This is a genomic window from Pseudoalteromonas sp. CF6-2 (assembly GCF_021729425.1).
GTDB lineage: Bacteria > Pseudomonadota > Gammaproteobacteria > Enterobacterales > Alteromonadaceae > Pseudoalteromonas > Pseudoalteromonas arabiensis.
Genome location: NZ_CP091443.1, coordinates 173,015 through 230,685 on the forward strand (window position 1 = coordinate 173,015; position 57,671 = coordinate 230,685).

Here is a 57,671-nt window from a genome sequence, read left to right on the forward strand (position 1 = left end):
CATTGCTATAATTATATTTCTAGCCAGCGTTGTTGTGCCTCTGGCAAAAGCGCTAGTGCTCAGTTTTCTATGCTTTATGGTCACCCGCCCTGCTAATAGACAAACGAAGAATTACACACGTGTTTATCAACTAACTGAGTTTATAGGTAAATGGTCAATGATTGATGTCTTTGTGGTGGCAATTTTAGTAGCCTTAGTGCAGCTGGGGAATTTAATGTCTGTCACACCTGGTATAGGGACCGTTTTTTTCACAACTATGGTTATTTGCCAAATGCTTGCAGCCCACGCATTTGATCCTCGATTATTATGGGATAGCCCTGCTAATTTAAAAACAGCTAAACAAGAGAATTTGGTATGAGCGAAGCAGCAAAAATAAAAACCGCGCCTAATATTTCCGCTATTTGGATTATACCACTCGTGGCACTGTTAATAGGCGCTTGGATGCTATATCAGTATCAAGCAAATCAAGGCACAACTATTTATATAAAAATGCCTCACGCTGAAGGAATTGTCGCCGGTAAAACCGAAATTAAAGTTCGTAGTGTAAAAATAGGTCAAGTTGATCATGTAAGGCTATCGGACAAGCAAAATAGTGTCATTGCCCGTGCCCAGATAGATAAACATTATGAAGATTTACTCACCGATGATGCCAAAATATGGGTAGTAAAACCACGAATTGATGACACAGGTATCAGTGGCATGAGCACGCTATTATCGGGCGTATATTTAGAGTTTTCACCTGGTGAAAGCAAAAAATTGGCAGATGATTTTGAGCTTCAAGACGAACCAGCCTTGATTGCTAACAACGTCAAAGGGGGGCGTTTTACCTTATTGAGCTATAACGCCGAAGTACTAGACGTCAGCACAGGAATATACTTTAAAGACTACAAAATAGGCCAAATAGAAACCGCAACTTTCGATTGGAAAAACCAAGCAATGAAGTATGGTATTTTTATTAATGAGCCCTACCAAAACTTAATTACATTGAATTCCATTTTTTGGGTAAATTCAGGTATTGAAATTGACCTCTCTGCGGATGGTATTAATGTCAATACAGGTTCACTAAGTAAGCTGCTAAAAGGTGGCATATCTGTTGGTATACCTGAGCAACAAACACCCGGTGAAGTTGCCACTAATGGTCACAGCTTTTCATTGAGTAACAGTTACAAAGCTGCGCTTGAAGAACGTTTTTATGACTTTGACTACTATTTGATTGAATTTGAGCAGTCGATTAGAGGCTTAAGAGCCGGTGCCCCCGTTGAATACAGAGGAATGCGAATAGGCACTGTGGTTGAAGCACCTGCCAGTGTAATTATTGATGGAAAACCAGCACACTTTAGAACAGATAATACCGCAGTACCTACGCTCATAAAAGTTGAATATGGTCGCTTATACCACGACAGCACAGCCGCACGTGAGTTTTGGCATTCAAGTTTAGATGGCTGGGTGAAAAGTGGTCTTAGAGCCTCTTTAAAACCAGGAAACCTGTTAACAGGTGCGGTTTATGTCGACTTAGATATATACAATAACGCTGAACCAGCAAGTCTATCAAAAGTAGCTGAGTATACGGTATTTCCAAGTATATCCAGTGGTATTACTGTTATTGCTGATCAGGTTTCGGATGTTTTAAATAAAGTAAATAATTTAAAAATTGAAGATAGCTTAGCGCAAATGCAAACCACCTTTTCAGAGTATCAAGCGCTTGCCCATGACATGAGAGATTTACTTAATAAGCAAGATACGCAAGACCTGCCAGGCGACATAAATCGCAACTTTGCTGAAATGACCCAAAGTATGCAGCAGTTTGATAAGACCATGAAACAGTTTGAAAAGACTATGGCAAGTTACCAACAGGGTTCAGCGTTTCACCAACAATTGCAGACCACTCTTTCTGAGTTTAAACGCTTAAGTGAAGAACTACAGCCCCTAACGCGTGGCCTAAATCAGCAACCAAATATGTTGATTTTCGATAAGGACCTTCCTGCTGATCCGACACCAAGGAAACAATAATGAACTATAAACTAATTACTTTTATAAGCTCGCTATTCGTATTATCTGCATGTAGTCAAACTTCATTCTCTACCATACAGTATTACCAATTCTCGCAACCTATAACTGCGATGAAACGTCTGAGTGACGATACCCAAGCTCAACTTAGAGTTAACACGGTACAGCTACGTGGTTCATTAAATAATCGTGGTATTGCAATGGTACTCGATAATAACCGCATAAATGCTGCGAATTATCATCTATGGAGTGAGTCACCAGACTTAATGCTAACAGCAAGTGCCCACCAAGCACTCTATACGAAGTTAAAAGATTGGATGGTCATTAAAGGATTGCCCGTCATTACGGATATTGATCAGCAAACTTATTATGAATTAGAGTACGAGTTACATCATTTTAATGGTGATCAAAATGGTAATGCGAATATCGCAGGGTTATGGCGCTTATATTACACAACGCCAGAATCAGGTAGACAGCTTAAAGCAATAAACTATTTTAACAAGTTAACCCCTCTTGAAGAAGATGATTATCAAGGTCTAGTTATAACTTTAGAATCAACATGGCTTGAAGTTAATCAAGAAGTCGGCGCTGAGTTATCAAAACTTAGTCTTTAAAAGAACCTTTAGAGGTTGGTGATCTTCATTAATAATGAGATCGCCAACTTCTTCAAATGCCAATTTTTTCAGCACTTTTTGCGAAGCTGTATTTTGTATTGATGTTATCGCAGCTAACAAGTCAAAATCATTCACATACTCTTTTGATAACATTAAATCTGCCGCTTTTGTAGTGATGCCCTGTCCTTCATACTCAGCTAAGAGAGCAAAACCTAAATCAGGAATAGCCAGTGCATCTCGTTGAAATAGCCCAATCATTCCAACGGGCGTTTCGTCAGCTAGGCAGACAATATAACAGCCCAAGCCATTTTGCTGATGACTATTGATAAATGTTTGTTGTATGTAATGCTGAGCTTGTGCATGGGTTTTGATATCTTTATCACCAATATACTTCAGAAACGATGCCTGATTTAACAGTTTCAAAATAAAAGCATCGTCACTGGGGTAACCTGCACGTAAGAAAATATCGGTCACAACAAACTCCTAATATACTCTACTAACAACATCTGAAGTAAAATTAAGACAATCAAGCACACGTTCCTTTTGAACGTGAGAAAGCTCATCAAGGTTAAAATACCGATAGTCAGTATGCTCGTCGCTTAGGGTTATTTCTGCATGTTCAGGCAAAAAAACTCTAAATATAAATGCATGGGAATTAAACGCTGTGTGGTAATAAACACCACTTAAGTAGGCAATCTGTACATCACAATTTAGTTCTTCATGGCATTCGCGTATGAGTGCGTGATGAATGGTTTCGCCCTTATCTAAAGCGCCTCCAGGTAACCCCCAACTTTTTTCTCCATAATTAGCTTTCAGTAATAACACCTGACCATCTGAGTTAGTGATTACCGCATGACTACTTAATCTGTATGTATCTGAAAAAGCCATATAAACCTCGTTAAACTAATCGCTAGCCTAACATAAATACCGCAATTAAATTAATTAGAATAAGAGAAAAATTCTTATTGACTAAATTAAAATTCAGGATTATTTTTCGTACGATGTTTTGGGCAAAACAAAAGCAGTATATCCTCTATACTGTCTGGCGCCAGCCAACGCAGGCACTTTCCCTATGGGTCCATAAAAGTGTGTTCGCGTAAAGCAGTTACTTGAGTTGAAAGACTTTTGATTTCTGTAAGCAATCTCGCATTGCTTAACTGTGTGAAAAATGTAATGCAAGAACCTTCTGCGTTAAGTTTACTACCTCCTATATTGGTGGTGGTTTTGGCCGTATTTTTACGCCGCCCTATATTATCTTTACTCATTGGTGCTTTGTTTGGGTTAGCCATGCTAGGCCCTACCACTGTATTGTCTAATTTTGCAGATATCTCATTAAAAGTAATGCAAGACGAAACCATTGCTTGGCTTATCTTAGTATGCGGTGGTTTCGGTGCTCTCATTGCTTTATTAGTGAGGACTGGTGGCGCAAGTGCATTTGCTGAATTTGCATTAAAATTTGCAAAGGGACAACGTTCATCACTCGTTATGACATTTGTGTTAGGCGTTATTATTTTTATAGACGATTACCTTAATGCGTTAACGGTGGGTGAAACCATGAAACGTATCACAGATAAATTTAAAATCAGCCGTGAAATGCTGGCCTATGTGGTCGACTCAACAGCCGCGCCTATCTGTGTACTAGTACCACTATCAACATGGGCGGTATTTTTTGGCGGTTTGTTGGTTGATAATAATGTTGCCTCTGAAGGGCAAGGTATTGCTGTTTATATTCAGGCTATTCCATATATGCTTTACGCTTGGTTTGCAGTAATAGTGGTGTTACTTGTGAGCTTAAACATTATTCCTGCCTTTGGCCCGATGAAAAAAGCACAACTTCGTGCCATGAATAGTCAAATCGAGGTAGCCAATAGTCAGTATAGTGATGTGCAAACTGCTGATGAATATGCAGTAAAAGCGGCTGAAGAAAACTTCGAGACAGCGGCAAGTAATGGCAAACTCTATAACTTTTTAGTTCCCATTATTTTGTTGGTAGCATTCACAGTCTATTTTGAGATTGATGTATTTAAAGGCTTGCTCGCAACCTTTGCCAGTGTACTACCCTTTTATATGCTGCAAAAGCTAATGACGTTGTCAGAGCTGGTAGAACGTATGCTGGATGGATTTAAAAGTATGATCCCCGCAATTGGTACTGTAGTCGCTGCATTTATTTTCAAAGATGTGTGTGATCAATTAATGCTGCCACAGTATGTTATTAATACATTAAGCCCTTATATGACGGCACAATATCTACCTGCCGTGGTATTTTTAGCCATGGCTGTGCTTGCCTTTGCAACGGGTTCCAGCTGGGGGATTTTCGCGGTTACTATCCCTATAGTTATGCCTCTTGCCTACGCAATTGATGCGAATATTCCTTTGGTGATTGGCGCATTACTCTCGGCTTCTTCATTTGGCAGCCAAGCGTGCTTTTATTCTGATTCAACGGTACTGGCAGCACAAGGGTCTGGTTGCGATTTAGTGAGCCATGCTATTACTCAACTGCCTTATACCATATTGGCAGCAACAGCTGCATTGGTTGGTTTTTTGCTTATTGCATAAAAACAAAAGCCCAAGCATTTGCTTGGGCTTTGATTTATTAAAATATACATCCTATTTTTGGAATTGGATTCCTTTGTAATAGGTCTCTAAGTTATCAACTTTAATCTGATTTTCCAGATCAGCGAATGGCTTGTCCGCAAATTTACTACCTCGCAGCTGAATATTCAATCGCGGTGCTTGGTCATTTAACATCGTTTTCTTATAATAATCTTTAAGATCGGCTAAGGTTACTTTTTCAACCTCAGCAATCAGTTTTTCTTTAGAATCGAAGTTAAAGTTTTCACGATACCAATCCGAGATTAACGGAGCCATTTCATCGCCAAGGTTTTTAGGCTGCTCTTTTAAAGACACAAGCGTGGCGTTCTTAAGCTGCATAAAGGTGTCTTCAGTCATATTATCAAGCTCAACTGCGTATTGCTTTTTAAATTCATCAAAACGCGCTTGCATTTCTTTTGGACCTTTAACTGGCGTTTGGATATAAAGCCCCAGCGCTGAATAATCTTCAATTGGGCGGGCTAGAGCACCGACCGCATAGGCAAGTTGTTCTTCAGTACGTAGTTTATCAAAAGCGACTGTTCTGAAGTGGTTTTGTAACACTTGAGCTTGTGCTTGCTGCTTATAACCTGGAGTCGGGTGAACAACCATATCGATAACTGCAACGTCAGCGACAATAATATCTTTTTGTAACACAATGCGCTCACCTAGCTTCGGCAACCACGCTTTGCTGCGAGCAAAGTCAGATTTTTTATGAGTCTGAGGTAAGATAGCAATCAATTTATTAGCAATCGAGTTCACATCGTCTTGATTATAGTTACCGAAGGAAAATACACGGAGATCATTAGCGGCAAGTGTCGATTGTTTAATCGCAGCAAAATCAGCGAGTGTTAATGCATTAGCTGCTGCAATTAAGGTTTCCGTATCAAATTTACCGCTTCGTGTTAATTTCGAGTATTCTCCAAACGCTTGATAGAAAGGGAACTGTTGCTGTTGGTTCAATAAATCACGCTTATAGCGGTCTATTGCTTGTTCAAAGCCTTCTTTAGATACGTCTAACTGTAAGTTTTCAAGTGCTTGTGCCAATAAAACATCTTGTTTATCAGTAAAGCCACTTAAAGATAGAACAAGACCATTACTAGGCTGTAGCCCTAAACTCATACCTGCAACAGCCGCTTCTGTGCTTAATTTACTCTGCTGCAAGTTATAGATATCTGCCCAAACTGAGTAAAGTACCTGTGCCTTTGCATCAACCAATGCGTCAGGAGTATTGATATAAACCTCAACAAGACCTTTTGGTTGCTCTGCAAATTGTTGACTTGCTTGACGCCATACCTTAACTCCCTGCTCATCAAACACCAGTTCAGGGTGGTCTTGTTGTTTAAATTCAGCTGTTTTAATTGCAAAGCTTTCAGGTAGTAATCGGTTTACAGTTGGTAGAGCTAATTCAAACTCACTAGGCTTGTTCCAACTTGCAATTTCTTCTTCACTAATATCTTCTATGCGGTATTTGCCATCATAAAAATGAAGCTGTGAATCAGTGTCTTCTTGCTTTGATATATACCAAATACGAAGAGTATCTTCATTTAATTGCGATAACACATTTTGCACAGCATCAGCATCAAATTTTGCAAAATAATAAGGTGCATTGATTGCATTATTCACAGGGAATTTCTGCATACTATCGGTCAAGTTGCTGACATAACTAAACTCGTCGCCTTTTTCTAAAAATTGAAACTCATTATTCAAAGAAGTTCGAATTTCATTGAAGTATTTACTATCAACCCCCTGCTCTTTGATTAGTGCAATGTACTGCATGATAGTCGCAACTATTTCTTCACGGTTTTGCATGCCAGAATCGGTCAACTCAATATTAACCTTAAGGCTGCCATAGTTGCCATATTGAGTCGGCGCATCGCTTGCAGATAAATGCGAAACCCAGCCTTTATCTCTGAGGATTTGTGCAGGGCTGCCTTGCATTTCATTACTAAGTAAATAAGACACAAAGCGATTTGGTTTAACAGCGAACTCAGCGCTGTTGTCTTTAATAGTAAACTCCAACTCTAATTGTTTAACATCTTCATTTGGGGAGTAATAAACACGTTTACCGCCAGCCTTACTAAAGTCGAGCTTATCAGTCACAGTTGGCTTTTCTATCTGCTTATTTTCAATGTCTGCAAAATACTGCTTCGCTTTTGCTTCCATTTCAGCTAGCGGCCGATTTGAAATCATCGCTACTTTCATGATGTTAGACGAGTAATACTTGTTATAAAAAGCCACGGTTTCTTTATGAAGATTACTGCCCTCTTTATCGCCTAATGTTTCTAGATTACCTATTAAGAATCGGTTTGCAGGATGATCCCCCATCATTTGGCGAGCAAGCTTAAACTGACCGAAAAAGTCCATTTCACGACGCATTGACCATTCTGCATTTACGGCATTTTTTTCTTTGTCAGTATATTCAGGATACAGCTTGGGCGATTTGAAAAAATCAGCAAAGCGATCAAGTGCTTCATCGTATGCATCGTTGTTCACTTTAAACATGTAATTAGTGATATCTAACCAAGTGTAGGCGTTATGAGCTCCACCGTTTTTAGTCATAAAATCACTATACCCCTTAGTATCAGGATATCTTTCTGTACCAAGAAAAAGCATATGCTCCAAATAGTGAGCCATTCCCTGCTGACTCATAGGGTCGTGCAACAAACCAACCCCAACACTCAATGCAGCAGCTGATTTTTCGGCACTTGGATCCGAGATTAAAATCACATCAATTTCATTGGCTAACTTGAGGGTTTTATATTCGCGGGTGTCATTGGGACTAACAATAAGCGATTCTGGAATTAGGTTTGTGTTGGTAGTTTGATTTGGTGTTGAACTACATCCAGCTAAAACGGCAAATGCAATAGCACTCAGGCCCATTATTTTTTTCATTATTTCGTATCCATTAGAAATTGACTCTATTTTTATTTATCATGTGCTTATACAGGTCGCAATTCAATGCTTATTAGGGTATAGACTCTAAAAACTTTGTAACACATTGTGAAAAATAAGTACTTAAGGCTCGAATTTCAACAAAATAACTATAACAAAGGATGAACTATGGAAAAGTGGCTAATTGCAGCAATGTTCACTCAGGTATTACTCACATTCTCTATCATGGTGATTATGGGACGGCGCCGTTTCACTGCGGCAAAAAATAAAGTCATAAAAATGCAAGACTTTTTAACAATGGAATTAGATAAGGCAGGTTCAGAGGTTAGAGTCGCAGATCGAAACTTTATAAACCAGTTTGAAATGCCGATTCTGTTTTTCATTGCCTGTTTAACTGCTTTACAAGTTCACGCAGCTGGGTTTGTATTTGTAATTCTTGCATGGCTTTATGTCGGGCTAAGATTACTGCACAGTGTAATTCACCTAACAACAAACACACTAAAACTACGTTATTATAGCTTTGTTGTCAGTAGCTTTGTCATGCTTATCATGTGGTTAATAATTCTAATAAGAATTTTTTAAGGCGCAAATTGCGCCTTACATTACCTTCTAAAGTATAAGTCTTCCAGGGTATGAAGCTTCTACTGTATAAATTTTCTACGGTATAAAACGCTGGCTGCCAAAATCGACATCAGCCAGGCCATTGAGCCACTGCTTGAACCAGAATCGCCGCCCTTGTTATCATCACTGTCTATTAATGTATTTTCAACTGGTGACAAACCTGCTGATGAATCAGGGTTTTCATCAATGACAACAACACTGTTAATAGTCACTAAATTTTCACCATTAAAGCCTGCGGTTGTTTCTGGGCATTGATCTTTGCTTAAACCGACAACGGGAATTTCTCCGCAGTGCACAAGATCAGTGATTTTAGTCAGTACATCAAAGCTTTCTTGTGTAATCTCGCCAAATACTGTGAAACCACCATTTTGCACATCTAAATTAGCACTATTATCTTTTAGGTTGAAGAACCATTGGCTGGTGGCACTGTTTGCGTTACCACTTTGTTTAGCCATAGCAATGGTTCCTTTTACGTTAGATAGGACTGGCTCATTTGAAATCGCAGCTTTCTTATCAATTGCTGTAAAATCTGTTTCGAATGAAAAGCCACCGCCTTGTACTACAAAATTATCTACTGAACGGTGAATAATACTTCCATCATACGAGCCATCTGACACATATTCTAAAAAGTTCGCAACCGTTACAGGTGCGTGTTGATCATAGAGGTTTACAGTAACTGTACCTTGATTCGTTTGCATTTCTACAATGGTTGCATTAGCTTGAAAACCAATTACGAGTAACGCAGACGCGAACAAATTTTTTTTCATTGTCTCTTCCTGATAGTTTTTATTTTGAGATGAAGAGGTTAAATAAAAACTAGCGGTTATTAAATAGAGGAAAGAATTGTTACACAAAACACATCAAGTTAATTACAAGTTAATTACACTTGTTTACATTGCATATTCATTAAAGTTATAAAAATTAAATAAATTAAAGCCAAATCGTCTTATCAAATTAGCTGAGTTTGTTAGTATTTACACGACAACAATGAACACATAGGAATAAACCATGGCGAATAAAGAAAGCGCTATTTGCGATTTTGGCCTACACCAAGGTGAGCCTTACAGTCAATTACCGGCCAGTTTTTTAAACTGGATGGTAGGTAATAATCATCAAAAATCACACTATGCAGAGCAAGAGCTTCAACGACGTCAATTAGCTGCCACAGGTGAGTTAAATTTTGAAAATGGCAATAAAAATTATTAAAAGTCATTTAATTTAAACCTAAGTCGTTTAAACTAAGCGCATAATTAACCTACTGCTTTAATATGGCAAACAATTATGCGTTTTATTATTTTATCGTCGCTGCTGTTTTCATTAACCGCTTGCAGCACTTTTCAAGAAAAAGATACCAATCCTCAGTATTTTACTCTTTTACATACTAATGATAATCATGGTCGTTTTTGGCACAACGAACACGGTGAGTATGGTATGGCAGCCCGTAAAACACTGATAGATCAATTAAGAGCAGATGCAAAAGCTCAAGGACATGCTGTTTTATTACTTTCGGGTGGTGATATCAATACAGGCATTCCGGAGTCTGATCTGCAACATGCAGAACCTGATTTCAAAGGTATGTCACTCATCGGCTACGATGCAATGGCAATTGGTAATCATGAGTTCGATAATCCACTCGCCGTCCTTGATCAGCAACAAAAGTGGTCAAACTTCCCATTTTTATCGGCCAATATTATCGATAAAAAAACTGGCGAAGCACGTTATCAAGGCTATAAAGTGTTTGACAAGAATGGGCTTAAAATTGCTGTAATAGGTTTAACGACAACTGACACGGCTAAAATAGGCAACCCGCAATATATTGGCGGCCTTGATTTTAAAGATCCAACCCAAGTTGCTGCAAACCTAGCACCTAAGTTAAAAGCTCAATATCAACCTGATATTACTATCGCCGTCACTCACATGGGCCATTATGTAGATGCTAATTTCGGTATCAACGCGCCTGGTGATGTAACGATGGCACGTAACCTTCCTGAAGGGACGCTTGATATTATTGTTGGTGGGCATTCGCAAGAACCCGTTTGTATGTCAAGTGCAAATGTTCTCGATAAGGACTTTGCGCCTGGTAAAGAGTGTAAACCAGATCAACAAAATGGTACTTGGATTATGCAGGCTCATGAGTGGGGTAAGTATGTCGGTAAAGCCGAATTTAAATTAGAAAATGAGCAATTAACTTTACTAAGTTATGAATTAATCCCTGTGAACTTGTATACCACAAATAAACAGGGCAAAAAGCAGCTTGCCGGTGACTATATTGAACCTGATAAGACAGTTCAAGATGTACTTGCGGTTTATCAGAAAAAAGGCGCAGCTCAGATTGCGGGCAAGATTGGCTCAGTCGATGCTAAACTTGAAGGCGACCGCAGCAAAGCACGCTACGAGCAGGTTAACCTTGCTCGTGTAATTATCGCCGCGCAAATGCAATCTGTTGGGGCTGATTTTGGCTTGATCAGTGGCGGTGGTATTCGGGATAGCATTCAAGCAGGTGATGTTAGTTATAAAGATATTTTGAAAGTTCACCCTTTCAAAAACCGCATTACTTACATTGATATAACAGGAAGAGAACTGTTCGATTATCTGTCAGTTGTGACCTCATTCCCACCGGACTCAGGCGCTTATTTACAGTACCATAAACTTAGTTTTAGTAGGCAAGATGGGCAGCTCAACGATGTGAAAATTAATGGTAAGGCACTCGATATGGACAAAACTTATCGTATGAGTATCAATAGCTACAACGCATCAGGGGGCGACGGGTACCCGACATTGACGAATAAGTCTGGATTCGTAAGTACAGATGACACGGATGCCCAAGCATTGAAGCGCTTCTTCGAAGAAAATAGTCCATTAACAGCGGCTGATTACGCACCTGAATAAGTACAACATGGGAAGTAGTATGCTACTTCCCTATTACTTCGATATCATCACAGGAAATTGCTTTTAAACCATAGTGATGTAATCGGGAGCGAGAACCTTCACCATGAGCTTTGGGAGGGTAATATATTTCCTTAAGCTCAGGGTCATCTTGCCAAACGTCATCCAGTGCAGCCCTAATTTCACTTAACGTTTTCTCAAGACTATTGGTAAAGTTCGGACGTTTTCTAATTGTATGACCAAGCTCAACTAAACGATAAAAATATTTATTAGCAAGATTTAATAACTCATCTGGTACATCTTTATTTTGATTAAGCACAACATCAGGATATTGGATACAAAACTCAACCAAGGCTAAATAAAAACATAATGGCTTATTTGCTAGCGCAACTGACTTTGCTTCAAGTGCAGTTGATGAAAATGTTTTCGTGTTTAAATCGACAACGAGCTTAGGTGTCTCAGCAAGTATTAGTTCATCATCTGCTGTCGCTTCTACTGCACTATAAAATGACCGTCTGCTCTGACTAACTAAATAGGTAAATAGCGACGCGATTAGAAGCACAAAAATTAAAACGACAATATCAGACTTTACTAATAGATTTTTGTTTAAAATAAAAGTAACCGACAAACTTCTTTTCGGGGTTTGTAATTGAGTTGATATACGTTCCCCTTGCACTTTTGAATTTGTAATACCTTCGATAGAATAAACCACAATGCCAGATTGGTTAATACGTGCATTCAACTGAGTAATGTAATTGGAAACCATTTCTTTACTGCCTGAGTGCTTTAAAAAATCATCAGGTAAGTTTAAGTAGTTCAAATCGAGTGCGATTCTGCTTTGTACCTTTGCAACAGACAATTGATTATTCATCTGCGTTTTGTAAAATTTTGCAGTATAGAAACTTGCAACTAACAATACTGTTGTTAACAAAAACACGATTACATAAAAAAGTTTATCTTTACTTAGAAGCATCGACGACCTCGACTGAGTGCTTATTTGAATCGCTTTTACAATCCCAAAATGATTCTACATGATTAAAGTAATGGGAGCTTTGATTGCGCGCTAAGTCCGTGAGGCGAGCTTGAACAGCACACAAAAGGTCGGTGTTCTCATCTTGCATTTTTAAATACCAACGGCTACCACTAACATTATCTCTTATTGGCGTGATGTAATTAACCGAAAAACTAGCTTGGTCACTGTCTTGCCAATAGGATGAAATTAAGTCAACTTGACCACTGGCGAGTAATTCTCTTAGCTCAGTATGAGAGCTGGCATAAGTGATATTTAAATTTTCTAAATTTATGTCTAATGTTTTAAAAAGTTGTTTCGGTAATATGTGACCCGAACGGCTTGTGGGGTAATCCAATAAGCCAATACGCTTATCTAAAAAGTACGACTTTTCAATTCGGGGCTTTTCTTTACTCGAAATGAGGTATGCAGTGTAATCAGGGAATCCTACAACGGCTTGATAATTATAAGTAGATTGCGCCATGAAGGCGTCAATTAAATTCTCTTTTGCAAGAATTAAATCAGCGATCCCTTTGCCTAAAAACTCGATGGAATCTGATGTTTTATAACCCCAGTAAGACGTAACCCTACCGTATTGTTTACGAATGGTTAAATCATCACACAAGGATATTGCCACATCCTCAGCGAGTGTTTTTGCGGATACATAAACGACAAGTTCGTTTAAATTGCTGTCTGACTTTGTATTGCAGGTATACGAAGTTTCAATAAACGATTTTAAGTCAGGTGCCACTGGTTTTCCCTGCATAAAACCAATGCAGAAAAACAAAATAATAGACAGAAACAAAAATGTAACAATCGATGATTTTTTTATTAATATAGTTCTTAAACTCAATTTTACTAACCACTTGCTCGCGCTAGTCTCTATTTGAACAATTATTCTTACTCATTACAACAAGTAATTTTACTTAAACATTCTAACCAGCTGATTTTATTACTTTATGAACAAGAAATTATGAATCTTATTGAGTCCTTTCTATTTATCTCAAAATTCAGGAGAATTGGCGCCAGAAAATTTGATTAAGCAAACATTCACTTTGGACGCTCAACCAATGTTACTAAAAACAATGAAGATGTTGCTGTTAACTACACCAGTAATTTCAGTTTTATCCGCAGCCCCTGCACATGCTTGGGGTCAAAATGGCCATCGAATTGTTGGTGAATTAGCAGCAATGCATATTACCGACACCACTCGAGACGCCTTAGTTCCATTACTTGATGGTGAATCACTCCCTCAAATAGCCACATGGGCTGATGAAATGCGCTCTGCACCAGAAAAATTCTGGCAAAAAAAGTCATCACGCTGGCACTATATAAACTTTGCTGAAGATGATGCAAAACCTGCCTATGACGCTCATGCTCACCATAATAAAGAAACAGTCGCAGATATCCTTGAAGGTATCGAATATTCAATTTCAGTATTAAAAAACGAAAAAGCATCATTAGCTGAAAAACAATTTGCATTACGCTTTTTAGTACACCTTGTTGGTGATAGCCACCAACCTTTCCATGCTGGTCGCAGCGAAGACCGTGGTGGCAATCGCATTTCTGTCACATTCTTCGGGCAAGATACAAACCTACACAGCCTTTGGGATACTAAATTAATAGAAAACGAAAACTTATCTTACACAGAGTTTGCCAAGTTCGTTGACACATCTAACCAAGCATTAATCTCAGATTACCTTGCGAGCTCTCCGAGTGATTGGTTGATTGAGTCAAACAACATTGCTAATTCACTCTATAAAGAAAATGAAACAAATGTAAGTTACAGTTATATCTATAAAAATTTACCAATTGTAAAAACTCGCCTACAACAAAGCGGGATTAGATTAGCCGGTTTATTAAACTCATTATTTGATAAATCAGCAAAACCGTTAGTAAAGGCACTTAAGATGCCTGCTAGCAGTGAACTATAAACCAACAAACCTCTAACACGGGAAATAACATAATGAATAAGTTACGCCTTTCGAAATTAACCGGAGCAGTTATATTAGCTCTTGGTGTTTCAACAAGTGCTATGGCTGCAGATACCTCATCTTCAATGAGAGGTAAAATTACAACGCCTTCTGGTGAAGCAGCTGCAAATGTTAAAATAAAGGTTATTCACCAACCAACTGGCACAGTCAGTGAGTTAACTACAAATGAAAGCGGTACTTTCATCGCTAATGGTCTACGTGTTGGTGGCCCATACACTGTACTTATCGACTCAGATACACACAGTGACAGCATGGTAGAGAATATCTACTTAGAGCTTGGTGATACTTACCGTTTACAAGAACAATTAAACTCATTAGCAATGGAAAAAATTGAAGTTTCTGGCTATAAAATTGTTCAGCAATCAGGCGGTTCAAGCAGTGTTTTCGGTGAAGACACAATCAATAATATGCCAAGCTTTAACAAAGACATTAAAGATGTGGCACGCTTAAACCCACTTGCAAATATCAATGGTAGTGGTGAGCTTACGTTTGCCGGTAATAACCCACGTACAAACAGCCTAACCGTTGATGGTATCGGCCAAAACGATGACTTCGGTTTAAACTATGGCGGCTACCCTACTGCTCAACCACCTGTTGCACTTGATGCAATTGAGCAAATTTCAGTTGATGTATCACCTTTCTCAGCATCAAAAGGTAACTTTGGTGGTGGTACAATTAATGCCGTAACAAAATCTGGTACAAATGAATTTAAATTCTCAGGTTTCTACGAAACATCAACGCCAGATATGGCAGGTGATGTAGATAGTATTTCTGAAGTTTATGCTGATGGTCGCCCTGTTTTAGACGAAGATGGCCATAAAACATTTGAAATAAACAAAGTAGAACCAATTCAAACAGAAGAACGTTTTGGTTTTAACGTGGGCGGTCCATTAATCAAAGACACACTTTTCTATTTTGTTAACTACAACAGCTGGAAGAGCGAACTTGATTTAGATTATGGTTTTGAGGGTTCTGGTGCAACGAACGAATACGATGTAACAGAAGAGCAATTAAATAACTTCTTATCTGTATTAGACAATGTATATGGTTTCCAAGACTCTTTAGGTGGCGATCCTGAAGATACGAATGAATCACTACTTGTCAAACTAAGCTGGAACATCAGCGATGCACACCGTCTAGATTTCACATATCAGTGGCAAGACGATCAAGAAGAGCGTAACTTCGGCACTGGCGGTGACACGGTGTTACTTGCTTCAAGCCGTTATACTTATGCAACTAAATTCAACAATTTCTCTACAAAACTTTACTCAGATTGGAGCGATGTTTTCTCATCAGAGATTGGTATCGCGTATAAAGATGTCAGTTCAAACAGCTTAACAAACTCGAATATTGGTAGCGTAAAAGTTGAAGAATACTACCGTGGTCCAGCGTATGAGTTTGGTACAGACCAATACCGCCACGCGAATGAGTCTTCAACTGAAAACCTAACATTAACATTTGATGGTACTTACCTTCTGGATGAGCATGAGCTTAACTTTGGTATTCAGTATGAATCACTCAATCTGTATAACCTATTTGCTGCAAATTCATTAGGTTCATGGGAGTTTGATAGCCTAGCTGGTTTTGCAAACCGCGAAGTAGGTAACTTTAATGGTACTTATGACTTCTCTTACGCAAACGCCTATACAAACAACGCTGCAGACACAGCATACGATGCAACGCGTAGCCAATTAGCAATCTACCTAGAAGATACTTTTTATATTGGTGACGATTTAGAAGTAAATGCAGGTATTCGTTATGAGCGTTTAGCATCTGACGACAAACCAACTCTAAATGAAAACTTCCTAGAGACTTATGGTTTTTCAAACCAAGAGAATCTTGATGGCGTCGATATCATCCTACCACGTGTTGGGTTTAAATATTACGCAACAGAAAACCTAACAATCAGCGGTGGTGTAGGTCGTTTCCAAGGTGGTATTCCTAACGTTTGGTATAACAACTCGTACCAAAAAGACGGTATTACACTTGTTGATGCACCACAATCAGTAATTAATGATTACTACGCAAATAACCCTGCAGATATCACATCTGTGCCAGGCGCAATTCAAGATTCACTGGTAAAAGGTGCGGGTAGCACAAACTACATTGACCCTGATTTTAAATTACCTTCAAGCATCCGTAGCCAAATTGGTTTCGAGTATGACTTTGACTCTGAATTACTTGGTAATGGTTTCAAGTGGCAAGCTGAAATCGCTTACCACAAGAAAGAAAACGAAGCAATTTGGCACAACACGGCTATCGTACCTGTGGGCGTTGCGGCTGATGGCGAACGTTTAATCCATGAAAGCATCTACTCAGGTGATCTTGCTGATAACTTCGATATCATGCTAACAAATTCATCTGATGATGGCCGTTCAGTTATCTTCTCAACAGCACTTGCAAAAGAATGGGATAACGGTTTATACATCTCAGCAAGCTATGCACACCAAGATATCACTGAAGCATCTTCAGGTTCATCTTCACAAGCGCAAAGTAACTACCAGCACAGTGTTACTAAAAACCGTAACCAAGACTTAGCACAGCGTGGTGCCTATGAAGTAGAACATAGCTTCAAAGTGAATATCAGCTACCACACTGAATTCTTTAAAGGCTATGACACTAAGTTTGACCTTTACTTTGAGCGTCGTTCAGGTCGCCCTTACAGCCACACAATGGCTTCGTACCAAGATGGTGCGCTAGGTGATTCGCGTGACTTCTACTCAAGCTCTGCATACTTAGCTTATATTCCAACTGGTGCAGATGATCCAAATGTAAACTGGGATGAATCGCAACTTACTTGGGGTGAGCTTGAAGCACTACTTGATAGAGCGGGCATTTCTGAGCGCGGTGAAATATTAGACCGTAATACGGGTACTATGCCTTGGGTTACAACCATGGATATCAGCGTTAAGCAAGAAATCCCAGGTTTCGCTAAAGGTCATAGCGGTGAAGTGTATTTCATGATTGATAACTTTGCTAACTTGCTTAATAGCGACTGGGGTATTGAAAAGCGCCTTAGCTATCAAGACCAATCAGTTTATGACTTTGGTGGTTTAGATGACCAAGGCCGTTATATAATTGATGAAGCATACAATGGTGCCGATGTAAGAAATTACACACTAATCGACCAAAGTGCTTCTGCATGGCAAGCTAAAATTGGTATTAGTTACAAGTTCTAATCTATACTGTTTAAAGCCCGTTTAATTACGGGCTTTTTTATATCTGTAATAAAAATGACACACATTGATTTTAAAAAAGGAAAGGTACTTACACACAGTAAGTATCATAATTTAATAACGGGAAACCTCATGAAATCAACATTTAATAAAAGTACACTGGCAATCGCTGTTGCGACTTGTTTAACGTTCAGCCATGCTGCAATGGCCAATGAAACCTCTTCTTCTATCAAAGGACAAGTTACAGGCCCGAATGGCAATCCTGCTGCTGGTACACAAATAACAATAATCCATATCCCTTCAGGCTCAGTTAAAAAAACGACGGTAACAAATGAAGGTAATTTTTCTAGCCAAGGCCTTCGCGTCGGTGGCCCTTACAAAATTATCGTCGATTCTGATCAATATGAAGATCAACAACTTGATGGTATTTATTTGACTTTAGGTCAAGATTATCCTGTAACTGTTAGCTTACAAACACAGCAAATGGAACAAATTGTGGTATCTGGCGCACCGATAAGCGCACAAACTGGCAGCACAGGTCCTGCAAGTCACTTCTCGCTTGAAGATCTAGAGTCTCGTCCTGCCATCAACCGTGATTTAAAAGACATTATTCGCGCCGACCCTCGCATCTTTATTGATGAAACAAATGCAAACTCAATTAATTGTGGCGGCGGTAATCCTCGTTTCAACAGCTTGACTGTTGATGGTGTGCGCATGAATGATAACTTTGGTTTAAATTCGAGTGGCTACCCTACCGAACGCATGCCATTTTCATTCGATTCTATAGACCAAGTAGCCGTTGAACTTGCGCCATTCGACGTGCAATACGGTGGTTTTACATCATGTAATATTAATGCGGTAACAAAATCAGGTACCAATGAAATTCATGGTGGTTTGTTTTACGACTATACCAACGACTCAATGTCTGGTGACTCTATCGAAGGTAAAAAGCTTGATACAGGAAACTACACTGAGAAACGCTATGGTTTTAACGTAGGGCTACCTTTAATTGAAGATAAGCTATTCTTTTTTACTTCTTATGAGAAACTAGAAGGCGCGCAAATCTTTGATTATATTCCATTTGCTGACAACCGTATTGATCAAGCAACTATCGATCGTATTACACAAATCTCAAAAGATAACTATAACTACGACCCAGGTAGCATGATTCCGAGCCTACCTGTCGAAGACGAAAAGATTTTAGTAAAGCTTGATTGGAATATTAACGATGCTCACCGTGCAAGCCTTGTATATAACTATAATGATGGCTTCTCTCTTGCCCAATCTGATGCAGATTCTGACGAAATAGCCCTTTCAAACCACTTCTATGAGCGTGGCGCTAAATTAGAATCTTATGTTGCCTCTCTTTACTCTGATTGGACAGATAACTTTTCAACTGAAGTAAGAGTGGGTTATTCAAAACTCGATAACCGCCAGCAATCTTTAGATGCTGCATCTGGTTTTGGTGAATTCCGTATCGACACCGGTGATATTGATGTTTATATCGGCCCTGACGATTCTCGCCAATCAAATATCCTAAATTATGACAACCTATCACTTAAATTAGGTGGCACATACTATTTAGAAGATCATGAATTATCATTTGGTTATGAACGTGAAGAACTGGATGTATACAACTTATTTGTTCAGCACACAGAAGGCGAATATCGCTTTAGTTCAATTGACGATTTTGAAAATGGTATTGCGCGTGTTTACTATGGCAACGCATCATCACAAAATCCAGACGATGCAGCGGGTGAATTTGCTTACGCCTTAAACACCGTTTACTTTCAAGATAAGTTTGAGCTAATTGACTACGATATCACGATTACAGCGGGTCTACGTTATGATTGGTATACAAGCAGCGATAAACCAACCCATAACCAAAACTTTGAAGACAGATATGGCTTTTCAAATAGCCAAAACCTCGATGGTATTGACCTTCTTCAACCGCGTTTAGGCATCAACTGGATTTATAACGATCAATTAGAGTTACGTGGTGGTTTTGGCCTATATTCTGGTGGTAATCCAAATGTTTGGGTATCAAACAGCTACTCTAATGACGGTGTAAGAAATATTCAGATTAACGAAAAAGGTTTACAAATTCTTGGCGATGATGCCATTGCATTTAACGGCGGCGGTATGCCTGGTTATGACATTCCACAATCTCTCTATGACGAGGTTGGGCAAGGTAGTGCAGATGCGAGTGCTAATGTAACTGATCCTGATTTTGAAATTCCTTCAGAATGGAAATTCTCTTTAGGTGGTACTTACATCACCAGCAATGATTATGTGTTCAATGTTGATTATCTCTATACAGATAAACAAGACTCGGCAATTATTCGCAACATTGCTAACGTACAAACAGACACAGCGCCAGATGGACGCCCTGTTTACAACGATGTTTTACATCCGCGTGTATCTGACTTTATGCTAACAAATGTTGAAGGCAGCGATGCTTATTCACATGTACTTTCTTTATCAATGAATAAAGCATTTGATAACGGTATAGATTTAGCACTTTCTTATGCTTATACCGTGGCAAAAGATGTGAGCCCAATGACCAGCTCTGTAGCATTCTCGAATTACCACTTTATTGCGGTATCTGATTCAGAGAACCCAGGCGTTACAACCTCTAATTATGAAATACCACATCGCTTTACACTATCTTTAGGTTATAGCCATGAAATTTTTGACGGCTACGAAACTAAATTCAACCTATTTGGTCAAGCACAGCAAACTAACCCATACTCTTATACCTTTGATAGGGATTCTGGTGGTTTAGGCTTTAACGATGCGAGCCGCCAACTTTTATATGTACCAGAAGTTGATGATGCATCAGTTGTTTATGGTCCTGACTTCGATCAAGCTGCCTTTAACAATTGGATTGAAAGTGAAGGCTTAAAGCGAGGTGAGATCCAAAAACGTAATAATATTGATGGCGACTGGTGGGTTACGTTCGATCTAAAAGTTGAGCAAGAGTTTATGGGCTTCACGCCTGACCAAAAAGGCTCAGCTTATTTCGTAATTAAAAACATCGGTAATCTATTAAACGATGATTGGGGTGTTTTAAAATCAGGTAGTTCGTTACAAAGTGCAGTAACAGCTGACATCGTTGATGGTCAGTATGTTTATAGCTCTTTCAACAACCCTGCTGGTACGAGTGTACAAACTGAACCTTCTTTATGGGAGATGCGTATCGGGGTTCGTTATAGCTTCTAATAATTAAAAGCAAACTATAAGCCCGCCTATTAGGCGGGCTTTTTATTAGTTAGCGTGGATATACGGCCAACGGATGGGTTGTGTTAATTGATACATGTACGTGGTCATTCGGCCGCACAACCACTTCATGGCTTACACGGCTTGTAACTATCGTTTTGCAGGCAAGTTCTACAGCACATAAACGGCTACCACCTTCGTAGCGCACCCATGTCACGACACCATTTGACGATTGTGCATTTTGAATTAAATGAACATCATCAGGTCGCAATAGTACATCAACCTCAGCGGAATTGTGGTCAACTTTAATTGCAGGGGCATTACCTAAGTCTGTTGTCGCTATATCACCTTCACATTGACCTGCTATGAAACTCGCTTCACCTAAAAAGCGAGCCACAAAGCGGTTTGTTGGTAAGCTAAAACAGCGCTCAGGGGTATCAAGTTGCTGAATCACCCCCTCCTTAAGTACACCCACACGGTCACCAATGGATAGGGCTTCTTCTTGGTCATGAGTGACCCAAATCGCAGGGACACCTGCATCTTTTAATGCGTTACGAATATCCCACCGTAAAGTATCTTTAAGCGCTGCATCAAGATTAGATAAGGGCTCATCAAGTAATACAAAATCTGGTTCGTGAGCAAGTGTTCGCGCAAGCGCGACACGTTGTTTTTGACCACCTGATAATGTTGCAGGCTTCTTATTACGAAACGCCTCAAGACCCAGAAGCTTTATCCAATGATCTGCTTTGGATGTATCGGTCAACCTAAAGCAAATGTTCTGTTGCACCGTTAAATGTGGAAATAACGCAAAGTCTTGAAAAACCATACCTACTTTACGTTTCTCAGGCGGCACTTTTAGCTTTGGAGTAGCACGCCATGTGCCTAAATTAATTTCGCCTTCGCTGATGGGAATAAGCCCTGCCAGAGCTTGCAAAATGGTACTTTTACCACAGCCAGTTGGACCAACTAGCATCAGGATCTCACTCTCTCCAAGTGATAAATTAAGATCACTCACCACACGATTGCTACCATAATCGATAGACAGCTTACTAACTGATAGCATTTATACTGATCCTTAATGTTCTAATTGACTGCGCTTTTCACCAGAGAGCATTATAGCTAAGCCACAGGCTGATATCACTACCAACAATAAGCCTGGTATTGCAGCACGGCCAAAGTAACCGGCTTCATAAACACGCCATAAATATGTTGAGAGGGTTTCAAACCCTGTCGGGCCTAATAAAAGTGTCGCTTCAAGCTCACGCATTGATTCTAAAAATACCAAAGCCGCACCGGCAATAATACCGCGCAGTGTTAGAGGCAAGGTAATACGCATAAATGCTTCACGTGGACTTGCACCTAGTACGCGCGCTGATTTGATTAAGCTTGAATCTAAGTGTTCAGTACTAGTACGCACAGAACCAACAGCAAGGGGTAAAAACCGAAGTACATAAGCGATGACTAATAATGCCAATGTTTGATATAAAAGCGGTAATTGTAAACCACCATAAACTAGCGCAGTTCCCATTACGATGCCTGGAATACCAAAACCAAAATAGGTAACTCGTTCCATAAAACGCCCTACTTTACCGCTTAATGCAGCATGAGCAACTGGCACAGCGACAACCACAGCGACAAAAGCAGCAATACCCGAGGCATAAGCTGAGTTCCAAGCAATGCTGAAATCAAAATCAGCAATCCCATCACGGGCAAGCCAAAGAGTAAAAATTGCTAACGGTAAACAAATTGCCAATAACAAAACAGGCAAAAATGTTACTAGCATTGCCAGTTTTTGAGCATTTGTCGGAAATAACATCAGAGCTCGACCATGACGCTCTGACGTGGTTTTAATTTGTGATTCGATGAAAAGTAAAAAGCCAACTATCACCATTAACTGCAGCGATAACATCGCAGCACGACTTAAACCAAATGCGTTGTATTCAACATAAATAACACGGGTGAAGGTATCTAAGCGCATCATCGCCGGCGTACCAAAATCGGATAATGTATAAAGCGCAACCAGTAATGATCCAGCGGCAATCCCGTTAACTACACGAGGTAATATTACTTTAAACACACTCATGGTCATCGACATACCTAAAGTACGCGCAGCATTTACCATACTGGCATCGAGGCTGAGTAAAGAAGAACGTGTTGTTAGCATAACAAACGGAAAAGTATACAAGGTCATTACAATAGCAGCACCGGGTAACCCGTACATAGCAGGGGTTTCAAACCCTAATAGTTGGTTTATCTCCCCACCTGGTCCAAATGCCGCATAAAGTGTAAATGCTCCAATATAGCTTGGAATAGCAAGTGGGGCTGCAAATAGCACTAACCAAAGCTTTTTAAAAGGAAGTTGCACATAGGCACTAATGAACGCCAGAGGCACGCCTATAAAAATAGAACCTAATACAGTTAACACCATAAGCGATAAGGTGTTTCCAAGAATTTTTAAATTATGACTATCAAAAACAGCCGTGGCATCACTGGCTAAGGTGATCAGAATATAAACTGGCACTAACGCCAAAAGCGCTGCAAGCAGCGCCATGGGATAAGAAGCAGGTATGCGCATTATAAAACACCGCTACTGCGCATAAGGTCGAGTGTTGGCCTTAAATCTGCCAATTGAGTTAAATCGATTTTCGGCGGTGAAATATCAGTTAACGCAGGTAGCCCAGCTGGCTGGTCAATACCTTGGATCAACGGGATTTCATAGGCTTCACGGGCTAAGTAACTTTGTACTTCTTCACTTAATAAATAACGCATAAAATTCATTGCATTAGGATTATCGGTCAGCGATAACACACCTGACGCATTAACCAAACAACCTGCATCTTGATTAGTAAACGCGAGGTCAAGGTTAGCATCTGGTTTACCTGACTTAAGGCGTAATGTGTAATAATGGTTAGCAAAACCAATATCCACTTCGCCACGTTCAACCGCCATGACTACACCGAGTTCACCCGCATAGGTTTTAGAGCGTTTTTGAACTTTTTTAAGCCATTTAGCTGTTTTATCATCCCCCTCAAGTATACGCATTGCTGTTACAAACGATTGAAATGACGCATAAGCTGGTGCCCAGCCTATTGATAAATCGCTCTCAGCAATTGCCATAATACTATCTGGGATCTGATCTTTACTAAGGCGCTGAGTGTTATAAGGTAATGTACGGATGCGACCTGTCACTGGAGCCCAACCAGGGTAGCGGAATTGCGGTTGTAACTGAGTTTCTAAATCACTTGGTAAAGGTTTAGCCAGACCTGCGTCTGTAACTAAGCCAATTGCACCAGAATCAACGGCCCAAAATAAATCGGCACGTTTTACACCTGCTTTTGCTTCTGCCACGATCATATTGGCTAAAGCTGCAGTGGGTCCACGTCGAATCGATAAATTTAGTTTTGGGTTTTTCTTTTGGATTGATTGCAGCACATTTTCGTACAAACCGCCTTCACCGCGACCTAAATATAATGTTAAATCCCCCTCAAGGGCTGGTAAGTCTTTCACTGAAATTGGGCTTGCAGCAGTCGCTGCAAAGGCTCGTGATAGAGGTAGCGGCATTGAGCCTACTACCCCAAACGCAGCCAGGCCTTGAATAAAGGTCCTACGCTTCACTAAAATACATCCTTACGTGCTTTTTCGGCTTCTTCTAGTAACACCTTAGCGCGATCTAGTTTTTCTTGCATATCAACAACCACTGCACGTACTTGGTCAACACTCCCTTTATCAGAAATAGCCTTTGGCAGGGTTACATTAAAATCTTTTTCGAGAACTTCGACTAACTTCGCATCTTTTTCAATCAGTGTACCTTCAACACCTTCGAATAAGTGAAGGTAAGTGTCGTGTACAATTTGAGTTGCTTCTTCGCTTAAACGCTCTGCATATTTTGCAACAACACGGTCTAACTTGTGTTTAATCTCGTCAATTGTTGCACTTTGCGTCATTGTTTCAGAAGCCGTTGCTTTAACAGCTTTTAATAAGCCTTTTTGTTGGAAGTCAGCAGCCAGTTTAACAGCTCCTAAACCCTGCCACAAGGCAGCGTTCAAGGCCTTTTGATGCTCACGAGCTTCGCTTGCTGGTTTTTTATCATCAATGGCCATTTTAATACCGTAAATGCCTTGCCAGATTGATGCATAAACCGGCACGTAGTTTGTTTCAATAGCGCTGTGAAACTTTACAGACTCCCAGTATTCGATTAAGTCACCGCTTTTTACAGCTTTCGCACCTTTGGCCTCATAATCGGTTACCATAGTGTCTACTTTGCCGATCATCCACTCAACGTCTTCAGAATAATCCTTCAAATTTTCTTTTAGATGATTAACGTGCTCACCAATTGGGCCATTTGCCAATACAGGTTGGGCAATAAAAGTAGAAGCGAATACTAGGCTTAGGCCTAGCGTTTTCACGGTGTTTAACGCTAATTTCATAGGGAGACATCCAAGTTTCTAATTGTAAATGATAGCCATTATCATATACGTATAGATTGCCTAAATCAATTGCTATAAAGCACTGATTACAGATTTACACATTTTTATTTAAGTGATTGGAAAGCTTAGTAAGAATGTTAAAAAAATGTGTTAATTCATGACTATCTAAACCACTCACCAAATGTGCTTGCCATGCAATTGCTTCCGGTACTATTTGTTCATGTAAACAGACCCCTTTTTTAGACAGCATCAGCAGGTTTGCACGTTTATCTATCGGGTCGGGCTTTGCCGTTAAAAGCTCTCTTGCTAATAGTGATTTTACTGCACGGGATACGGTTGATTTATCCATTTGTGCCATATCACACAAAGCTTTTGCACTACACTGACCATACTGAGCAAGATTAGCAATAACGCGCCATTGCGGCACCGTTAAATCAAATTGTTGATAAAGTTCACTAAACTGCTCACTCATTTGCACAGCTATATTAGTCAGTGAGTAAGGTAAGAATTTTTGTAAATCGAGTGTTGGCTGTTTATCTGTTATCATGGCTTCACTACTGTCAAAGAATGTTTACATAATGAAATTCAGCGTGGTTTGAATTTACTCTCACATGAGAGTATCTTACCTAAAACCTTTCAGGAGTCTAGTGATGAATAACGAATTACAATATATGACAGGCTTTGGTAATGAATTTGAAACCGAAGCATTACCCGGTGCATTACCAATCGGTCAATTCAGCCCACAAAAAGTAAAATACGATTTATATGCTGAGCAGTTCAGTACAACGGCATTCACAGCCCCACGTGCTGATAACCGCCGAACATGGTTTTATCGCATTCGACCTTCAGTTGTACAAGGTGATTACACACCAATTGATAATGGCCTGATTCGTACCGCTCCTATCACAGAAGTAGCAACGCCACCCACCATGCTACGTTGGGATCCAATTGAAATACCAGAAAAGCCAACTGATTTTATTGATGGTTTAGTCACCATGGCAGCTAACGGTAGTGCCAATGGCCAAGCCGGTATTGGTATTCATATTTATGTCGCTAATAAATCAATGCAAAACCGTTACTTTTATAATGCAGATGGTGAAATGTTGTTTGTGCCGCAACACGGTGAGCTATTGCTAAGAACCGAGTGCGGTAAACTGACCATTCGTGCAGGTGAAATTGCTGTTATTCCTCGTGGGATAAAATTTGCTGTTGATTTATTAACAGACACAGCCCGTGGTTATATTTGTGAAAACTATGGCCATGCCTATATTTTACCAGAGCGCGGCCCTGTTGGTGCAAACGGATATGCTAATGACCGTGACTTCCACTACCCTGTTGCGGCCTATGAAGATATCGAAGGTGACTTTGAGCTTGTCGCCAAATTTAATGGCAATATGTTCCGTTGTGATATCAGCCATTCTCCTTTGGATGTTGTGGCATGGACAGGAAATAGTGCGCCATACAAATATGATCTTGCCCGTTTCAACGTTATGAATACGGTAAGTTATGACCACCCAGATCCATCAATCTTCACCGTGTTAACATCACCATCAGGGACTGAGGGAGTCGCTAATATCGACTTTGCTATTTTCCCACCTCGTTGGATGGTTGCAGAAAATACTTTCCGCCCACCTTATTATCACCGTAATATCATGAGTGAATTTATGGGCTTAATCGAAGGTGTGTATGACGCGAAAGAGCATGGTTTTGTGCCTGGTGGCTCAAGCTTACATAATTGTATGTCGCCACATGGTCCAGAAGCTGATGTATTTGAAAAAGCCTCAAATGCTGACCTTCAACCTCAACGCTACGAAAATACCTTGGCATTTATGTTCGAATCACGTTACGTTATTTCACCAACAAAATATGCCCTTGAAGGTAAAGAGCGCCAGCCTAATTACACAGACTGTTGGCGTACTATTAAAAAACATTTCACTGGTAAACAGGACGCATAATGAAACTTTATAGCTATTTTCGTTCATCCGCTGCATACCGAGTGCGCATTGCCCTTAATTTGAAGAACATTGATCACGAGCTGGTGACAGTTAACTTATTAAAATCAGAGCAACAAAGCGACGAATACCTTGCTAAGAACCCACAAGGTTTATTGCCTGCACTTGAAACTGAGCAAGGTGTACTTGCTCAGTCTCTGGCTATTTTAGAGTGGCTTGAAGAAACGCACCCAGACACACCGCTTTTGACTGGTGATGCATGGCAAAAAGCTCAGATCCGCAATTTATGTTATGCCGTAGCATGCGATATCCACCCGATTGATAATTTGCGCGTATTAAAGTACTTAGCTAACGATCTTGGTGTTGATGAAGACGCAAAAACAACCTGGTATAAGCATTGGGTAGAAGTTGGTTTTCAAAGCATCGAAAAGCTACTTGATGAAGCGGACACTTTTTGTGTTGGGAACAAACCAACGCTTGCTGATGTGTGCCTTGTACCGCAAGTATTTAATGCACTGCGCTTTAAGGTCGATATGACTAAATACCCTAAGATTGCAGCTGTTTACGAGCAGTGTAATAAGCTTGATGCTTTTATTGATGCTGCGCCGCAGAATCAACCTGATGCAGTTTAATTAAAATAGCTTGCAAGGAACAAAGTAAAGGCCCGTTAATATCGGGCCTGTTAAATTCTATATTTTCTATCTGAGCGCTGAATTGATCACGCTGACATGCTTGATCAAATCCAGTCCTAAATCCGTTAAATAGCCACCATCAGGGCTATCAGTGATGCCTTTATCATAGAGGCGCTTTGCGGCATCCCTTATTGAAGTATCTGCATCTGAGTGGATTTTAATACCCTGCATTTGTGAATCACGCGGAAACTTTGCAAGAAGCGTTAACTCATCAAGCATATTAGTATCAAATTGCATGTGTTCTCCTTTTTATTATAGATATGTGTATTTTTATAGTAACAAGGATTAAGCTTAGTGTAGATATATAAAACTGCATACACAGAGGTACATTTTGAGTTTATTAAAGCATACGTTTTTAATATTTAGTATTTTATTTTCAGTGAGCTCAATCGCAAGAGATAAGCCTGTTGTTGTATTTGATTCTCAAGATATATATGACCAATCAAAGCTGTGTTGGTATGACAACAAACGCTACACTGAGGGCGCAATTATTCAGATAGGTCAAAGCGAGCTCGTTTGTGCTGCAAAGCATACACACTTTAACAACAGCGAGTTATCTTGGTTAAGAATTGATAAAGATGGCAACATTATGAGACCACGTCCAGCCAAAACTATTCGTGTTAACTAGATCTGTAAATAGCAAAGGTAGCCGTTCTAAGTTAGAATGCACTGGTTTAAAGTTATAAAGAAGAGTCATGGACAATCAACCTAACAATCCTCTACATGGTGTTAAACTCGCTGATATCGTAACTAAGCTGCAAGAAAAGTTTGGTTGGGATGGTTTGGCGGCGCAAATTGATGTGCGCTGTTTTCAAAATGATCCAAGTGTTAAATCGAGCCTCAAGTTTTTACGCAAAACACCTTGGGCACGCGAAAAGGTAGAGCAATTATACATTGATACCTTTTCTAATACCGCTGACGATGACGACGCACCGTTTCAATGGAAAAGTATAAAAAAGTAGCGTTAAGCCTGCTCTGAGGTTATCACCGAAAGTGATTTCGGTGATACTTCAACCACCAGCTTATCGGCCGTTTTAACCTCACCATCTATCACATAACTCAAGGGTTCATCTGCACTTATAGTGACTTCTCTCGCATTTGTGTGATGACTGTCAATCGCGAAACTTGTTTGCGTAATACTCGAAAAAACCAATTCAGCAATACTCAAGGTACTTGCTTTTGAATCTGTATTAGGTGTTAACCAATTCACATCTAATAGACCATCTTGATGATCAGGCTGACCTGCTGACTGAGCCAACAAAGTAGTAAAAGGTGCTGCATTTGCCACAATCAAACTTGTGGTATTAATCACTTGTGGCTCATTACTGTCAATTGTCACTGTATAGTCTTGTGCTTCATGCTCACCTAACGCCTGCCAAAAGCCTTGCAAGTACGCGAGTTGACCAGATTCATTCTTGGCATCACGGTGCGCTTTTTCAATCATTTGCTGCTCGAACCCTACACCGGCTAAAAGTAACATTCTTTCGCCATTACAAAGCGCTGTATCAATGCGCGTAGCCTGTCCTTCTATAATTAATTCGCAAGCCTGTTCAACGGGAATAATTTTTGACTTAATTCCCATTAAAACATGGGCAAGCGCATTTGCTGTGCCAAGCGGGATGATACCGAGTTTACAATCTGTATTAACTAATACTGTGGCAACCTCTGTCACAGTTCCATCGCCACCACATGCAATGATTACATCAGGTTGTGACTTTATCGCCTCTTTAGCAAGCTCTGTTCCATTTGTATCCTCCGTGGTTGTATGCACAGTAAGATCGTAATATTGCGATAATCGTGAGGTTATTTGCTTATTTTTAGATTCCCATAATTTGGTGCCCGAGACTGGATTTGCAATTAACACCGCTTTATTTTTAATTAATAAATCGCCATTTCGGTGACGACGAACTAGATGGCGCAATTGACGCTTATTTAAGTTTGCAGTTTCGCGGGTTTCTTTAATTTTCAATAGAATGTCGTGCACATCTGCATCTTTATTTTGACTTAGCAGGTAAGCAGCCATCACAAAAACGGAGCGTCCACGGCCAAGAGCGCAGTGAACAACAACACGTCGTTCTTGTTTAACCTGGTGGTGAATCCAGTTAATTGCTTGGTTTAATTGTGCCCTAGTTGGCACACTATGGTCCAAAACAGGAATATTCAAATAACGGATGTTTTCTTGGGTTGATGACCACTCAAGTCCATCAAATTCACAAGTAACATCTAAAATAGCTGTTATGCCCATCTCTTTCATAGTGTCTATGTCAGAGGGAAATAAACGGCATGCTAAAAATAATTGCTCGTCAATTTGCTGTAATGGCGGAACTTTATCATTTTTGCGAGACCATGCATTGTATAGTTGTGCGCCCATCAAAAAAGGGATAAATGCCCAGCGGATATAAATCGGAATAACGCCATTTTCACGCTTACGAAATATGCGCGCCAAGTTAAAGAAATAAGCACCACTTACGAGAAGTAAGGATAAAGCAGTCCAATAAAAAAATAACGCAAAATAAATAGCCTCAACACTCAACCCTACAATTATAAATGCAATTCCTAACGCCAAATAACTAATAGCAGCCCACATAATCACTCCTTGTTTTTCTAATTTATTAATTAAAAGCAAGTTTCAAACCAGTAATTTACTTAAACACTCATAATTAGAGCTAATAAAAACAGTGACTTAATAATTTAAAATAAATCTATCTTATAGTTTAGGTCATATTTTCACAAAATCATGAACAACTTACATAAGTGCATGAAAATAAATGAGCTAAAGTTGCCAAGTTGGACATTCATGCTAGGCTAACTAATAGAAAAGGTGTGGTTTTATCATTTAATTACAGTCTTTTCTCTAAAAGTAATGTTTTTTTGCATCTAAAAAGATGAGTTAACCGTTAATTAAATACAACAAGAACAACAGGAACTTTATGGACAATGATCAACTATTAGCACTACTCAGTGCAACAGCAAAGGGTGATAAACGCGCTTTTGCTGATTTGTACCAGTCAACCAGTGCGAAGTTATTTGCTATCAGCGTAAAAATGCTGGGTAATCGAGCTCAAGCTGAAGAAGTCTTACAAGATGCTTTTGTTAAAATATGGCACAACGCCAGTGACTATCAGGTATCTAAAGGTGCTGTAATGTCTTGGATGATAAGTATCGTAAGGTATCGCTGCTTAGACCTGTTACGTCATAAAAAGGTACGTAAAGAGCAAAGTTTAACTGATGAGCAAGAGCAAGAAGATCTAACCTCCATACAGGTGTCCTATGAGGATGATTCAAAATTAGTAGACTGTATTGAACAACTTGATCCACAACAAAGACAAGTTATTCACTTGGCTTATTATAAGGGTTTGACTCATCATGAACTTGTTGACCACATTTCGTCTCCTCTAGGTACGGTTAAAAGCTGGATCAGACGCGGGTTACAACAGCTACAAAGGTGCTTAACATTATGAATTATGAAAACCAAACACTTATTGATATGTTAGCCGCTGAATATGTGCTTGGCACTTTAAGAGGCCCTGCGCGTGATAGATTTGCCAGATTAATGCTGACATCAACTCGTGCCAGAGAAGCAACATGGATGTGGGAGCAGCATCTTAACAACTTAGCAAGTTCCATTGAGTCTATCCCTCCTGATGATCATGTATGGGAAAAAATAGTCAGTCGTGTCGACCCAGATGTTATTCCTATTCACAGCAAAGCAAAAAAATCGAACTCATCGATACTCCAAGCATGGTCATTAATAGCAACGGCTGCATGTATTGTGCTTGCTCTGATCATTTGGCAGCCTCATGAGTCTGCAAAATCTCAAGCACAACAAATCGCATTATTCAAAAACCAAGAGCAAACACCTTTATGGTTTATTGATGTCCAACAAAATAACTTATCAGTAAAAGCATCTGCCGCGTTAATTCCTCGCACCGATAAGGATTATGAGCTTTGGATGATAATAAAAGGGCAAGAAGCGCCTATCTCCCTTGGCCTATTACCTAAGTCAGGAAGATTAGAACTACCTAAGGATGCCCGCTTTAATGCAGATGATATAAGTTTGCTTGCAGTCAGCCTTGAACCATTAGGGGGCTCCCCAAATGGCTCACCAACTGAGGTGCTTTACACCACAGAGCTAGTTGTTCTTTAGACTAATAAGCCGTGCTAAGCACGGCTTTTTATATTTTTGTTAAAAAACTTTAAAATTATTGCATCCAGTTAAATTACCAATACGTATTCACTATGACTTAATTTAAAAAACTAAGGATAAAGTCATGAAGAACGTAACTCCATCTCTTATTGCAATTGTAGTATGTAGTACCCTATTCAGCTCTCCAACTGAAGCTTCAAGTCACCGTGAAGCGCCTAACATCGCGCGCTTCCCGACATTAGATTCAACTGACTTTTACGCGTTTAATAGCTACGAAGAAGGTCGTGGCGACTATGTCACCTTTATCGCTAACTACATCCCACTTCAGGATGCATATGGCGGCCCAAATTATTTCGCTATGGATCCTGATGCAACTTACAGTATTCATATCGATAATGACGGTGATGCCATTGAAGATATCACTTTTGCTTTTAATTTCAAAAGCATGCTCCCTAATGACAATATGGGAGTTGCACTCACTGTGGGACCAGAAGGCAACCAAAGAACCGTGGCAGTACCTCTTAAAAACGTAGGTGGTGTCGCAGCTGGAAATGACGCTGCAGTAAATTTTAGTGAATCATATACTGTTAGTGTTATTTCAGGCCCACAACGTACCGGCACTAAAGCAATGCTGACCAATACCATGAACAGCAGTAATGAGTTTTACAAACCGCTTGATTACATCGGTAACAAAACATTCTCATCGATGTCTGCTTATAAAGAGTATGCAAACCAGTATATCTACACTGTTGCGATTCCAGGCTGCAGCGGTATGGGTAAAGTATTTGTAGGCCAGCGTAAAGACCCATTTGTTGTTAACCTTGGTAAAACCTTTGACCTAGTTAATTATGTGCCAGTTGAAGGCGACAGTGCCCCTGGAGCAGGTGACGGTAATGGCTTTCCTGGAGGTATTACACAATCTGCAGACAATGATGATTTAGCAATGAAAAATGTCACTGCAATTGCAGTTGAAGTACCCAAAGCTTGTGTCACTGGTGAAGGTAACGGCACAATTGGTAGCTGGACAACGGCAAGTTTACCTCAAGCACGTATTCTAAACCCGAATGCTTCATTTGCTAAAAATGCTGTGAACGGGGGTGCCTTAACACAAGTGTCTCGCCTTGGTAACCCACTTGTAAACGAGCTTGTCATTGGCCTTAAGGATAAAGACACTTTCTCTACATCTGCTCCTGCTGATGATGGTCAGTTCGCTGATTATGTAACACACCCTTCACTACCCGAGCTACTTAACATCTTATTTAAAGATGCTGTAAATACTACCTTAGGTACGAATATCGAAACCCTTGCACCAACCAACTTCCCTCGTGTTGACTTGGTAACTGCGTTTTTAACTGGCTTCCCAGGTGTAAACCAGCTTGCAACTGTAACACCATCAGAAATGCTACGTTTAAATACCGCCATTGCAGCAACAGCGCAGTCAGAACAATCTGCATTTGGAGTAGCAGGTGATGATTTAGCTGGCTTCCCTAACGGCCGTCGTCCGGGTGATGATGTTGTTGATATTGCGCTTCGTGTTGTAATGGGTCGTTTGTGTTATCCAATCCCTGTCAACGGCACCGACACAGACTTAGGCTTATGTACATCAGATGATGCCAGTGTCGGTACTGTTCCATTCACAGATGGTGCCCCATTGGATGCAAGTATGATGGATGCTAGTTTCCCTTATCTTGCAACGCCAATTGCTGGGTCTAAGTAAGGAGGCAATTATGTGTAAATTCAATCGTTCTACCTTACTCCTTAGCATTTTTGCAGGCGTACTCGCAGGCTGTGGCGGTAGTGATAATGATGACAAAATGAAACCGACACCTGTAAACAATGCTCCCAGTGCAATTGATGCAATGGTAACAACACAAACAGAAGTTGCTATTGAAGATATGCTAAAAGGGTCTGACCCTGACGGCGATGCACTTACTTACAGTTTAGTGTCTGAACCGAGCTTAGGTGATGTTGTTGTTAATGCTGATGGCAGTTATACATACACGCCAAATCCAGAAACAACAGGCTCTGACAGTTTTGATTTTGCTGTGACTGATAGTAAAAACAGTCAAGCAACAGCCACTGTGAGTATCACCATTGAGGCGTTGCAAGTTGACTTCGCAACAATTGGCCGTGCTGCATTTAGTCAGAGTGCATCAGATAAACCATTGAGCTTAAACGGTCGTGTATTTACAAATACAGGCGCAGAGGCAAACTTTGATGATCTGGTTAGTGGAAACTAATTGCAAACTTGGCCACGGATGGCCTTTATAAGGATAAATCATGAAATTATTTTCTTTCTTCCTACTATTTACAACAACGCTATTGCAAGCAGAGCCATATATACCGAACGACGAAGATATAATAGCAAGTTCAAGAAGTCCTTTACCTGCCACATTATCGAAATACGAATTGGCAACGTTATTTGAGCAGAATCAATGGGCTGGTAGAACAGAATCAAACCAAGGCCTGTTAAAAAATTACTTATCAGAAAAAATTCGTCAAACGGATGACCCTGATATCCACTACTATTATGCACGCCTGCTGCAACGCGAGCACAAGTTCGAACTTGCTTTGGCGGTATTGAATGATTTATTAAAAAACGACCCTAGCCATGTGAATTCAATTTTACTAAAAGCAAATATTCTTAAAGTACAAGGCCAATTTGCAGCTGCAAATTCAAGTTGCTTATCGCTGGTGGGTAAAGCCAGTATTGAGACAATTTCAACCTGCTCTCTTGATGTTAAAAGCCAAATGGGTGATTTGGCAAAAAGCTATGACGGCTTAAAAAAAATTATCAAAAAACGAAACATAAGCATGAATACACGCCATGTTCTTGCAGAAATGGCTTATCGATTAAACATGCCAGAACAAACCTTACAATATTTAAATGAAGTTGATCTGGCCAAAGCACCTGTCAGCTTAGTTGTGTTGTGGGCAAATGCGCAATTAGCGCTTGGTAATAACGAAAAAGTGCTCGTGACACTTTCAAAACTTACAGCAGATGAAAGCAATCTAGAAGATGCTTTATTACTTCGCTTAGCACAAGCAGAACTAAATAAAGAAGACAGCCAATCAAGTAAGTGGCAAACACTGCTGAAAAAGCGAGTAACACTACGAGAATTGAGACAAGACACCTATCATGCCAGTGACCTTGCTTGGTATTATTTAATGATAAATCATGATCCTACAAAAGCTACTTATTGGGCAAACATTAACTGGCAGCATGCTAAGTTAGAGAGCGATAAACGCCTGCTCGAATTAGCGACCAAGCACAACTAGGGAATTACAATGAAACAGTCACTTTTAATTGCTTTAATGCTTTTTGCTTGTAGCTTTACGTTAAAAGCACACCAATTAAGTACAGCCTATTTGAATCTTGAAGCTGATTCGACCGAGCAGTTAAAATTATCGGGCTCTTGGCAGGTTGCCGTTGGTGATTTAGAACAAAAAATCCCCTTTGATTTAAACCAAGATAACGTGATTACATGGCAAGAAATTAAAACCAAACAATCGGCAATTATCTCTTATCTAAGTAAACACTTATCTACAGTGCAATCTGCAGAGCCTTGCTTGTTATCTTACAATGGAGAATTAAAAGTAGACTCTCACTTTAATCAATCATACATTGATGTCCCTGTTCAGATAGTTTGCCCAAGCGCGTCTGCCGCAATTACCCTAAAATACACCGCGCTATTTGATATAGACTCAAATCATAAAGCGATTGCAGCTGTTGCTAATTCAAGCAGAGTGTTTAGTCAGAACAAACAATCGCAAGTCATTAATTTCAGTAAATCGAGTTACAGCGACACATTCATCGAATATGTCTATCAGGGTGTTTTACATATTTGGATGGGTGTGGACCATATTTTATTCCTTGTGGCTCTATTATTAACGTGCGTTCTCGTTAGAAATGATAAGCGTTGGCAAGGGATTAACTCTAAAAAGAAAATAGCCGTGGATACAGCGTGGATCATCACCGCTTTTACACTTGCACACTCAATCACATTGACAGCTACTGCATTGGAACTGGTATCGCCTAATAGCCGTTGGGTTGAACTGGGAATTGCAATTTCAGTGCTATTTGCTGCGCTTAATAATATTTGGCCACTAATTGTTCGCTTAGGATGGGTAACCTTTGCATTTGGTCTTTTGCATGGAATGGGCTTTGCGAGCGTACTAGGTGAGCTTGGTTTATCTTCTAATTACCAATTGATGAGCATACTTGCATTTAATCTAGGTGTAGAGCTAGGTCAGCTTGCAATTTTAGCTGTTTGCTTACCGTTACTTATTGCTATGCGAAATTATGATTGGTACAAAAAATGGGTCATGCCAGTAGGGTCCGTTGCGATTGCTCTTATCGCATTACAATGGTCAATAGAACGATTTTAAAAATAGAGGCGTATCACGCCTCTATTTGATATTACTCAAAAGGGACTAGCAAAGTCCTCATGGCGGGTTTTAGTGCCTTCATTAACTGCTGAGTATCAAGGGAAGGGTTGAGCATCTTTCTGAGCAATAACCCGCCCATCACTGAAAACATCACTTCAATACGTGCATTTACCTCAGACAGCTCTGTATCCTGCAAGGGGCCTCTTTCACCAATCAGTAACTCACGCATAGAATCACGAGCATGGCTATCGGACTCTCTCAGTAAGTTAGCCACTTTTTCATTGCGTGCAGCTTCAGCCAACATTTCAAGATCAAGCGCACCTTGGTTTAAATCAGTATGACGTTCAACTCCTCGCTCTAGGCCATCGAGTAGCACCGTAACACGGTCACCGGGTTTATTAGCAAACTCTTTAAAGATAGAGAACATCTCTTCCATATCGCGCTCGACAATAGATTCAATAATAGCTTCTTTACTCGCAAAGTAATTGTAGATATGGCCAGCACTCATACCCGCAGTTTTAGAAATTTCAGCCATACCCGCACCATGGTAACCTTTGCGTCGGAAACAATCAGCAGCCGCACAAAGCACTTGATTCCGTCTGGCCTCAGCAAGCGCAGGGTCGTTGTGTCTTTTGGTTTTTTGCGTCATTTTGTCTCCGAGGTAATGTGACGTGGGTTAACTATAACTTAAATAAGGTTTACATGATCTTAATCATTGCTTTGTGATAAAACAACTAAGATCATGCAAGTCCTTAAATAAATTATGCAATTGGTAGTTTATTGCGCAACGTGTTGGGCACTCCAGCCACCACCAAGAGCTTTGTAGAGGTTAATTTGGCTGGCAAGATACGCTTGCTTACCTAAAATTAACTGCTGCCCTGCACTATACCAATTACGTTGTGCATCTAGCACTTGCAAATAACTATCTGCACCTTTTTGGAAACGTGCATCCGACAAGGTAAAAGATACCTCATTGCTACGATAAAGATCATTTAAAGCATCAAGCTGTTGTTTATAACCTTGACGGTCTGCAAGTGCATCAGACACTTCTTTAAACGCTTGCTGGATTGTTTGCTCATAACTTGTTAGCGCAGCTTCTTGCTGTGCTTTGGCCACATCTAAGTTAGCCTGATTACGTCCCATATTAAAAATAGGTAAGTTAATCGAAGGTACAAAGCTCCATGTGCCTGAGCCTGAATCAAACAAATTATCAAGATCAGCAGAAGCGGTTCCAGCATTGGCTGTTAAACTAATGCTTGGATAAAAAGCCGCTTTCGCAACACCAATATTTGCATTTGCAGCAAGTAGGTCATGTTCAGCAGCTCTTATATCAGGACGCTGGGTTAATAACTCAGACGGTAAACCAACGGGCACCTCAGGCATGTTAAGCACGGTATCAATACTTTGCGAAGGCAATAAATCAGCACTCACCGTTTTACCCACTAAAAAGTCTAAGGCATTTTTATCACGTTTAAGTAGGCGTTGATAATTTGCAATATCCACCTTTGCTGTTGCTACTGTACTTTCTAACTGAGATAGCGTTAACTGTGAGGCGGCACCCAATGCAAAGGTCTTTCGTGTTAACTCTAATGACTCTTGTTGTGATTTAAGCGTATCGTTAGCAAGCGCAAGTAATGCTTTATCGGTTGCGTAGTTTAGCCATGCATTAACCAGTTCAGATATCAAGCTGATGCGAACACTGGTCAAGCTATACTCTGCTGAATATAAGTTTTGCAGTGCCTGCTCAGACTGATTGCGTACTTTCCCCCACAGGTCAAGCTCGTAAGCCGTTAAGCCAACCGTTGCAGAGTATTGCTCTGTGATTGTTGCTTGCCCCGTGTTAGATAAATCTGCAGGTAAACGCTGACGTGTGCCTGATGCATTTAAATCGATGCTTGGATACAAATTTGAATCCTCGATTTGATACATAGCTCTCACCTGCTGCACATTGAGTGCAGCAGTTTGTATGTCTTTGTTATTTTCAAGCGTGAGTTGAATTAACTGTTGTAATTGGTCATTACTAAAGAAGGTTTGCCAATGCAGCGCGTTTATATCGCCTTCTCCACCCTCTACATCATAGCTTTGTGCAACGGGTAATTCACGTTGTTCAAGATCTGGCGCCATATTACAAGCAGACAGTAACAAAGCTGCCACAGAAACAGAAACGAGTTTAAGGGTCATTATACTTGCTCCTCATTTGTCGCTTTATGCTTACCAGGGAAGATACGACGTACTAATACAAAGAATAACGGCACAAACAACACCACAATACTTGATGATGCAAGCGTACCGCCAATAACCGCAATACCGAGTGCATTTTGAGCACCAGAGCCTGCACTTGAGGCTATTGCAAGAGGTAATACACCACATACAAACGCCATTGACGTCATAAAGATTGGCCGTAAACGTAGACGGATAGCTGCCACAGCCGCATCAACTAACTTCATCCCTTCATCCATTTTATGAATAGCAAATTCAACAATAAGAATGGCATTTTTGGATGCTAAACCTATGGTGGTTAATAGACCAACTTGTAGATAAATATCATTCGATAAATTAAATACAAATGACGCAACTCCTGCACCAAATACCCCCAGCGGTACAATTAACATTACCGCAGCAGGCACAGACCAGCTTTCGTATAATGCGGCAAGACACAGGAATACAACTAATAATGAAAGTGCATACAATAATGGAGCTTGACCACCGCTTAGGCGCTCTTCATAAGAAATGCCGGTCCATTCAAAGGCAACACCTGGCGGTAATTTCTTAACAATTTTTTCCACTTCAATCATTGCTTGACCAGTACTATAACCTGGCGCAGCTGCCCCTTGGATTTCCATAGCTGAAAAACCATTATAACGTTCTAGTCGCGGTGACCCATATGTCCAGAATGAACGTGCAAATGCTGTAAATGGCACCATATCACCTGCTGAGTTACGCACATACCATTCATCTAAATCTTCTGGAACCATACGTGATTCAGGGATACCTTGCAGATACACTTTCTTAACGCGACCACGGTCAATAAAGTCATTTACATAACTACTACCCCAAGCGGTTGATAGCGTATTATTTATATCAGCTTGTGTTAAACCCAGTGCCTCAGCTTTAGCCAAATCAATATCAAGTTCAAGCTCTGGCTTATCTTCTTGACCATTTGGACGTACACCTGAAAGCACAGGGTTTTGAGCCGCCATACCAAGGAACATATTGCGCGCTTCAAGTAACTTGTCATGCCCCAAACCAACACGATCTTGTAGGAATAAAGTAAAACCATTTGCCGTGCCTAGCTCAACAACAGCTGGAGGTGGAAAAGCAAATACAAAAGCTTCTTTAATGGTTGAGAAAAAGCCCATTGCTTTACCAGCGACAGCACCAACAGATAGATCGTCACGTTGACGTTCATCCCAATGTTTTAAGCCAACGAAACCAATGGCAGCATTTTGCCCTGAACCTGCAAAACTAAAGCCTGTTACTGTAAAGATAGAGCGCACAGCTTCAGATTGGTCCTCTAAAAAATGACGTTCCATCTTTTCAACAACTTTTAACGTTTGTTCTGTTGTTGAACCTGCAGGTAAGCTGACTTGGTTAAATAAAATCCCTTGGTCTTCATCTGGCAAGAAAGCAGATGGCAATTGCGAGAAAATAAATACCATGCCACCAACAATCAACCCATAACAAAGTAAGTAACGTTTACTGTGCTTGATCATGCGCGATACGAAGCTTTGCGCACCATTATTAGTTTTATCGAATCCTCGGTTAAATCCTAAGAAGAAGCGGCCAAAAAGTGATTTATCATTATGAACATGGCTAGGCTTTAACATAGTTGCACATAAAGCAGGTGTTAAAATTAACGCCACCAATACCGATAAACTCATTGCTGTTACAAGGGTGATCGAGAATTGACGATAAATAACGCCTGTGGAACCCGCAAAGAATGCCATCGGAACGAACACCGCTGAGAGCACCATAGCAATACCGACAAGCGCACCTTTAATCTCGTCCATCGATTTACGTGTTGCTTCCAGTGGAGATAAGTTCTCTTCGGTCATTACACGTTCCACGTTCTCAACAACAACGATGGCATCATCAACAAGCAAGCCGATTGCCAGTACCATTGCAAACATGGTTAATGTGTTAATTGAATAACCAAACACCTGCAAAATCGCAAAGGTCCCTAGTAATACAACAGGCACTGCTATAGTTGGAATAAGTGTGGCTCTAAAATTCTGCAAGAATAAGTACATCACTAAGAATACCAATACAACGGCTTCAATTAGTGTACTGACTACTTTTTCAATTGATAATGATACGAACGGAGTTGTGTCGTAAGGAACAACAGTTGTTAGCCCTTCAGGGAAAAATGGCTCAAGCTCAGCAAGTGCTGCTTTTACACCATCGGCAGTATCAAGTGCATTTGCCCCGCTGGCAAGTTTAACGCCTAAACCAGAGGCTGGTTTACCGTTAAAGCGCGCAACCACCCCATAGTTTTCACCACCAAGTTCCACTTCTGCAACATCGCTTAAGCGAACAACTGAACCATCCGCATTCGTTTTTACAAAGATATTTCTAAATTGTTCTGGTGTTTGTAAGCGGCTTTGTGCGGTTACTGTGGCATTCAATTGCTGACCATCAACTGCAGGCAACGCACCGAGCTGACCTGCTGAAACCTGCGCGTTTTGGGCACTAATCGCAGCACTTATATCCGCTGGTGTTAATGCGTATTTTTGCAGTTTTGATGGGTCTAACCAAATTCGCATGGCATATTGTGAACCAAAAAGCTGAACTTCACCAACGCCGTTCACACGGGAAATAATATCAAGTACATTCGATGAAACATAATCACCGATATCAATATTATTCATGCTGCCATCTTCGGATACAAAGCCCACTACCATTAAAAAGTTTCTAGCAGACTTAGCAACAGAGACACCTTGACGCTGCACCTCTTGCGGAAGTAATGGTGTTGCAAGTGACAACTTATTTTGCACTTGAACTTGCGCTATATCAGGGTCCGTATCAGCACTAAAAGTCAATGTTAATGTCGCTGAACCATTCGATTCTGAGGTAGACGACATATATAACAAGCCATCAAGACCCTTCATCTTTTGTTCAATAACCTGGGTAACCGTATCTTCTAATGTACGGGCCGACGCACCTGGGTAATTGGCTTGAATACTGATTGCTGGTGGCGCAATTGATGGATACTGTGCAACCGGCAAACTTCTAATTGCTAGAATACCTGCCAGCATCACTACAATGGCAAGTACCCAAGCAAATATGGGCCGATCAATAAAAAATCGTGACATTAAGTTTCTCCGTTACTGGCTATTTGCAACTGACTCAGCAGGCATAGGATTAACAGGTGCACCAGGTCTAATTTTCTGAAGACCTTCAACAATCAGCTTATCGCCGCTTTGTAGACCCTCAGTCACTAACCAGTTAGCACCGACTGTACGGTCTGTTTTTAAAATACGAGGCTCAACTTTGTTATCTTTACTTACCACCATCGCAGTTGGCTCACCTTTCGTATTACGGCTTACACCACGTTGTGGAGCGAGGATCGCGTCGTTCTTAACACCTTCAACAACAACAGCACGTACATACATCCCTGGTAATAACAATTTTTCAGGATTAGGAAATTCAGCACGAAGAGTGACAGAGCCTGTGCTTGGGTCAACAGTCACTTCAGAGAACTTAAGTGTCCCTTTATGAGCATAAGTGGTGCCGTCTTCCATTTTTAGCTCAACTTTAGAATGCTGTGCAGCATCTTTATCAAGCTCACCTGTTGCAATTGCTTTTTTAAGACGGGTTAATTCACTGCTTGATTGCGTTAAATCTACAAAAATAGGATCAAGTTGTGTAATTGTCGCTAATGCCGATGCTTGATTAGCACTGACAAGTGCCCCCGCTGTAACATCTGACTTACCAATTTGACCACTAATAGGTGCTAACACTTTGCTGTAGTTCAAATTAATTTCTGCAGTTTTTAACTGTGCTTGAGCGGTTAACAAATCTGCTTTAGCGCCTTTGTATGCCGCATCAGCTTCGTCATAATCTTGTTGACTCACTGCTTTTATATTTAACAGTTCTTTATAACGCTCTGATTTAGCTTTTGCATTTGCAATACTTGCTTCTGCTTTTGTGATTGCCGCTTTACTTGTTGCTACTTGCGCTTCAAACGTCGATGGGTCAATTTGATAAAGCGCTTGGCCTTTTTTAACCTCAGCACCTTCTACAAATAAACGCGATTGTATAATTCCGTTCACTTGCGGTCTTATTTCAGCGATACGAGACGCTGATACGCGACCAGGAAGTTCTTTTGTAAGTGTAAGTGGTTTGCTTTGCATCTCAATTACACCAACAGGAACCGCTTGAGCTGCCTGAGTCTGCCCTTGAGCCTGTTCTGATTGGCCGCAGCCTGATAAAAAAACAGCACCAGCGAGAGCTGACACTGCAAAGAATGGAATGCGAGAGCGCTGCATGTTTAAGTCCTTAGTTTAGAGTGAACGATCATTCTAAACAAAAAAGCACGCAGATCAAGCGTCTTTAAACTAATTTACATTAAATAAAAAACTTGCCTTAGAGCATGTTTTTTGTGCAATAAATAATTTCTATTCACAGATTTTCAGTGATAACTGATAATTTTGATTACAAAACCGTTTTAAAACTATCAGTTAGGAGTCATTGACTAATCGCCTAAGCAAATGCCCATAGCGCGAGCACTTGTTATTAACGAATGTCCTGAAGGAATAACACGATATTCTGAAGTTGCTTGTTTTAAACTAATTGGTTTAATTTCACCCTCTTTACTAACAGGGATAAAACCGAATCGCCCCTGTTTAACTAGCTCGAATGCCTGCACACCAAACTCTGCTGCTAACACCCTATCAAACGCATTAGGTGTACCGCCGCGTTGAATATGACCTAACACGGTTACTCTGACATCAAGGTCAAGCCCGTCTCTTATTTGTGAAGCAAGCTGCTCAGCAATGCCACCAAGCACTGGATTTTCATAGCCAAATTCATTTGATTGTTTACAAACAACATTACCAGCAAGGGACTTTGCCCCTTCTGAAATAACGATATTGGCAAACCCATGCCCTTTATTAAAACGTGATGTTAGTTTGGCTTTTATCGACTCAATATCGTAAGGAATTTCTGGAATAAGCGCCACTTCTGCACCAGCAGCTATCGCTGAATGCAAACAAATCCAACCAGCGTCGCGACCCATTACTTCAGTAATAATCACTCGGTTATGGCTCTGCGCTGTTGGTATTAAGCGATCTATCGCTTCTGTGGCGGTGTCGACGGCAGTTTGAAAACCTATTGTATAATCAGTACCATATAAATCATTATCAATGGTTTTTGGTACGCCTACGATATTTAAACCATGTTCAAATAAGTGCTGAGAGACTTTATGAGAACCGTCACCACCAATATTGATAACCGCATCAAAACCAAGCTCTGCTAGCTTCTCAATTAACTCCTTAGAACGGTCAACAAGTAGGTGTTTACCGTCAACATTTACTGGAAAGGCAATGGGGTTGCCCTTGTTCACCGTTTCCAATATTGTTCCACCACGCACATGAATGCCTGCAGTCAGCTCGTTTGTAAGGTGGACAATGTCGTTCGGTGTTTCTAATACACCGCAGTAAGCTCTTCGGCTACCATATACCTGCCAGTTACCATCATGTTCAGCGGCTTTGACAACCGCTCGGATCACCCCATTGAGACCAGGGCAATCCCCTCCACTTGTTAATAGCAGTAATTTTTTCATACATTTTCCACTGATGCTAAGGCACTTTTTACAGGTTAGCTTATTTTAGTAAGAAAAGCGTATGACCTAAATCAACTCAATAACAAAATCTATACAGGCATTAAGTTTTAATAACTAAAAGGTCTCAATAGAGAATGCCAGGTTGCTTACAGCACAGCCTGTTTGTGAATTATTAAGACGATGATACTCAGTGTTTTTATCTGCATTAAAAGCAAGTAAAAACTCGTCTTGTTGCGCTACCGCTTGCTTTTCTTGTGTTAAGCAAATAGCTTGCAATAAAGAACGCAATTTTTCAGCTTCAAAAATATTTCCAAATCGCTGCATGGGTAATGGTGGAATTTTGATTGTAGCTAACGCCTTATCTGTAGAGCTTTTTGATAAAGTAAAATCATTGCCCTTAATATCGATGACAGCCCCCGTTGGCCAATAGTCTATGAGACCTTTATTTTCACCCTGTGACTGTATATGCGTTACACCACTTCGACCAATAACGGTCATTAAACGAGTATCAGTTGAATGGATCATAACAAGAGCGGTTGCTTCATCAATTCCAAAGCCATTTCGCTGGCCTGTTGCATTTAAAATGCTGATTAACCTGGGCATACGATTATTTTTACTAAATTGACTATCAACAGGGCCGTAATTGAATGTTCCGAGTCCACCAGTAGACGAGTAAATAAGTTCACCTGTTGCTTGCTCGCTCACACAGCCCGTACATGCTTGCTCTATGGGCTTGTCTCTAAGTGAAGTAATACCGTCACCACTAATTATGCTAGGCACAGAACCGAATGCATTCTGACCACCTGCTTGTAATAAACTACTTACTCCAGTTGACATAATCACTGGACGAGATTGCAAATCATCAAACCAAGGTAGTTTCTTGCCGTTGTTATCGAACAAAACTTGTTGCAGGTTTGTTTGCTGTTCATCGTTAAAGATCACCGCCGTTGCCGACTGGATTTTTTCCCGTACAGTTTTAATGCCAGCATCACACAAAGCTTGTTCAGCTAACACCCTATCTGTGTAGACTTGTTCACGATTATAAACATGCATTGTTGCTTGACGTATATTTTTTAACTCAGCGCATTGATTATGTGTCATAGCAAACGCTGAGGCTGGTGTTAAAGCAAGCCACTCTGTTTTAATTCCCTTATTTTCAAAAAGCGACTGGTAAAAATCTGCTGCAGCATATGGGTCACGACTTGATGCTGTAACAACAAGCACTTTAGGTGTTTGGCTTGAGACTTTTATACTTGCTCCAACAAAATCAACAATATCTGAGTTCGCCTTTTCTAGGTTAAGATCATTAAAAACCTGCTCTTTTAGTCTATTCCCATTAGAATCGAGAACAGCGACTTCGAGCATATCCAATATAAAATTAAACTCATGGCTATCAAGCTCACTCAAGCTTTCATTGTCAATATCACGCCACGTCCATAACAAAGCTGACTTAGTCACTGACTCTGAATTACTTTTAGCCAACTTGCTGAGTACCTGTATTACTCGTTTACGGTGTGATTCGTTAGCACTCGGCCATGCGTTTTTTAATTCTGTTAAAGCACGCTCTGTGATCTTAAATTGAGCAGCTTGTTTACCTTGTAGCTCGTTTTGATTGGTACAGTGATGAGCATTGACACTACTGCATACGTTAAGGGCACCACCAACCATTACTAAGGTTTGATTTTTTGATGATTGTGCAAAACTTGAAATCGATAAACAAGCTATAAATGTAGTCAGAAAAATACGAGATAAGGTTTTAAAAAGAAACATAAAAAATCTTTTAGTATTAAAGGAGCTAAGCCGCAGTATACAGATTTTTCATTGCACTTAAAATAATGACGAAGGCGCTTACGCGCCTTCACTTTCAGTCACTCGAGAAACAATTAACTGTTCGATTTTCACACCTTCGACGTCAACTATCTCAAACTTGTATCCGGCAAAATTGATAAACTCTGCCCGCTTAGGTAAACGTTTCATAGTGTAAATCAAAAATCCTGCGACGGTTTCATAATGAGATTGCTCAGGAAACTCTTCAATCTCAAGAACCTTAGCGAGTTCAACTACGGGTGTAAGGCCATCCACCAGCCAAGAGGAATTATCACGTTTAATAATCAACTCTTCACCTTGGTGAGTGATCAAGTCGCCCATAAACCCTCTCATTAAATCTTTAACAGTGACAATCCCCACCATTAACGCATACTCATTTACTACAACCGCAAATGGTTCTGCTGCTTTTTTAAAGGTATTAAGTGCTTCTGAAAGGCTCAAGGTTTCTGGTAAGTAGAAGACATCACGGGTAATAAGTTCGCTGTCAATTTCAGCGTTTTGCCCTTTGAGCACTTTACGAAGGATATCTTTGGACTCAACAGAGCCAATTAATTTATCTAAACTACCGTCACAGACTAAAAAGTGATTATGTGGATGCTCAATAATTTTTGTTGCCACCTCTTGTGCATCTGCCCTAACATCAAAATAAACAATCTGATCCCTTGGTGTCATCACACTGGATAAAAAGCGCGCTTCTAAATCAAACACATTACCAATCAATTGATATTCTTGTTGCTGAAGACTGCCATATTCAGCACCCGCTTCCATCATCGCAACAATATCTTCGGTAGTAACAATATCCTCACGTTCAGCAGGCACCTTAAAAGCACGCAAAATCGCATTCGTTGTACCATTAAAAAACATAACAAACGGCGTTAAAGCAAATGTGACCCAACGCATAATTGACACGACTCTGACAGCGACAGCTTCAGGCATAATCATCGCTAAACGTTTTGGTAATAAATCAGCAAATAAAATAAATAAAGAAGTAATACTTAAAAACGAAATCAAAAAACTAATTTGACTAAGCAAAGGACCTTGGTAAATCATCACAAGGATTTGCTCAATATAAGGTGACAATGCCTGCTCACCGACAATACCACCAAGAATTGCAATCGCGTTCAAAGAAATTTGAATCATTGCAAAAAATGCCCCTGGGTTTTCCTGTAAAGCGAGAACCGCTTGGGCTTTGTTATTCCCTTCATCAACCATGACTCGTAATTTAATTTTCCGTGAAGCTGCAATGGCAATTTCGCTCATCGCAAATAATGCACTTATGAAAATTAAGAAAACAATAACGAGCAGATCACTCATTTTAAAACTCCTAAAAAAACAGGCGCATTGAACTTTTCAATGCATAATACTTTTCGCACGTTTTGGCGCTGAGTAACCTGATTAAACTGGCCTACATTTAAAATGTTTAACACTAGAAAATCGGTTATTTGGGTTAGCAAAATTGTTCAAAAAGCAGCTGATTATAGCTAGTTTACTATAATCAACAAGCCTATTTTGCTTGGTTCGATGAAAAGGCGTGAGTTAATTTTTCTAAGGTGGTGCTCTCAAGATTTTTATTACAAGCAAAGTACAAATCTTGATAATCGGCAGGAATTTTATAAATAGCTTTTAGCAATGAGAGGGTTTTATCTTTTTTAAGCTCATAATTAAATTGTTCATCGCTAAGTACAACCATATCAATGCTAGAGCGGCGGCTTTTGAGAACATCATAAATGTTCTCAAAGCTATCTAGCAAAATCAGCTGATTTTGTTCATTAAAACCATGTTCAGACAAATATACGTGGCTGTAGTTGTCTTTTAAGACGGCTATTCGATATTTTTTTGCTTGCTCTAGGTTTTCAATTTGAACCTGTTGCGACTTAAAACTATAAAAAGAAGCGGTGAAATTACCTAGCTTTGCAATCCAGCTAAACTTATCCTCTCTACTTGGTAATCTAGCAATGGAGAATATACACGTTTTTTCATCTCGTAATGCGGCATTATATGATATGGGCCATGCATTTACTGATAAGGTATACTCAACACCACTTTTCTTTAAAGCGGTAGTTACTTCTTCGACCACAGTACCTACAAGAACACCTTGCGCATTCTGATACTGAAAACTAGGAAGATTTTCTGTCACAACGGTGATTGCTGCAAAGCAAGGTTGCAACAGCAAAGCAAGTGATAGAATAATAGGTTTGAGCATAAATAGACTATACCAAAAAGTTATAATTATTTTTTATATAAATATAGTCTGAAGTGTAAGATTTGGAAATAAAATTTAAAGTACCCAATGATAGGTGAAAGGCCAAAGTAAGCCTTTCACCTAAACCAGTTACTTATTTATGGCGTTAATTAAGAAAGCTGAGATCTTTGCCCCTTCACGAAGCGTCGTCTCAGAACTTGTTTGACCAATTAAAGAGCTATCTGTGAATGGCGCTATTTCCATCATATCTGCCCCCGTTATCGGAAACTCATCAGCAATAGCAACTAAGATATCAAGTGCATGCTGCGGCGTTAATCCACCCGCTTCTGGCGTGCCGGTCGCTGATGCAAAGCTTTCATCTAATGCGTCAATATCAAAGCTAACATACAGCTCATCGATATTATCGGCTTTAAGTTGTGCAATTACTTCCTCTGCGACAGCTTGCGCGCCACGTTCTAAGATTTCATGAGCCCAATGCTGTTTAACACCAAACGTTGATTCCCAATGCTCTTTCGGTTTACCACTCGAACGAATACCAAACTGAATTAAATTACGCGGTGAAGGTAAATACTCAAGAATATGCGTACACCATGAGCCAAAACATAAATCAATACCTAAGCGTTCAACTAATAAGTCAGTATGTGCATCAAAGTGAATAATTGCCGTGCGCTTACCTGCATCACGTTTTGCTTTTAAATATGCTTTTGTTAATGGGTAACTGATTGAATGGTCACCGCCAATACCGAAAATTCCTTTGTCTGGGTAGTTAGCGTAAAAACCATCACACACATCTTCTGTAATCGACAAAGGTGATACGTGGTATTCACTGTTTTCGTCTGCGTATAGCGCCTTTTGACAGTTAGTGATTGTCGCATCGTTTAAATATTTATCGTGCAGTAAATGAGGGATAACACGTACATCACCAAGATCAAAAGCACGTGCTTGTGGCTGTTGATCGATTAAGGTTGAACGTAAAAATAACGGGCCCCAGTTAGCGCCTCGTAAAATACCACCACCACAATCAGAGCTAATACCCAAAATAACGGCTTTGTGCTCAGAATCAGCCAGTGTTTCAAGTGACTCTTTCCAAAGCACATCAACGTTATCAGTTTGCCCATAAAGCTTGGTACGTAATGCATCTTTTCGTTCCTTTGCCGTATTAACTGTAAAAACACCATCACCTGGTGGACATAAGCACTGGCTTAATTTTTCATGGAACGCTTTTTGTGTGTTACTCATTTTCACTCCGCTGGTAAGTATCTGCATATTCATGCGTAATTTAAAAAATTACACTCTCCTTTACTTTTAACTATGTTCAACTCAATCAAAGGTAAAAGATAATAAACTTGAAAAAACAAACAATTGATATAATTGAATTTCTTTTTCAAAACAGAAGGATTTTGGTGGCTTATCTCGAGCATAAGCACCTTGCTTTTGGCAGATATAACATGGGGAATTTTAAAGTCAAACTTTGCAGCAACCTGTCAAGTTGCTGCGTTAAATTAATATTCAATCAGAGTGAATACTCATTATTCGTAGCCTCTCGGCTTTTTGGTTTTGATGACGGCAATGTAGGCGTGCCAGCTTGCATAACTAAGTAGTGGCATGATTACAATAAAACCAGCCGTGCCCGTTATAAAACCAACGAACACTAAACACAAAATTAATGCAGCCCAGACAATCATGGCGCCCACGTTATTTTTTACTGCACTAATAGAGGAAATAACTGCAGTCATGATATCTACCCGACGCTCCATCATTATTTGAGGCGCGAATGCTGAAATGGCGAAAACAGTGACTAGGAGTATTCCACCGACAATACTACCCAATGTTAAAAAAGCTGATAACTGTTCAAAGCTTGGATTAACCACATTAGGGTATAAAGCATGAATAAGCGCTGCCAATCGCATCCACACTATCATGATCACCATGAGTAAAACGGCAAACCCCCACTCCCCAGCAGGGTTCCTAAACATCGACTTTACGCTGTGTAGTAGTGTCGGTTTATGGCCTTTTTCTAGCTCCCACGCAACGTCATACAGCCCAGCAGCAAATGCAGGCCCCACTAATGCAAAACCAACCACGGCAGGTAAAATAACCAAATGCGTGTCGAACCTGTATACAAAAAACATAATCGCAGCAGGTATCAGGGTAAAAACTAACCCATAGACTAAACTGAGTATCGGTGCATTTGCGATGTCTTTAAACGCCAACGCCAACCAGTGAAAGGGGGCCATCGCAGAAATTTGAGTGCTTTGTAAACAACGAGCAAATTGTTGATGTTTACTCATAGAAGATGAAGCAGGCATAGTATATCCTCATTTATCATTATCTATTAAGGTTTAGGTTATCTGCTCGATTCTTGCAACAATCGCATTGCAGGACATCTGTCCTGTACATTCGCAGCAGATATATAAAGTATTACGCTTTAGCTAAAAATAAGGTTCAAAAATGGAAAAGGTATTTCACTTAGGACTAACACGTGACGACTTAAAAGGTGCAACTCTTGCAATTGTGCCTGGGGATCCAGATCGTTCTGCACGTATTTCTTCTCTTTTAGATGATCCTGAATGTCTTGCAAAAACCCGTGAATTTCATGTCTACCGTGGTGTCTTAAATGGTCACAATATAGTTGTTTGTTCTACTGGTATTGGTGGTCCATCTACATCAATAGCCGTTGAAGAACTCGCACAACTTGGTATTAATACCTTTTTACGAATTGGTACGACTGGCGCTATTCAACCGCATATCAATGAAGGTGATATTTTAATTAGTCAAGCGTCAGTTCGCTTGGATGGAGCAAGCCAGCATTTTGCTCCTCTTAGCTACCCCGCTGCATCCGACTTTTTTGCCACACAAGCAATGGTCAATGCCTGTAATGAGTTAGGTATTCAATTCCACATTGGCATAACTGCGTCTAGTGACACCTTTTACCCGGGGCAAGAACGCTATGATACCCATTCGGGTTATGTGCCTCGCGCTTTTCAAGGTAGTTGTGAAGAATGGCAAAAACTGGGGGTAATGAACTATGAAATGGAATCAGCGACCTTATTCACTATGTGCGCTGCTTTAGGGTTACGTGCGGCTTGTGTAGCTGGGGTGCTTGTTAACCGCACTAAACAGGAAATTCCTAATGTAGACCACGGCGAGATTGAAAGAAAATCAGTCGCCGTAGTTATTGAAGCTGCAAAACAATTACTCGGATAAAGCAACAGTAATATGTTCAAATGCTGGTGAGAAGTCAAAACTTGCCAGCACGCTTTTCGTCACCTCTAATTGGTTCTCTGCACCTTGTGTTTCGAGCAAACTAATCGATTCCACATTTTCACCAGTAAACGCGACTCCAGCCAGATACAGTTGGCTTAATGCACTTTGCAAAGGTGACAGGCTTGGACTATATGCTGCATTCTCCGCATACCCACCATAAAAATCTCCATGTTCATAGGTAGCGATCTTCACAGCACTGTAATTGCTTGTATAAGGCACATAAGAATTTGATGCTGTCATAACTAATTTTTGGTCAATGTTATCTATATCAATAAAGTTAACCGCTTGGCTCGCGCTAGATAATAAGCTTACTCTGTTACCTAAATCTTTTGGGCCAAATGCATTAGGGAGTAGTTCGCGTAGGGTAAAATCACGCTCTGGAAGATGAATGTCAAGGGAGTCTGCGGTGTTTAACTCATTCATAAACTGACGACAATAACCGCATGGAGCGTCACTTATCGCTATTTTTACTATACGTGACGCACCATTTAACCAAGCATTATTTATCGCCGATTGTTCTGCGTGAACAACCAAGCTGAGCGCTTGATGTGAAAACTCGACGTTTGCGCCAAAATAAAATTGCCTGTCACCTTGTTCTGTTATTCCAAGTGCTACTGCGCCTACATAAAATTTAGAGATAGGTGCAACAGAAAATAGGCTAGCGACTGGCACGCAGGCTTTTAAAAGCTCTAATTCGCTAACTTGGTGCTCATTGCAAAGCTGCAATATGTCACTGTGAGATAATATACCGCGCTTCGTTTTAAGTTCAGTAAAAAGTGTATCTTGTTGTTGTTCGGTAAAGCTAAATACCACTTGCGTTTGCTCTGTTTGACTATGTTCTCTATTACTTGATGTCATAACAAATTATATTTATTAATTGGCTATACAGTGTAAAAGGTTACATCATGAAATACTAGGTTTTCATTGTCATTCTAAAACTAAAACAAACCTCATATCTCAGTCATTAAAGTTAATTTATTGCGCGACCAGCCAAGTTTTAGCCTTTTGAAAACATTCAAAGTTTTCGGCATGTAGGTTATAACGTTTCGCTTTTTGAACAAACAAATCATGCATAAAACCATCAAAACTGACTACGATTGCTACACAGGCTTTTTTTAATGAATGAGCAATCACTGGCATAATATTGAATAACTCAGCAGGAGCAAAATTATGGGTTAACTCTGACACGTCAACTAAGATTTTATCTGACCCATATAATAATGAGTATTGATGAGCTATCTGGTAAAAATTAATCACATCCTGTGCACTTGCAGTCCCTCTTAACGTCATCATTACCAATGACGTTGTTGTATCATAAGTGATACAAGTAGACACGTTCGACATAAACTAACTCGGGAAAAAAACTATAAAAGGCTTAAGCAATGGGGGCAAAAGCCGAGCCATTCTAGTGTTATCTTTTAACGAGTCAATAGCCTAACCCTAAATAGGTCTGACCAGAAACAAAAACCATACTTTAGAGCTACCTAGTGTTAGGCCATTTGTAACGGCTTTTAACAGTTAACTTACTTTTATTGCAACTAAGGATTTTCCCAGATAAGAATAAGCTTTTTCAGATAACGCTCAGTCTAAATACAATTTAAAGTACTCACCTCAACTTAGGCTGTGCATCAACCCCCCTCGCTTGTTGCTTTGGTTTTTTATAATTAAACGGATTAATGTGTAATGAGAGCTTGGATCTTATTTTTTATTTGCTTACTTTTCATTGGTAACTTAAGTACGGTTCAAGCAAAGACAGTGTCTAAAGAAGAGTTTCTTCAATTACGGGAATCTATCCGCCAAGCCTATGCTCGCTCTCCATCAGAGGGTCTTGAACGAGTCTATTTTCTGCTGACTAATAAAGCCTTTACGCTCGAACAAAGTATTATGGTAACCAACTACAAAGCTTGGTTTCTGCTCGAAAATGACGAATTAGAGCAGGCAATGGAGACAATCGTTGAATATAAAAGTATGGTTTCTCATTCTGATGAAAAGAGCTTAATGTATGGTTATTTCAATATATCCGGTGGCATTTATGCACGTTTAGGATTATACAACGAGGCATTGAGTTACTATCGAGATGCTATGCCATTTGCTAAATCTAGGGATGAACGCCTTGTTTATCAAACAGAAAACAACATTGCTAGCATCTACTTAAAATTAGAACGTTTCGATGAAGCATTCACAACCTTTGAGAATTATAGGCACTATGCGCAAGCCAACAATCAACACCTCAATGAATCGTTTGCGACAAATAATATAGCAGCCTCTCTCATAGGCCTTAAAAACTATTCCGAAGCGCTAAATATATTAGATCAAGCCATTACCCTGCAAAAGCGACACAATTTTACAAATCATTTAGCTACAAGTTTAGTGCTAAAAGGAAAAGTGCTTCGCTTAACTAATCGATTATCTGAGTCCGAGGCCATACTTATTCAGGCTATCGAGTTAATTAATAGAGAAAAAATCGATAACGAATACATGGATGCTATTTTGTGTTTAGCTGCCACCTATAACGCTCAAAATAACACGGAAAAGGCCATTGAATTACTTACATCAGTGAGCTCAAAAAACTATAAGTATGTCGATTTCAAAACCGAATTAGATATTACTAAGTTTTCTTCTCAGTTGTATGAAAAACAAGGCAACTTGGAAAACGCGTTATCTAGTTACAAACAATATAATGAAATTAATACTGCCGTATTAACACGCCAAGCCAGTGTAAATATTGCTAAAGCACTCGCCGAAGCTGACTTAGCAGCCAAAGAGGTAAGAATTTCAGAACTTACCAAAGCGGAGCAAATCAAGGCAACTAAAGCAAAAGCGTTTAAAGAGCTGACAATCGCTATATCGATATGCCTTATTGTTATCTTATTTGGCTCTTTTGCTGCAATTCATAGTATTGATAATAAAAATAAAAAGCTAGCCAATGCACTCAAACAACTTCATGATACCCAAAAGCACTTAATCGAAATTGAAAAAATAGCGTCTCTGACAGCGTTGGTTTCAGGTATGGCGCACCAATTAAACACGCCTATCGGCACAATTGTCACTGCCAGTTCTTTAATAGATGAATATTTATTATCAATCTCAGAAAAGTTCAAAGCTCAGCAGCTGACCAGCAAGTGTTTTCATCAATTCATTAATAACACAGCCAGTGCGAAAGAATTGGTCATAAGTAATATCAATCGTCTAGCAAGTATCGTCGAAGAGTTTAAAGCACTCAATGTGTCGATTGCTCTTGATAAACCACCCGTTGAAATTTCATTGCCTGATTATTTGAAGCAACAACTCTCCTTTTTAGACAATTATTTAGGTAAGCAAATCTCATACACTGTTACAGGTAGCAAAGTATCCATTGTTTCGCACCCCTCTATCATTACAGACGTACTTAAAACTTTGGTAATAAATAGTTATGAACATGGCTTTAAAAACCAAGACAACGGCAGTGTTAATATGCATCTTGTTGAGCATGGAGACTACGTCGATATTATCTATCAAGATAATGGTATGGGCATTAAAGATGAAATTTTGTCAGAGATTTTTACACCTTTTTACACCACAAACTTAGGTGAGCAACACTTAGGTTTAGGCTTGAATGTGGTATTCAACGCTGTTCAATATAACTTAAAAGGTGAGATATGCGCCGAGTCATGTAAACACGGCGCACGGTTTATTATTACTCTGCCTCTAGATGTTCGTTTAGTTACAAACAATCAAGAGGCTTTTGATTAGCCAGTATTACGCATACCCGCAGCGATTCCTGTCATGGTGATCATCAAGGCATTGTCGATATCACCCTCAGAGCTTTCATCAGCTTGTCGTGAGCGGCGCAACAACTCAACTTGTAATAAGTTAAGCGGATCGGTATACGGATTACGAAGCGCAATTGACTCTTTAATCCAAGGTTGATCTGCCAGTAAGCTTTTTTGTGGGCTGAGTGACTGTACAAGTTCAATCGCTTCGCTTAACTCTTGGCGCAGTTTTACGCCAAGAGGTCGATATTGCTCAGTGACTAATGCATCGTCGTAATGCGCACTCAGCCAACTATCAGCTTTACTGAATACCATTTCAAGCATCTCTAAACGAGCACGAAAGAAAGGCCACTGTAAGCTCATTTCGTGGAGTGTTTCAATCCCATACTTATCAAGTGCAGCCTTAAGCCCTGTTAATGCCCCAAGCCATGCAGGCAGCATCAAGCGGTTTTGACTCCAAGCAAATATCCACGGAATTGCACGTAGGCTTTCCACGCCACCATTAGGATTTCGCTTCGCAGGACGTGAGCCAAGCGGCAATTTCGATAGCTCTTGCTCTGGCGTTGCCATTCTAAAGTAAGGTACAAAGTTTTCATCATGGCGGACAACTGCACGGTAATGCTCACATGACTCATTACTGATAAGCTTCATAACATCACGCCACTCGCTTTTAGGCTCTGGTGGTGGCAATAAGTTACTTTCAAGCACTGCACCGGCATAAATGTTTAAGCTTTGTAGTGCAACAGCTGGTAAACCAAACTTAAAGCGGATCATCTCCCCTTGCTCAGTTACCCGCAACCCCCCTTTTAAAGAACCTGGAGGTTGTGAACGCAATGCTTGTGCGGCAGGTGCACCACCACGGCCAACAGTACCACCACGACCATGAAATAAAACAAGCTCAATACCGCGTTGCTCTGCTAATTGAACGAGCTTATCCATTGCTTCATATTGTGCCCAGCCTGCGGCCATCATACCCGCATCTTTTGCTGAGTCAGAATAACCTATCATGACATTTTGCTGATTTTTAATATGACCACGATACCACGTGTTATCTAGCAGGCATTCAATTACATCTTTACCTGCATTTAAGTCATCAAGCGTTTCAAAAAGTGGGGCAACAGGCAAATTAAACGTACAGCCGCTCTCTTTAAGCAAGAGTTGTACGGCTAAGACATCGGATGCCGTTCGTGCCATTGAGATTATATAAAGACCAAATGTCTGTGAGTCCTGAGCTGCAATAACATCAAAGGTATCAAGAACTTCTTTCACTTCAGGACTTGGTTGCCAATGTTTTGGAATGAGCGGCCTGCGAGAGTTAAGCTCTGCAAGTAAGAACGCTTGTTTGTCATCTTCTTGCCACTGATGATAATCACCTAAACCTAAATAACGTGTTAATTCAGAAATCACATCACTATGACGAGATGAATCTTGGCGAACATCAAGCTTAGCGAGTCGCAGGCCAAAGCTATTTACACGGCGTAAAACATCTAATAGCAGACCATCGGCAACAACTTTCATGTTGTTTTTAAGCAATGAGCGATAACAGACATCTATCGGTTGCTTAATTTGTGCTATGTCAGTGATCAAGTCTTGCGCATCAGTGCGCTTTTGTTTGATCTTTGCCCCCAAGTGGGCAACCGTTTCGACAATTTGATTTCTTAGCTTTTTAAGAACAGCACGGTAAGGTTCAAACTCTTGCCCTGCAAGGGCTATTAGCTCATCACTGGCTTCTGACATTGATAACTCATTACTGAGTGTTTCAATGTCACGGGAATATAAATCAAGCGCCATCCAACGGCCGTGATCAAGCACTTGCTGAGTCACTTCAGCGGTTACAAATGGGTTACCATCACGGTCACCGCCCATCCAAGAAGTAAACTCAATGGGGCTATAATCAATAGGTAGCTCTAGATTTAGTTGAGATTTAACATCTTGGCTAAACTCGCGTAAAAAACGCGGCACAGCATGCCAAAGGCTATTTTCAATGACTGCGAAACCCCATTTAGCTTCATCAATTGGCGTTGGCCGTGAGCGACGAATATCATCGGTATGCCATGCTTGGCTTATTAGCTGCTCTATGCGATTTAAAAGCTCATCACGTTCGGTTGGTAAATTATCTTTGCGCTCAAGCGAGGCTAAGCAATCACTTAATTCAACGTGTTTATTGATCATAGTACGACGTGTCACTTCTGTTGGGTGAGCTGTCAGTACAAGGTTTATGT

48 protein-coding genes (2 of these 48 running past the window's edge) are annotated in these 57,671 nt (G+C 40.2%); 22 read left to right on the forward strand and 26 right to left on the reverse strand.

Features of this window, described 5'->3' with window-relative positions; all coding sequences use genetic code 11:
- The 3 genes in view from L3Q70_RS17500 to L3Q70_RS17510 are tightly spaced (each overlapping or abutting the next) and all read left to right on the forward strand, a layout consistent with a single transcriptional unit that may run on beyond the window.
- Positions 1 to 358, forward strand: the end of a protein-coding gene (locus L3Q70_RS17500) for a paraquat-inducible protein A (RefSeq protein ID WP_062567901.1). It extends 881 nt beyond the left edge of the window; the window shows 358 of its 1,239 coding nt (coding positions 882–1,239); its start codon lies beyond the left edge, outside the window; the stop codon is at positions 356 to 358.
- Positions 355 to 2,010 carry an intermembrane transport protein PqiB gene (gene pqiB / locus L3Q70_RS17505; protein ID WP_237115574.1) on the forward strand — a complete coding sequence of 552 codons (1,656 nt, stop codon included), beginning with the start codon at positions 355 to 357 and terminating at the stop codon, positions 2,008 to 2,010. The genes L3Q70_RS17500 and pqiB overlap by 4 nt, the downstream gene beginning before the upstream one ends.
- Positions 2,010 to 2,621 carry a PqiC family protein gene (locus tag L3Q70_RS17510; RefSeq protein ID WP_062567903.1) on the forward strand — a complete coding sequence of 204 codons (612 nt, stop codon included), beginning with the start codon at positions 2,010 to 2,012 and terminating at the stop codon, positions 2,619 to 2,621. The genes pqiB and L3Q70_RS17510 overlap by 1 nt, the downstream gene beginning before the upstream one ends.
- Here L3Q70_RS17510 and L3Q70_RS17515 read toward each other — a convergent pair.
- Together L3Q70_RS17515 and L3Q70_RS17520 are read right to left on the reverse strand one after the other, a co-directional pair.
- Positions 2,604 to 3,095: a GNAT family N-acetyltransferase gene (locus L3Q70_RS17515; RefSeq protein WP_237115575.1), complete on the reverse strand. Its 492-nt coding sequence runs from the start codon at positions 3,093 to 3,095 to the stop codon at positions 2,604 to 2,606. The two genes, L3Q70_RS17510 and L3Q70_RS17515, sit on opposite strands and share 18 nt — an antisense overlap.
- A 9-nt stretch (positions 3,096 to 3,104) precedes the next feature.
- The gene (locus L3Q70_RS17520) at positions 3,105 to 3,509 is read right to left on the reverse strand and encodes an NUDIX domain-containing protein (protein WP_237115576.1); all 405 of its coding nucleotides are present in this window, start codon (positions 3,507 to 3,509) and stop codon (positions 3,105 to 3,107) included.
- 285 nt (positions 3,510 to 3,794) lie between these two features.
- Here L3Q70_RS17520 and L3Q70_RS17525 point away from each other — a divergent pair, with 285 nt between their 5' ends.
- On the forward strand, positions 3,795 to 5,177 hold the full coding sequence (locus L3Q70_RS17525; RefSeq protein WP_062567906.1) for a Na+/H+ antiporter NhaC family protein: 1,383 nt from the start codon (positions 3,795 to 3,797) through the stop codon (positions 5,175 to 5,177).
- A 51-nt stretch (positions 5,178 to 5,228) separates the two neighbouring features.
- On the opposite strand, the gene L3Q70_RS17530 is transcribed toward L3Q70_RS17525, so the two are convergent.
- A complete protein-coding gene (locus L3Q70_RS17530) occupies positions 5,229 to 8,105 on the reverse strand; it encodes an insulinase family protein (RefSeq protein WP_237115577.1) in 2,877 nt (958 codons plus the stop codon).
- A 168-nt stretch (positions 8,106 to 8,273) separates the two neighbouring features.
- Between L3Q70_RS17530 and L3Q70_RS17535 the strand changes: the two genes are divergently transcribed.
- Positions 8,274 to 8,687 carry an MAPEG family protein gene (locus L3Q70_RS17535; protein WP_237115578.1) on the forward strand — a complete coding sequence of 138 codons (414 nt, stop codon included), beginning with the start codon at positions 8,274 to 8,276 and terminating at the stop codon, positions 8,685 to 8,687.
- A 59-nt stretch (positions 8,688 to 8,746) separates the two neighbouring features.
- Here the strand turns inward: L3Q70_RS17535 and L3Q70_RS17540 are convergent, their stop codons facing one another.
- Positions 8,747 to 9,493, reverse strand: a complete 747-nt coding sequence (locus L3Q70_RS17540; protein WP_237115579.1) for a peptidylprolyl isomerase — start codon at positions 9,491 to 9,493, stop codon at positions 8,747 to 8,749.
- Between the two features lie 241 nt (positions 9,494 to 9,734).
- On the opposite strand from L3Q70_RS17540, the gene L3Q70_RS17545 reads away from it, so the two are divergent.
- Positions 9,735 to 9,932: a hypothetical protein gene (locus L3Q70_RS17545; protein ID WP_062567910.1), complete on the forward strand. Its 198-nt coding sequence runs from the start codon at positions 9,735 to 9,737 to the stop codon at positions 9,930 to 9,932.
- A 75-nt stretch (positions 9,933 to 10,007) separates the two neighbouring features.
- Positions 10,008 to 11,615 (forward strand): bifunctional UDP-sugar hydrolase/5'-nucleotidase UshA, encoded by a 1,608-nt coding sequence (gene ushA, locus L3Q70_RS17550; protein WP_237115580.1) that lies wholly within the window; start codon positions 10,008 to 10,010, stop codon positions 11,613 to 11,615.
- A gap of 22 nt (positions 11,616 to 11,637) precedes the next feature.
- Here the strand turns inward: ushA and L3Q70_RS17555 are convergent, their stop codons facing one another.
- A complete protein-coding gene (locus tag L3Q70_RS17555) occupies positions 11,638 to 12,483 on the reverse strand; it encodes a hypothetical protein (protein ID WP_237115581.1) in 846 nt (281 codons plus the stop codon).
- Positions 12,484 to 12,571: 88 nt separating this feature from the next.
- Positions 12,572 to 13,474, reverse strand: coding sequence for a hypothetical protein (locus L3Q70_RS17560; RefSeq protein ID WP_062567913.1), 903 nt, complete (start codon positions 13,472 to 13,474; stop codon positions 12,572 to 12,574).
- Positions 13,475 to 13,691: 217 nt separating this feature from the next.
- Here L3Q70_RS17560 and L3Q70_RS17565 point away from each other — a divergent pair, with 217 nt between their 5' ends.
- The 3 genes from L3Q70_RS17565 (at position 13,692) to L3Q70_RS17575 (ending at position 21,013) form a co-directional block, all read left to right on the forward strand.
- Positions 13,692 to 14,555: a S1/P1 nuclease gene (locus L3Q70_RS17565; protein WP_237115582.1), complete on the forward strand. Its 864-nt coding sequence runs from the start codon at positions 13,692 to 13,694 to the stop codon at positions 14,553 to 14,555.
- 32 nt (positions 14,556 to 14,587) lie between these two features.
- A complete protein-coding gene (locus L3Q70_RS17570) occupies positions 14,588 to 17,794 on the forward strand; it encodes a TonB-dependent receptor (protein ID WP_237115583.1) in 3,207 nt (1,068 codons plus the stop codon).
- A gap of 129 nt (positions 17,795 to 17,923) precedes the next feature.
- Entirely contained in the window at positions 17,924 to 21,013 is a 3,090-nt protein-coding gene (locus L3Q70_RS17575) for a TonB-dependent receptor (protein WP_237115584.1), read from the forward strand.
- 49 nt (positions 21,014 to 21,062) lie between these two features.
- Here L3Q70_RS17575 and L3Q70_RS17580 read toward each other — a convergent pair whose 3' ends face one another.
- From L3Q70_RS17580 to L3Q70_RS17600, 5 genes are all read right to left on the reverse strand, one after another.
- Positions 21,063 to 22,073, reverse strand: coding sequence for an ABC transporter ATP-binding protein (locus L3Q70_RS17580; protein WP_062567916.1), 1,011 nt, complete (start codon positions 22,071 to 22,073; stop codon positions 21,063 to 21,065).
- Between the two features lie 12 nt (positions 22,074 to 22,085).
- A complete protein-coding gene (locus L3Q70_RS17585) occupies positions 22,086 to 23,585 on the reverse strand; it encodes an iron ABC transporter permease (RefSeq protein ID WP_062567917.1) in 1,500 nt (499 codons plus the stop codon).
- Entirely contained in the window at positions 23,585 to 24,625 is a 1,041-nt protein-coding gene (locus tag L3Q70_RS17590) for an extracellular solute-binding protein (RefSeq protein ID WP_237115585.1), read from the reverse strand. Before L3Q70_RS17590 ends, L3Q70_RS17585 begins: the two co-directional genes overlap by 1 nt.
- Positions 24,625 to 25,437, reverse strand: coding sequence for a hypothetical protein (locus L3Q70_RS17595; protein ID WP_237115586.1), 813 nt, complete (start codon positions 25,435 to 25,437; stop codon positions 24,625 to 24,627). Before L3Q70_RS17595 ends, L3Q70_RS17590 begins: the two co-directional genes overlap by 1 nt.
- A gap of 94 nt (positions 25,438 to 25,531) precedes the next feature.
- Positions 25,532 to 25,984 (reverse strand): MarR family winged helix-turn-helix transcriptional regulator, encoded by a 453-nt coding sequence (locus L3Q70_RS17600; protein WP_237115587.1) that lies wholly within the window; start codon positions 25,982 to 25,984, stop codon positions 25,532 to 25,534.
- Between the two features lie 103 nt (positions 25,985 to 26,087).
- On the opposite strand from L3Q70_RS17600, the gene hmgA reads away from it, so the two are divergent.
- Complete coding sequence (gene hmgA / locus L3Q70_RS17605) at positions 26,088 to 27,392, forward strand: homogentisate 1,2-dioxygenase (RefSeq protein WP_237115588.1); 1,305 nt, start codon at positions 26,088 to 26,090, stop codon at positions 27,390 to 27,392.
- Positions 27,392 to 28,021 carry a maleylacetoacetate isomerase gene (gene maiA, locus L3Q70_RS17610; RefSeq protein WP_062567922.1) on the forward strand — a complete coding sequence of 210 codons (630 nt, stop codon included), beginning with the start codon at positions 27,392 to 27,394 and terminating at the stop codon, positions 28,019 to 28,021. Before hmgA ends, maiA begins: the two co-directional genes overlap by 1 nt.
- Before the next feature lie 66 nt (positions 28,022 to 28,087).
- Here maiA and L3Q70_RS17615 read toward each other — a convergent pair whose 3' ends face one another.
- Entirely contained in the window at positions 28,088 to 28,318 is a 231-nt protein-coding gene (locus tag L3Q70_RS17615; protein WP_062567923.1) for a TIGR02647 family protein, read from the reverse strand.
- 94 nt (positions 28,319 to 28,412) lie between these two features.
- Here L3Q70_RS17615 and L3Q70_RS17620 point away from each other — a divergent pair, with 94 nt between their 5' ends.
- Together L3Q70_RS17620 and L3Q70_RS17625 are read left to right on the forward strand one after the other, a co-directional pair.
- Complete coding sequence (locus L3Q70_RS17620; protein ID WP_237115589.1) at positions 28,413 to 28,709, forward strand: DUF1496 domain-containing protein; 297 nt, start codon at positions 28,413 to 28,415, stop codon at positions 28,707 to 28,709.
- Positions 28,710 to 28,776: 67 nt separating this feature from the next.
- Positions 28,777 to 29,043 (forward strand): VF530 family protein, encoded by a 267-nt coding sequence (locus tag L3Q70_RS17625; protein WP_237115590.1) that lies wholly within the window; start codon positions 28,777 to 28,779, stop codon positions 29,041 to 29,043.
- Positions 29,044 to 29,045: 2 nt separating this feature from the next.
- Here L3Q70_RS17625 and L3Q70_RS17630 read toward each other — a convergent pair whose 3' ends face one another.
- Entirely contained in the window at positions 29,046 to 30,668 is a 1,623-nt protein-coding gene (locus L3Q70_RS17630) for a diacylglycerol kinase family protein (protein WP_237115591.1), read from the reverse strand.
- A 343-nt stretch (positions 30,669 to 31,011) separates the two neighbouring features.
- Here L3Q70_RS17630 and L3Q70_RS17635 point away from each other — a divergent pair, with 343 nt between their 5' ends.
- The 6 genes from L3Q70_RS17635 to L3Q70_RS17660 all read left to right on the forward strand — a co-directional run bounded on the left by L3Q70_RS17635 (position 31,012) and on the right by L3Q70_RS17660 (position 36,617).
- Positions 31,012 to 31,542: a sigma-70 family RNA polymerase sigma factor gene (locus L3Q70_RS17635; protein WP_062567927.1), complete on the forward strand. Its 531-nt coding sequence runs from the start codon at positions 31,012 to 31,014 to the stop codon at positions 31,540 to 31,542.
- Complete coding sequence (locus L3Q70_RS17640; RefSeq protein ID WP_062567928.1) at positions 31,539 to 32,228, forward strand: anti-sigma factor; 690 nt, start codon at positions 31,539 to 31,541, stop codon at positions 32,226 to 32,228. Before L3Q70_RS17635 ends, L3Q70_RS17640 begins: the two co-directional genes overlap by 4 nt.
- 124 nt (positions 32,229 to 32,352) lie before the next feature.
- Positions 32,353 to 33,945 (forward strand): DUF4331 domain-containing protein, encoded by a 1,593-nt coding sequence (locus tag L3Q70_RS17645; protein WP_237115592.1) that lies wholly within the window; start codon positions 32,353 to 32,355, stop codon positions 33,943 to 33,945.
- 10 nt (positions 33,946 to 33,955) lie between these two features.
- Positions 33,956 to 34,468 carry an Ig-like domain-containing protein gene (locus L3Q70_RS17650; protein WP_062567930.1) on the forward strand — a complete coding sequence of 171 codons (513 nt, stop codon included), beginning with the start codon at positions 33,956 to 33,958 and terminating at the stop codon, positions 34,466 to 34,468.
- A gap of 40 nt (positions 34,469 to 34,508) precedes the next feature.
- Positions 34,509 to 35,507 (forward strand): hypothetical protein, encoded by a 999-nt coding sequence (locus L3Q70_RS17655; RefSeq protein WP_237115593.1) that lies wholly within the window; start codon positions 34,509 to 34,511, stop codon positions 35,505 to 35,507.
- Between the two features lie 9 nt (positions 35,508 to 35,516).
- Positions 35,517 to 36,617, forward strand: a complete 1,101-nt coding sequence (locus L3Q70_RS17660) for a HupE/UreJ family protein (RefSeq protein WP_237115594.1) — start codon at positions 35,517 to 35,519, stop codon at positions 36,615 to 36,617.
- A gap of 31 nt (positions 36,618 to 36,648) precedes the next feature.
- Here L3Q70_RS17660 and L3Q70_RS17665 read toward each other — a convergent pair whose 3' ends face one another.
- The 10 genes from L3Q70_RS17665 to L3Q70_RS17710 form a co-directional block, all read right to left on the reverse strand.
- The gene (locus L3Q70_RS17665) at positions 36,649 to 37,266 is read right to left on the reverse strand and encodes a TetR/AcrR family transcriptional regulator (protein ID WP_062567933.1); all 618 of its coding nucleotides are present in this window, start codon (positions 37,264 to 37,266) and stop codon (positions 36,649 to 36,651) included.
- A 128-nt stretch (positions 37,267 to 37,394) separates the two neighbouring features.
- Positions 37,395 to 38,798, reverse strand: a complete 1,404-nt coding sequence (locus tag L3Q70_RS17670; protein WP_237115595.1) for an efflux transporter outer membrane subunit — start codon at positions 38,796 to 38,798, stop codon at positions 37,395 to 37,397.
- A complete protein-coding gene (locus tag L3Q70_RS17675; RefSeq protein ID WP_062567935.1) occupies positions 38,798 to 41,929 on the reverse strand; it encodes an efflux RND transporter permease subunit in 3,132 nt (1,043 codons plus the stop codon). The genes L3Q70_RS17670 and L3Q70_RS17675 overlap by 1 nt, the downstream gene beginning before the upstream one ends.
- Positions 41,930 to 41,941: 12 nt before the next feature.
- Positions 41,942 to 43,105, reverse strand: coding sequence for an efflux RND transporter periplasmic adaptor subunit (locus L3Q70_RS17680; RefSeq protein ID WP_062567936.1), 1,164 nt, complete (start codon positions 43,103 to 43,105; stop codon positions 41,942 to 41,944).
- Between the two features lie 206 nt (positions 43,106 to 43,311).
- Positions 43,312 to 44,400, reverse strand: coding sequence for an ATP-dependent 6-phosphofructokinase (locus L3Q70_RS17685; RefSeq protein ID WP_062567937.1), 1,089 nt, complete (start codon positions 44,398 to 44,400; stop codon positions 43,312 to 43,314).
- 114 nt (positions 44,401 to 44,514) lie between these two features.
- Positions 44,515 to 46,170 carry a cyanophycinase gene (locus L3Q70_RS17690; protein ID WP_237115596.1) on the reverse strand — a complete coding sequence of 552 codons (1,656 nt, stop codon included), beginning with the start codon at positions 46,168 to 46,170 and terminating at the stop codon, positions 44,515 to 44,517.
- Between the two features lie 78 nt (positions 46,171 to 46,248).
- The gene (locus L3Q70_RS17695) at positions 46,249 to 47,541 is read right to left on the reverse strand and encodes a hemolysin family protein (RefSeq protein WP_062567939.1); all 1,293 of its coding nucleotides are present in this window, start codon (positions 47,539 to 47,541) and stop codon (positions 46,249 to 46,251) included.
- Positions 47,542 to 47,731: 190 nt separating this feature from the next.
- Positions 47,732 to 48,430, reverse strand: a complete 699-nt coding sequence (locus L3Q70_RS17700) for a transporter substrate-binding domain-containing protein (RefSeq protein ID WP_062567940.1) — start codon at positions 48,428 to 48,430, stop codon at positions 47,732 to 47,734.
- 129 nt (positions 48,431 to 48,559) lie between these two features.
- Positions 48,560 to 49,669: an arginase family protein gene (locus L3Q70_RS17705; protein WP_062567941.1), complete on the reverse strand. Its 1,110-nt coding sequence runs from the start codon at positions 49,667 to 49,669 to the stop codon at positions 48,560 to 48,562.
- Between the two features lie 290 nt (positions 49,670 to 49,959).
- Positions 49,960 to 50,739, reverse strand: coding sequence for a DUF2189 domain-containing protein (locus L3Q70_RS17710; RefSeq protein WP_062567942.1), 780 nt, complete (start codon positions 50,737 to 50,739; stop codon positions 49,960 to 49,962).
- A 142-nt stretch (positions 50,740 to 50,881) separates the two neighbouring features.
- Between L3Q70_RS17710 and udp the strand changes: the two genes are divergently transcribed.
- A complete protein-coding gene (gene udp, locus L3Q70_RS17715; RefSeq protein ID WP_062567943.1) occupies positions 50,882 to 51,637 on the forward strand; it encodes a uridine phosphorylase in 756 nt (251 codons plus the stop codon).
- Here udp and cdd read toward each other — a convergent pair.
- Both cdd and L3Q70_RS17725 read right to left on the reverse strand, forming a co-directional pair.
- Entirely contained in the window at positions 51,626 to 52,555 is a 930-nt protein-coding gene (gene cdd, locus L3Q70_RS17720) for a cytidine deaminase (protein ID WP_237115597.1), read from the reverse strand. The two genes, udp and cdd, sit on opposite strands and share 12 nt — an antisense overlap.
- Positions 52,556 to 52,672: 117 nt before the next feature.
- On the reverse strand, positions 52,673 to 53,041 hold the full coding sequence (locus L3Q70_RS17725) for a hypothetical protein (RefSeq protein ID WP_237115598.1): 369 nt from the start codon (positions 53,039 to 53,041) through the stop codon (positions 52,673 to 52,675).
- Positions 53,042 to 53,380: 339 nt separating this feature from the next.
- On the opposite strand from L3Q70_RS17725, the gene L3Q70_RS17730 reads away from it, so the two are divergent.
- The gene (locus tag L3Q70_RS17730) at positions 53,381 to 55,429 is read left to right on the forward strand and encodes a tetratricopeptide repeat protein (RefSeq protein ID WP_237115599.1); all 2,049 of its coding nucleotides are present in this window, start codon (positions 53,381 to 53,383) and stop codon (positions 55,427 to 55,429) included.
- Here the strand turns inward: L3Q70_RS17730 and ppc are convergent.
- Positions 55,426 to 57,671: the 3' portion of a phosphoenolpyruvate carboxylase gene (gene ppc / locus L3Q70_RS17735; RefSeq protein ID WP_237115600.1), read on the reverse strand. The gene runs 400 nt beyond the window's last position; 2,246 of the gene's 2,646 nt are visible here — the last part of the coding sequence; the start codon falls outside the window, past its right edge — the gene reads right to left on this strand; its stop codon occupies positions 55,426 to 55,428. The two genes, L3Q70_RS17730 and ppc, sit on opposite strands and share 4 nt — an antisense overlap.

What these genes read in the sequence shown, in the direction of transcription:
- L3Q70_RS17695 (WP_062567939.1), bottom strand. Translation starts at nt 47,541, where the DNA reads ATGAGTGATCTGCTCGTTATTGTTTTCTTAATTTTCATAAGTGCATTA.
- L3Q70_RS17570 (WP_237115583.1), top strand. Translation starts at nt 14,588, where the DNA reads ATGAATAAGTTACGCCTTTCGAAATTAACCGGAGCAGTTATATTAGCT.
- L3Q70_RS17645 (WP_237115592.1), top strand. Translation starts at nt 32,353, where the DNA reads ATGAAGAACGTAACTCCATCTCTTATTGCAATTGTAGTATGTAGTACC.
- L3Q70_RS17690 (WP_237115596.1), bottom strand. Translation starts at nt 46,170, where the DNA reads ATGTTTCTTTTTAAAACCTTATCTCGTATTTTTCTGACTACATTTATA.
- L3Q70_RS17705 (WP_062567941.1), bottom strand. Translation starts at nt 49,669, where the DNA reads ATGAGTAACACACAAAAAGCGTTCCATGAAAAATTAAGCCAGTGCTTA.
- L3Q70_RS17555 (WP_237115581.1), bottom strand. Translation starts at nt 12,483, where the DNA reads ATGAATAATCAATTGTCTGTTGCAAAGGTACAAAGCAGAATCGCACTC.
- pqiB (WP_237115574.1), top strand. Translation starts at nt 355, where the DNA reads ATGAGCGAAGCAGCAAAAATAAAAACCGCGCCTAATATTTCCGCTATT.
- L3Q70_RS17640 (WP_062567928.1), top strand. Translation starts at nt 31,539, where the DNA reads ATGAATTATGAAAACCAAACACTTATTGATATGTTAGCCGCTGAATAT.
- L3Q70_RS17575 (WP_237115584.1), top strand. Translation starts at nt 17,924, where the DNA reads ATGAAATCAACATTTAATAAAAGTACACTGGCAATCGCTGTTGCGACT.
- maiA (WP_062567922.1), top strand. Translation starts at nt 27,392, where the DNA reads ATGAAACTTTATAGCTATTTTCGTTCATCCGCTGCATACCGAGTGCGC.
- L3Q70_RS17530 (WP_237115577.1), bottom strand. Translation starts at nt 8,105, where the DNA reads ATGAAAAAAATAATGGGCCTGAGTGCTATTGCATTTGCCGTTTTAGCT.
- L3Q70_RS17650 (WP_062567930.1), top strand. Translation starts at nt 33,956, where the DNA reads ATGTGTAAATTCAATCGTTCTACCTTACTCCTTAGCATTTTTGCAGGC.
- L3Q70_RS17600 (WP_237115587.1), bottom strand. Translation starts at nt 25,984, where the DNA reads ATGATAACAGATAAACAGCCAACACTCGATTTACAAAAATTCTTACCT.
- L3Q70_RS17625 (WP_237115590.1), top strand. Translation starts at nt 28,777, where the DNA reads ATGGACAATCAACCTAACAATCCTCTACATGGTGTTAAACTCGCTGAT.
- L3Q70_RS17525 (WP_062567906.1), top strand. Translation starts at nt 3,795, where the DNA reads ATGCAAGAACCTTCTGCGTTAAGTTTACTACCTCCTATATTGGTGGTG.
- L3Q70_RS17725 (WP_237115598.1), bottom strand. Translation starts at nt 53,041, where the DNA reads ATGTCGAACGTGTCTACTTGTATCACTTATGATACAACAACGTCATTG.
- L3Q70_RS17510 (WP_062567903.1), top strand. Translation starts at nt 2,010, where the DNA reads ATGAACTATAAACTAATTACTTTTATAAGCTCGCTATTCGTATTATCT.
- L3Q70_RS17665 (WP_062567933.1), bottom strand. Translation starts at nt 37,266, where the DNA reads ATGACGCAAAAAACCAAAAGACACAACGACCCTGCGCTTGCTGAGGCC.
- cdd (WP_237115597.1), bottom strand. Translation starts at nt 52,555, where the DNA reads ATGACATCAAGTAATAGAGAACATAGTCAAACAGAGCAAACGCAAGTG.
- L3Q70_RS17635 (WP_062567927.1), top strand. Translation starts at nt 31,012, where the DNA reads ATGGACAATGATCAACTATTAGCACTACTCAGTGCAACAGCAAAGGGT.
- L3Q70_RS17675 (WP_062567935.1), bottom strand. Translation starts at nt 41,929, where the DNA reads ATGTCACGATTTTTTATTGATCGGCCCATATTTGCTTGGGTACTTGCC.
- L3Q70_RS17545 (WP_062567910.1), top strand. Translation starts at nt 9,735, where the DNA reads ATGGCGAATAAAGAAAGCGCTATTTGCGATTTTGGCCTACACCAAGGT.
- L3Q70_RS17565 (WP_237115582.1), top strand. Translation starts at nt 13,692, where the DNA reads ATGTTACTAAAAACAATGAAGATGTTGCTGTTAACTACACCAGTAATT.
- L3Q70_RS17535 (WP_237115578.1), top strand. Translation starts at nt 8,274, where the DNA reads ATGGAAAAGTGGCTAATTGCAGCAATGTTCACTCAGGTATTACTCACA.
- L3Q70_RS17660 (WP_237115594.1), top strand. Translation starts at nt 35,517, where the DNA reads ATGAAACAGTCACTTTTAATTGCTTTAATGCTTTTTGCTTGTAGCTTT.
- L3Q70_RS17540 (WP_237115579.1), bottom strand. Translation starts at nt 9,493, where the DNA reads ATGAAAAAAAATTTGTTCGCGTCTGCGTTACTCGTAATTGGTTTTCAA.
- ushA (WP_237115580.1), top strand. Translation starts at nt 10,008, where the DNA reads ATGCGTTTTATTATTTTATCGTCGCTGCTGTTTTCATTAACCGCTTGC.
- L3Q70_RS17730 (WP_237115599.1), top strand. Translation starts at nt 53,381, where the DNA reads ATGAGAGCTTGGATCTTATTTTTTATTTGCTTACTTTTCATTGGTAAC.
- L3Q70_RS17615 (WP_062567923.1), bottom strand. Translation starts at nt 28,318, where the DNA reads ATGCAATTTGATACTAATATGCTTGATGAGTTAACGCTTCTTGCAAAG.
- L3Q70_RS17580 (WP_062567916.1), bottom strand. Translation starts at nt 22,073, where the DNA reads ATGCTATCAGTTAGTAAGCTGTCTATCGATTATGGTAGCAATCGTGTG.
- L3Q70_RS17585 (WP_062567917.1), bottom strand. Translation starts at nt 23,585, where the DNA reads ATGCGCATACCTGCTTCTTATCCCATGGCGCTGCTTGCAGCGCTTTTG.
- L3Q70_RS17630 (WP_237115591.1), bottom strand. Translation starts at nt 30,668, where the DNA reads ATGTGGGCTGCTATTAGTTATTTGGCGTTAGGAATTGCATTTATAATT.
- L3Q70_RS17595 (WP_237115586.1), bottom strand. Translation starts at nt 25,437, where the DNA reads ATGAAATTAGCGTTAAACACCGTGAAAACGCTAGGCCTAAGCCTAGTA.
- L3Q70_RS17700 (WP_062567940.1), bottom strand. Translation starts at nt 48,430, where the DNA reads ATGCTCAAACCTATTATTCTATCACTTGCTTTGCTGTTGCAACCTTGC.
- L3Q70_RS17655 (WP_237115593.1), top strand. Translation starts at nt 34,509, where the DNA reads ATGAAATTATTTTCTTTCTTCCTACTATTTACAACAACGCTATTGCAA.
- L3Q70_RS17685 (WP_062567937.1), bottom strand. Translation starts at nt 44,400, where the DNA reads ATGAAAAAATTACTGCTATTAACAAGTGGAGGGGATTGCCCTGGTCTC.
- L3Q70_RS17520 (WP_237115576.1), bottom strand. Translation starts at nt 3,509, where the DNA reads ATGGCTTTTTCAGATACATACAGATTAAGTAGTCATGCGGTAATCACT.
- hmgA (WP_237115588.1), top strand. Translation starts at nt 26,088, where the DNA reads ATGAATAACGAATTACAATATATGACAGGCTTTGGTAATGAATTTGAA.
- L3Q70_RS17710 (WP_062567942.1), bottom strand. Translation starts at nt 50,739, where the DNA reads ATGCCTGCTTCATCTTCTATGAGTAAACATCAACAATTTGCTCGTTGT.
- L3Q70_RS17670 (WP_237115595.1), bottom strand. Translation starts at nt 38,798, where the DNA reads ATGACCCTTAAACTCGTTTCTGTTTCTGTGGCAGCTTTGTTACTGTCT.
- L3Q70_RS17680 (WP_062567936.1), bottom strand. Translation starts at nt 43,105, where the DNA reads ATGCAGCGCTCTCGCATTCCATTCTTTGCAGTGTCAGCTCTCGCTGGT.
- udp (WP_062567943.1), top strand. Translation starts at nt 50,882, where the DNA reads ATGGAAAAGGTATTTCACTTAGGACTAACACGTGACGACTTAAAAGGT.